This window comes from Marvinbryantia sp. (genome assembly GCF_047017445.1).
In the GTDB taxonomy this organism is placed as follows: domain Bacteria; phylum Bacillota; class Clostridia; order Lachnospirales; family Lachnospiraceae; genus Marvinbryantia.
The window spans coordinates 1-56,626 of sequence record NZ_JBKXTT010000015.1 but is presented as its reverse complement, the minus strand read 5'-3'; the positions used below and the strand labels follow the sequence as shown (position 1 = coordinate 56,626).

Annotated in this window: 61 protein-coding genes, 1 pseudogene and 1 riboswitch (1 of these 63 cut by a window edge); of the genes and pseudogenes, 56 read left to right on the top strand and 6 right to left on the bottom strand. The window is 51.1% G+C overall.

Features of this window, described 5'->3' with window-relative positions:
- The 13 genes from ffh to pgeF form a co-directional block, all read left to right on the top strand.
- A protein-coding gene (gene ffh / locus ACLU9Q_RS15635; protein ID WP_296833427.1) for a signal recognition particle protein crosses the window boundary here: on the top strand, nt 1-885 show its 3' portion. It extends 465 nt beyond the left edge of the window; only the last 885 of its 1,350 coding nucleotides appear in the window; its start codon lies beyond the left edge, outside the window; it ends in the stop codon at nt 883-885.
- A gap of 35 nt (nt 886-920) precedes the next feature.
- Nucleotides 921-1,166: a 30S ribosomal protein S16 gene (gene rpsP, locus ACLU9Q_RS15630; protein WP_296833430.1), complete on the top strand. Its 246-nt coding sequence runs from the start codon at nt 921-923 to the stop codon at nt 1,164-1,166.
- A gap of 16 nt (nt 1,167-1,182) precedes the next feature.
- Nucleotides 1,183-1,410 carry a KH domain-containing protein gene (locus ACLU9Q_RS15625; protein WP_296833433.1) on the top strand — a complete coding sequence of 76 codons (228 nt, stop codon included), beginning with the start codon at nt 1,183-1,185 and terminating at the stop codon, nt 1,408-1,410.
- 94 nt (nt 1,411-1,504) lie between these two features.
- Complete coding sequence (gene rimM / locus ACLU9Q_RS15620) at nt 1,505-2,011, top strand: ribosome maturation factor RimM (protein ID WP_296833436.1); 507 nt, start codon at nt 1,505-1,507, stop codon at nt 2,009-2,011.
- Nucleotides 2,008-2,742: a tRNA (guanosine(37)-N1)-methyltransferase TrmD gene (gene trmD / locus ACLU9Q_RS15615; RefSeq protein ID WP_296906977.1), complete on the top strand. Its 735-nt coding sequence runs from the start codon at nt 2,008-2,010 to the stop codon at nt 2,740-2,742. Before rimM ends, trmD begins: the two co-directional genes overlap by 4 nt.
- The gene (locus ACLU9Q_RS15610) at nt 2,735-3,337 is read left to right on the top strand and encodes a hypothetical protein (RefSeq protein ID WP_296833441.1); all 603 of its coding nucleotides are present in this window, start codon (nt 2,735-2,737) and stop codon (nt 3,335-3,337) included. The genes trmD and ACLU9Q_RS15610 overlap by 8 nt, the downstream gene beginning before the upstream one ends.
- A 125-nt stretch (nt 3,338-3,462) precedes the next feature.
- The gene (rplS, locus tag ACLU9Q_RS15605; RefSeq protein WP_296833445.1) at nt 3,463-3,810 is read left to right on the top strand and encodes a 50S ribosomal protein L19; all 348 of its coding nucleotides are present in this window, start codon (nt 3,463-3,465) and stop codon (nt 3,808-3,810) included.
- 73 nt (nt 3,811-3,883) lie between these two features.
- On the top strand, nt 3,884-4,468 hold the full coding sequence (lepB, locus tag ACLU9Q_RS15600) for a signal peptidase I (RefSeq protein WP_296833448.1): 585 nt from the start codon (nt 3,884-3,886) through the stop codon (nt 4,466-4,468).
- A gap of 28 nt (nt 4,469-4,496) precedes the next feature.
- Nucleotides 4,497-5,339: a ribosome biogenesis GTPase YlqF gene (gene ylqF, locus ACLU9Q_RS15595; RefSeq protein WP_296833451.1), complete on the top strand. Its 843-nt coding sequence runs from the start codon at nt 4,497-4,499 to the stop codon at nt 5,337-5,339.
- A gap of 37 nt (nt 5,340-5,376) precedes the next feature.
- Nucleotides 5,377-5,976: a signal peptidase I gene (gene lepB, locus ACLU9Q_RS15590; protein WP_296833455.1), complete on the top strand. Its 600-nt coding sequence runs from the start codon at nt 5,377-5,379 to the stop codon at nt 5,974-5,976.
- A complete protein-coding gene (locus ACLU9Q_RS15585) occupies nt 5,903-6,682 on the top strand; it encodes a ribonuclease HII (RefSeq protein WP_296833458.1) in 780 nt (259 codons plus the stop codon). The genes lepB (ACLU9Q_RS15590) and ACLU9Q_RS15585 overlap by 74 nt, the downstream gene beginning before the upstream one ends.
- Nucleotides 6,679-7,029, top strand: coding sequence for a YraN family protein (locus ACLU9Q_RS15580; protein WP_296833461.1), 351 nt, complete (start codon nt 6,679-6,681; stop codon nt 7,027-7,029). Before ACLU9Q_RS15585 ends, ACLU9Q_RS15580 begins: the two co-directional genes overlap by 4 nt.
- Nucleotides 7,030-7,041: 12 nt before the next feature.
- Nucleotides 7,042-7,905: a peptidoglycan editing factor PgeF gene (pgeF, locus tag ACLU9Q_RS15575; protein ID WP_412625607.1), complete on the top strand. Its 864-nt coding sequence runs from the start codon at nt 7,042-7,044 to the stop codon at nt 7,903-7,905.
- A 4-nt stretch (nt 7,906-7,909) separates the two neighbouring features.
- On the opposite strand, the gene ACLU9Q_RS15570 is transcribed toward pgeF, so the two are convergent.
- The gene (locus tag ACLU9Q_RS15570; RefSeq protein ID WP_296906971.1) at nt 7,910-9,094 is read right to left on the bottom strand and encodes a ribose-phosphate pyrophosphokinase; all 1,185 of its coding nucleotides are present in this window, start codon (nt 9,092-9,094) and stop codon (nt 7,910-7,912) included.
- A 142-nt stretch (nt 9,095-9,236) separates the two neighbouring features.
- On the opposite strand from ACLU9Q_RS15570, the gene ACLU9Q_RS15565 reads away from it, so the two are divergent.
- From ACLU9Q_RS15565 to ACLU9Q_RS15460, 22 genes are all read left to right on the top strand, one after another.
- Nucleotides 9,237-10,607, top strand: coding sequence for a DUF512 domain-containing protein (locus tag ACLU9Q_RS15565; protein WP_296906968.1), 1,371 nt, complete (start codon nt 9,237-9,239; stop codon nt 10,605-10,607).
- Nucleotides 10,600-11,928, top strand: a complete 1,329-nt coding sequence (gene der, locus ACLU9Q_RS15560; RefSeq protein ID WP_296833476.1) for a ribosome biogenesis GTPase Der — start codon at nt 10,600-10,602, stop codon at nt 11,926-11,928. Before ACLU9Q_RS15565 ends, der begins: the two co-directional genes overlap by 8 nt.
- Nucleotides 11,928-12,581: a glycerol-3-phosphate 1-O-acyltransferase PlsY gene (gene plsY, locus ACLU9Q_RS15555; RefSeq protein ID WP_296833479.1), complete on the top strand. Its 654-nt coding sequence runs from the start codon at nt 11,928-11,930 to the stop codon at nt 12,579-12,581. The genes der and plsY overlap by 1 nt, the downstream gene beginning before the upstream one ends.
- A 15-nt stretch (nt 12,582-12,596) precedes the next feature.
- Entirely contained in the window at nt 12,597-13,604 is a 1,008-nt protein-coding gene (locus ACLU9Q_RS15550) for an NAD(P)H-dependent glycerol-3-phosphate dehydrogenase (protein ID WP_296833482.1), read from the top strand.
- Between the two features lie 114 nt (nt 13,605-13,718).
- Entirely contained in the window at nt 13,719-14,726 is a 1,008-nt protein-coding gene (locus ACLU9Q_RS15545) for an ABC transporter substrate-binding protein (protein WP_330490469.1), read from the top strand.
- 103 nt (nt 14,727-14,829) lie between these two features.
- On the top strand, nt 14,830-15,759 hold the full coding sequence (locus ACLU9Q_RS15540) for an ABC transporter permease (protein ID WP_296833488.1): 930 nt from the start codon (nt 14,830-14,832) through the stop codon (nt 15,757-15,759).
- Entirely contained in the window at nt 15,752-16,546 is a 795-nt protein-coding gene (locus ACLU9Q_RS15535) for an ABC transporter ATP-binding protein (RefSeq protein WP_296833491.1), read from the top strand. Before ACLU9Q_RS15540 ends, ACLU9Q_RS15535 begins: the two co-directional genes overlap by 8 nt.
- 171 nt (nt 16,547-16,717) lie before the next feature.
- A complete protein-coding gene (locus ACLU9Q_RS15530; protein WP_296833494.1) occupies nt 16,718-17,173 on the top strand; it encodes a cobalt transporter in 456 nt (151 codons plus the stop codon).
- A gap of 14 nt (nt 17,174-17,187) precedes the next feature.
- Nucleotides 17,188-17,370, top strand: a complete 183-nt coding sequence (locus ACLU9Q_RS15525; protein WP_296833505.1) for a CooT family nickel-binding protein — start codon at nt 17,188-17,190, stop codon at nt 17,368-17,370.
- 46 nt (nt 17,371-17,416) lie between these two features.
- Nucleotides 17,417-18,187 (top strand): AAA family ATPase, encoded by a 771-nt coding sequence (locus ACLU9Q_RS15520; RefSeq protein WP_296833497.1) that lies wholly within the window; start codon nt 17,417-17,419, stop codon nt 18,185-18,187.
- Nucleotides 18,188-18,215: 28 nt separating this feature from the next.
- A complete protein-coding gene (cooS, locus tag ACLU9Q_RS15515; protein WP_296833499.1) occupies nt 18,216-20,108 on the top strand; it encodes an anaerobic carbon-monoxide dehydrogenase catalytic subunit in 1,893 nt (630 codons plus the stop codon).
- A 27-nt stretch (nt 20,109-20,135) separates the two neighbouring features.
- Nucleotides 20,136-20,909, top strand: a complete 774-nt coding sequence (locus ACLU9Q_RS15510) for a carbon monoxide dehydrogenase accessory protein CooC (RefSeq protein WP_296833502.1) — start codon at nt 20,136-20,138, stop codon at nt 20,907-20,909.
- A 42-nt stretch (nt 20,910-20,951) separates the two neighbouring features.
- Entirely contained in the window at nt 20,952-21,644 is a 693-nt protein-coding gene (locus tag ACLU9Q_RS15505; RefSeq protein WP_296906965.1) for a hypothetical protein, read from the top strand.
- 38 nt (nt 21,645-21,682) lie between these two features.
- On the top strand, nt 21,683-23,824 hold the full coding sequence (acsB, locus tag ACLU9Q_RS15500; RefSeq protein WP_296839980.1) for an acetyl-CoA decarbonylase/synthase complex subunit alpha/beta: 2,142 nt from the start codon (nt 21,683-21,685) through the stop codon (nt 23,822-23,824).
- 447 nt (nt 23,825-24,271) lie between these two features.
- Nucleotides 24,272-25,213, top strand: a complete 942-nt coding sequence (acsD, locus tag ACLU9Q_RS15495; protein ID WP_296839984.1) for an acetyl-CoA decarbonylase/synthase complex subunit delta — start codon at nt 24,272-24,274, stop codon at nt 25,211-25,213.
- Nucleotides 25,214-25,244: 31 nt separating this feature from the next.
- Nucleotides 25,245-26,591 (top strand): acetyl-CoA decarbonylase/synthase complex subunit gamma, encoded by a 1,347-nt coding sequence (gene acsC / locus ACLU9Q_RS15490; RefSeq protein ID WP_296839988.1) that lies wholly within the window; start codon nt 25,245-25,247, stop codon nt 26,589-26,591.
- A gap of 28 nt (nt 26,592-26,619) precedes the next feature.
- The gene (acsE, locus tag ACLU9Q_RS15485; RefSeq protein WP_006861149.1) at nt 26,620-27,405 is read left to right on the top strand and encodes a carbon monoxide dehydrogenase/acetyl-CoA synthase methytransferase subunit; all 786 of its coding nucleotides are present in this window, start codon (nt 26,620-26,622) and stop codon (nt 27,403-27,405) included.
- On the top strand, nt 27,406-29,331 hold the full coding sequence (acsV, locus tag ACLU9Q_RS15480) for a corrinoid activation/regeneration protein AcsV (protein ID WP_296839993.1): 1,926 nt from the start codon (nt 27,406-27,408) through the stop codon (nt 29,329-29,331).
- 53 nt (nt 29,332-29,384) lie between these two features.
- On the top strand, nt 29,385-30,035 hold the full coding sequence (locus tag ACLU9Q_RS15475; protein ID WP_296839997.1) for a DUF3786 domain-containing protein: 651 nt from the start codon (nt 29,385-29,387) through the stop codon (nt 30,033-30,035).
- A gap of 73 nt (nt 30,036-30,108) precedes the next feature.
- Nucleotides 30,109-31,794, top strand: coding sequence for a formate--tetrahydrofolate ligase (locus ACLU9Q_RS15470; protein ID WP_308593791.1), 1,686 nt, complete (start codon nt 30,109-30,111; stop codon nt 31,792-31,794).
- A 13-nt stretch (nt 31,795-31,807) separates the two neighbouring features.
- Complete coding sequence (locus ACLU9Q_RS15465; protein WP_296840506.1) at nt 31,808-32,437, top strand: cyclodeaminase/cyclohydrolase family protein; 630 nt, start codon at nt 31,808-31,810, stop codon at nt 32,435-32,437.
- Nucleotides 32,438-32,449: 12 nt separating this feature from the next.
- The gene (locus ACLU9Q_RS15460; protein ID WP_006861144.1) at nt 32,450-33,298 is read left to right on the top strand and encodes a bifunctional 5,10-methylenetetrahydrofolate dehydrogenase/5,10-methenyltetrahydrofolate cyclohydrolase; all 849 of its coding nucleotides are present in this window, start codon (nt 32,450-32,452) and stop codon (nt 33,296-33,298) included.
- Nucleotides 33,299-33,653: 355 nt separating this feature from the next.
- Here ACLU9Q_RS15460 and ACLU9Q_RS15455 read toward each other — a convergent pair whose 3' ends face one another.
- Nucleotides 33,654-33,893, bottom strand: coding sequence for a hypothetical protein (locus tag ACLU9Q_RS15455; RefSeq protein ID WP_412624486.1), 240 nt, complete (start codon nt 33,891-33,893; stop codon nt 33,654-33,656).
- Between the two features lie 51 nt (nt 33,894-33,944).
- Entirely contained in the window at nt 33,945-35,327 is a 1,383-nt protein-coding gene (locus ACLU9Q_RS15450; RefSeq protein ID WP_412624485.1) for an ISNCY family transposase, read from the bottom strand.
- A 186-nt stretch (nt 35,328-35,513) separates the two neighbouring features.
- Nucleotides 35,514-35,705, top strand: a riboswitch (cobalamin riboswitch).
- 229 nt (nt 35,706-35,934) lie between these two features.
- Here ACLU9Q_RS15450 and ACLU9Q_RS15445 point away from each other — a divergent pair.
- From ACLU9Q_RS15445 to ACLU9Q_RS15370, 16 genes are all read left to right on the top strand, one after another.
- Nucleotides 35,935-36,882 carry an L-lactate dehydrogenase gene (locus ACLU9Q_RS15445; protein WP_296840511.1) on the top strand — a complete coding sequence of 316 codons (948 nt, stop codon included), beginning with the start codon at nt 35,935-35,937 and terminating at the stop codon, nt 36,880-36,882.
- Between the two features lie 70 nt (nt 36,883-36,952).
- Nucleotides 36,953-37,747: a CoB--CoM heterodisulfide reductase iron-sulfur subunit B family protein gene (locus ACLU9Q_RS15440; protein WP_296840514.1), complete on the top strand. Its 795-nt coding sequence runs from the start codon at nt 36,953-36,955 to the stop codon at nt 37,745-37,747.
- Nucleotides 37,744-38,136 (top strand): 4Fe-4S dicluster domain-containing protein, encoded by a 393-nt coding sequence (locus tag ACLU9Q_RS15435; RefSeq protein WP_006861141.1) that lies wholly within the window; start codon nt 37,744-37,746, stop codon nt 38,134-38,136. The genes ACLU9Q_RS15440 and ACLU9Q_RS15435 overlap by 4 nt, the downstream gene beginning before the upstream one ends.
- A gap of 6 nt (nt 38,137-38,142) precedes the next feature.
- Nucleotides 38,143-40,131 carry a CoB--CoM heterodisulfide reductase iron-sulfur subunit A family protein gene (locus tag ACLU9Q_RS15430; RefSeq protein WP_302592696.1) on the top strand — a complete coding sequence of 663 codons (1,989 nt, stop codon included), beginning with the start codon at nt 38,143-38,145 and terminating at the stop codon, nt 40,129-40,131.
- Nucleotides 40,122-40,565 (top strand): hydrogenase iron-sulfur subunit, encoded by a 444-nt coding sequence (locus ACLU9Q_RS15425; RefSeq protein WP_006861139.1) that lies wholly within the window; start codon nt 40,122-40,124, stop codon nt 40,563-40,565. Before ACLU9Q_RS15430 ends, ACLU9Q_RS15425 begins: the two co-directional genes overlap by 10 nt.
- On the top strand, nt 40,553-41,539 hold the full coding sequence (locus ACLU9Q_RS15420; protein WP_296907990.1) for a 4Fe-4S dicluster domain-containing protein: 987 nt from the start codon (nt 40,553-40,555) through the stop codon (nt 41,537-41,539). The genes ACLU9Q_RS15425 and ACLU9Q_RS15420 overlap by 13 nt, the downstream gene beginning before the upstream one ends.
- Nucleotides 41,532-42,581 carry a 4Fe-4S dicluster domain-containing protein gene (locus ACLU9Q_RS15415; RefSeq protein ID WP_296837580.1) on the top strand — a complete coding sequence of 350 codons (1,050 nt, stop codon included), beginning with the start codon at nt 41,532-41,534 and terminating at the stop codon, nt 42,579-42,581. The genes ACLU9Q_RS15420 and ACLU9Q_RS15415 overlap by 8 nt, the downstream gene beginning before the upstream one ends.
- Nucleotides 42,578-43,432: an FAD/NAD(P)-binding protein gene (locus tag ACLU9Q_RS15410; RefSeq protein WP_040782468.1), complete on the top strand. Its 855-nt coding sequence runs from the start codon at nt 42,578-42,580 to the stop codon at nt 43,430-43,432. The genes ACLU9Q_RS15415 and ACLU9Q_RS15410 overlap by 4 nt, the downstream gene beginning before the upstream one ends.
- 244 nt (nt 43,433-43,676) lie before the next feature.
- A complete protein-coding gene (locus ACLU9Q_RS15405; protein ID WP_006861135.1) occupies nt 43,677-44,351 on the top strand; it encodes a 2Fe-2S iron-sulfur cluster-binding protein in 675 nt (224 codons plus the stop codon).
- A gap of 12 nt (nt 44,352-44,363) precedes the next feature.
- Complete coding sequence (locus tag ACLU9Q_RS15400) at nt 44,364-45,983, top strand: FAD-dependent oxidoreductase (protein WP_412625604.1); 1,620 nt, start codon at nt 44,364-44,366, stop codon at nt 45,981-45,983.
- 26 nt (nt 45,984-46,009) lie between these two features.
- Nucleotides 46,010-46,852, top strand: a complete 843-nt coding sequence (locus ACLU9Q_RS15395; protein WP_296837587.1) for a fumarate hydratase — start codon at nt 46,010-46,012, stop codon at nt 46,850-46,852.
- Nucleotides 46,853-47,410, top strand: coding sequence for a Fe-S-containing hydro-lyase (locus ACLU9Q_RS15390; RefSeq protein WP_006861132.1), 558 nt, complete (start codon nt 46,853-46,855; stop codon nt 47,408-47,410).
- Between the two features lie 91 nt (nt 47,411-47,501).
- A complete protein-coding gene (locus ACLU9Q_RS15385) occupies nt 47,502-47,804 on the top strand; it encodes a hypothetical protein (RefSeq protein WP_296837593.1) in 303 nt (100 codons plus the stop codon).
- Nucleotides 47,805-47,955: 151 nt separating this feature from the next.
- Nucleotides 47,956-48,411, top strand: a complete 456-nt coding sequence (locus ACLU9Q_RS15380; protein ID WP_040782462.1) for a MarR family winged helix-turn-helix transcriptional regulator — start codon at nt 47,956-47,958, stop codon at nt 48,409-48,411.
- 177 nt (nt 48,412-48,588) lie between these two features.
- Complete coding sequence (locus tag ACLU9Q_RS15375; RefSeq protein WP_412625612.1) at nt 48,589-49,866, top strand: MATE family efflux transporter; 1,278 nt, start codon at nt 48,589-48,591, stop codon at nt 49,864-49,866.
- Nucleotides 49,866-50,411 carry a flavodoxin family protein gene (locus tag ACLU9Q_RS15370; RefSeq protein WP_296837602.1) on the top strand — a complete coding sequence of 182 codons (546 nt, stop codon included), beginning with the start codon at nt 49,866-49,868 and terminating at the stop codon, nt 50,409-50,411. The genes ACLU9Q_RS15375 and ACLU9Q_RS15370 overlap by 1 nt, the downstream gene beginning before the upstream one ends.
- A gap of 89 nt (nt 50,412-50,500) precedes the next feature.
- Here ACLU9Q_RS15370 and ACLU9Q_RS15365 read toward each other — a convergent pair whose 3' ends face one another.
- Nucleotides 50,501-51,073 carry a flavin reductase family protein gene (locus tag ACLU9Q_RS15365; RefSeq protein WP_040782460.1) on the bottom strand — a complete coding sequence of 191 codons (573 nt, stop codon included), beginning with the start codon at nt 51,071-51,073 and terminating at the stop codon, nt 50,501-50,503.
- Between the two features lie 148 nt (nt 51,074-51,221).
- Between ACLU9Q_RS15365 and ACLU9Q_RS15360 the strand changes: the two genes are divergently transcribed.
- The gene (locus ACLU9Q_RS15360; protein WP_296837612.1) at nt 51,222-51,566 is read left to right on the top strand and encodes a winged helix-turn-helix transcriptional regulator; all 345 of its coding nucleotides are present in this window, start codon (nt 51,222-51,224) and stop codon (nt 51,564-51,566) included.
- 10 nt (nt 51,567-51,576) lie between these two features.
- Here ACLU9Q_RS15360 and ACLU9Q_RS15355 read toward each other — a convergent pair whose 3' ends face one another.
- Both ACLU9Q_RS15355 and ACLU9Q_RS15350 read right to left on the bottom strand, forming a co-directional pair.
- Nucleotides 51,577-51,753 (bottom strand): hypothetical protein, encoded by a 177-nt coding sequence (locus ACLU9Q_RS15355; RefSeq protein WP_296837614.1) that lies wholly within the window; start codon nt 51,751-51,753, stop codon nt 51,577-51,579.
- A 125-nt stretch (nt 51,754-51,878) separates the two neighbouring features.
- Nucleotides 51,879-52,208: a hypothetical protein gene (locus ACLU9Q_RS15350; RefSeq protein WP_296837617.1), complete on the bottom strand. Its 330-nt coding sequence runs from the start codon at nt 52,206-52,208 to the stop codon at nt 51,879-51,881.
- A 146-nt stretch (nt 52,209-52,354) separates the two neighbouring features.
- On the opposite strand from ACLU9Q_RS15350, the gene ACLU9Q_RS15345 reads away from it, so the two are divergent.
- The 4 genes and pseudogenes from ACLU9Q_RS15345 to ACLU9Q_RS15330 form a co-directional block, all read left to right on the top strand.
- Nucleotides 52,355-52,570, top strand: a complete 216-nt coding sequence (locus ACLU9Q_RS15345; protein ID WP_296907986.1) for a helix-turn-helix domain-containing protein — start codon at nt 52,355-52,357, stop codon at nt 52,568-52,570.
- 74 nt (nt 52,571-52,644) lie between these two features.
- Nucleotides 52,645-54,898: pseudogene (gene hsdR / locus ACLU9Q_RS15340) on the top strand (EcoAI/FtnUII family type I restriction enzme subunit R).
- Complete coding sequence (locus ACLU9Q_RS15335) at nt 54,899-56,386, top strand: class I SAM-dependent DNA methyltransferase (RefSeq protein WP_296837626.1); 1,488 nt, start codon at nt 54,899-54,901, stop codon at nt 56,384-56,386. It begins immediately after the preceding pseudogene.
- The coding region (locus tag ACLU9Q_RS15330) for a hypothetical protein (protein ID WP_330691055.1) at nt 56,383-56,626 on the top strand (244 nt) is incomplete at its 3' end. The genes ACLU9Q_RS15335 and ACLU9Q_RS15330, both read left to right, overlap by 4 nt.

Sequence of the window (56,626 nt, the reverse complement as noted above, 5' to 3'; positions counted from 1 at the left end):
CAGGGCGTTGAGGTATTCTCAATGGGAGATAAGCAAAGCCCGGTGAATATCGCAAAGGCGGCTATGGAACATGCAAGGAGCCGCAATATGAATGTGGTCATCCTCGATACGGCGGGACGTCTTCACGTCGACGAGGAGATGATGGACGAGCTTGTACAGATCAAGGAGGCGGTGCACGTCGACCAGACGATCCTGGTGGTTGACGCGATGACCGGACAGGATGCCGTCAACGTCGCCGAGATGTTCAACAGCAAGATCGGCATCGACGGCGTGATCCTGACAAAGCTGGACGGCGACTCCCGCGGCGGCGCGGCGCTCTCCATAAAAGCGACCTGCGGAAAGCCGATTCTTTATGTCGGCATGGGCGAGAAGCTCTCCGACCTGGAGCAGTTTTATCCGGACCGTATGGCGTCGAGGATCCTCGGCATGGGCGATGTCATGAGCCTTATCGAGAAGGCTCAGGCAAACCTGGATGAGAGCAAGGCGCGCGAAATGGAACAGAAGTTCAAGAAAGCGCAGTTCGGCTTCGACGATTATCTGGAGAGCATGAACCAGATGAAAAACATGGGCGGCTTTTCCAGCGTCCTTTCCATGATACCCGGCTTTGGCGGCAGCAAGATGAAGGATGTCGAGGGCATGATCGATGAAAAGGCGCTTGCGCGCAACGAGGCGATTATCCTTTCCATGACGCCGCAGGAGAGAGCCAATCCCGATATATTAAATCCCTCCCGCAAAAAGCGGATCGCTGCCGGTTGTGGTGTGGATATTGCCGAGGTAAACCGGCTTGTCAAGCAGTTTGAGCAGACGAAAAAGATGATGAAACAGATTCCCGGACTGACGGGAGGCAGAGGCGGTAAAAGAGGAAAATTTAAATTTCCCTTTTAAATATATTTCAGAAGAAACCAAGGAGGTGAAATGAAATGGCAGTAAAGATCAGATTAAGAAGAATGGGACAGAAGAAAGCTCCTTTCTATAGAATTGTGGTTGCAGATTCCCGCTCTCCGAGAGACGGAAGATGTATCGATGAGATCGGTACCTACAATCCGAACACTGACCCGAGCGAATTTAAAATCGATGAAGAACTGGCAAAGAAATGGCTTGCAAACGGCGCTCAGCCGACCGAGGTAGTAGGTAAGCTTTTCAAGCTGGCTGGTATCGAGAAGTAGAATAGGGGTGGCGGTAATGAAGGATTTAGTAGAAGTAATTGCCAAATCTCTGGTAGAACATCCGGAAGAGGTCGTAGTTACAGAAAAAGAAAGCGGCAAGACTACCGTGATCGAACTGAAAGTAGCCCAGTCTGATATGGGAAAAGTTATCGGCAAGCAGGGCAGAATTGCAAAAGCAATCCGCGCCGTTGTAAAAGCTGCGGCGTCCAAGAGTGATAAAAAAGTGGTTGTTGATATTGTGTAACGCAAGGAGCTGTCTTAGGGCAGCTCTTTTTGCACATTTATGAATATAAATAAAGAACAGCGGGGCAGTTTTGCTCCTTTGACGGAGGAAATATATGGAACAGTTTCTGCAGGTGGGCGTGGTTTCTTCCACGCACGGAGTCCGCGGCGAGGTAAAGGTGTATCCGACGACAGACGACGCTGCGCGCTTTAAAAAGCTCAAAGAAGTTTTTGCTGAGACAAAGCACGGCAATGTGCCGCTTACGATAGAACAGGTAAAATTTTTCAAAAATATGGTGATCCTGAAATTCAGGGGAATCGACAACATCAGCGACGTGGAAAAGTATAAGGGCTGTCCCTTACTGGTGACGCGCAAAAATGCCGTGAAGCTGGCTCCGGGAGAGTACTTTCTGTGCGACCTTGTAGGGCTTACCGTTTTCACGGACACGGGCGAGGAGCTTGGCACGCTGACGGAGATCATCCGCACCGGAGCAAACGATGTTTATGTGGTAAAAACAAAAAATGAAAAAGAAGTCTTGATACCGAACATAAAAGAATGTATTATAGAGGTATCGCTGGAAAAAAATACAATGACGGTTCATCTGCTGGAGGGGCTGCTGTGAAATTTCATGTACTGACGCTGTTTCCCGAAATGATTGAAAACGGACTGCACACGAGCATTACGGGAAGGGCAATGGAAAAAGGGCTTATTTCGCTGAATACGGTAAATATCCGCGATTTTGCGGGTAATAAGCACGGCAAGGTGGATGATTATCCGTACGGCGGAGGCGCCGGCATGGTGATGCAGGCGGAGCCGGTCTACAGCGCACACAGATCCATCGAAGAGCAGGCGGGAAGGAAAATCCGCACGATCTACCTCACGCCGCAGGGAAAGACCTTTCATCAGGAGATGGCGAAGGAGCTTTCCCATGAGGAGGAGCTGATCTTTTTATGCGGGCACTATGAGGGCATTGACGAGCGTGTTCTGGAGGAGGTCGTCACGGATTATGTGTCTATCGGCGATTATGTGCTGACCGGCGGAGAGCTGCCCGCCATGGTCATGATCGATACCATTTCCCGGCTTGTCGAGGGGGTATTAAATAACGAGGATTCCGCAGAGTTTGAATCCTTCCAGGATTCCCTGCTGGAATATCCACAGTACAGCAGACCGGAGACGTGGCGCGGCAAAGCGGTTCCGCCCGTGCTCTTATCAGGGCATCATGCGAATGTGGAAAAATGGAGAAGGGAGCAGTCTGTGCGGCGCACCGCCAGATGGCGCCCGGATCTGCTTAAGAGAGCAACGCTCACTGAAAAAGAAAAAGCTATGCTGAAAGGAGAAGGAAACGATGTTTGAAGATCTTGGGAAGAAACTTGGGGACCTTGCGCAGAATATGGGAGACCTCGCGCAGGTAATGGTAAAAAAGACCGGTGAGGTGGCGGAGATCGCAAGTCTGCGCACAAAAATCCTTGCAAAGAAGAAAAAAGCGGACGATGAGCTGATGGCGCTCGGCAAAGCATATTATGAGGCGCACAAGGACACTGCCGACGAATTTGCGGACAAAATTGTCGGCATTAACGACATCTACAATGAAATCGCCGCTCTGGAGGACGAGATCAAGGCGCTGAAGGAGAAGCTTCCGGAGGATGAGAAGAAATTCGCCGAGGAGATGGTACAGGATACCGAGGAGATTATCAACGAGGCAAAAAAAGCGGTAGCCGATGCAGCGGACGCGGTGAAGAGCGCGGTGGACGAGGCAAAGGCATCGGCGGAAGAGAAGACAGAGGAAGCGAAGGAAGAGGAAGCGAAAGAAGAGGAAACGGCAGCGGAAGAAGCAGAGGCTGGGGAGGAAGCTCCGGCAAAAGAGACAGAAGCTGGCGGGGAGGCTCCGGCAGAAGAGGCAGCGGAAGCAGAAAAAGCTCCGGCGGAGGACGACGCTGAGCAGATATAAGAAAAGCTGATTTTTTACTTGCTTTTTCGCGTGCATCATGCTAGAATAATTTACGTTGTGAGAAAAAGAGATGGTCCTCTGTTACGTATGTATTATGAACATCCAAAAGAATAAGGAGGCACACAATGCAGGATATTATCAAAAACATTGAAGCAGCTCAGTTAAAAGCTGAGGTTCCGCAGTTTAATGTGGGAGACACCGTTCGCGTTTACGGTAAGATCAAAGAGGGAAACCGTGAGCGTATCCAGGTATTCGAGGGTACGGTTCTGAAGAAGCAGGGCGGAAGCAGCCGCGAGACCTTCACCGTAAGAAAGAACTCCAACGGAGTCGGCGTGGAAAAGACATGGCCGCTGCACTCCCCGAACGTAGAAAAGGTAGAGGTTGTAAGACGTGGTAAAGTAAGACGTGCGAAACTAAACTATCTGAGAAATCGTTCCGGTAAGAGCGCTAAGGTGAAAGAACTGGTGAAATAAAAAGCGGGAAGGGCTGTCTGACAGATGCGGACAGCCTTTTTTGTCATAATATATCTACATGCGGAGGGCAGTCATGAGAAAAACAGGCAGAGGAAGCCGGAAAAGGCAGAAGGAAAAAAGAACCTTGCGGGAGAAGATCAGCAGCGTGCTGCTGTGGATTTTTGAGATTGCCGTGGTCATCCTGTTTGCGTTTGTGCTTGTCTATTTTTTCGGACAGGTGCGCACAAATATCGGAAGCTCCATGGAGCTGACGCTTGCGGACGGCGACCGGGTGTTGCTTGATCGGCTATCCTACAGCGTCGGCAGCCCGAAGCGAAACGACATTATTGCCTTCAAGCCAAACGGAAGCTCCACCAGCCACACGCATATCAAACGTGTTATCGGGCTCCCGGGTGAGACGATCCAGATAATGGACGGTATTATTTATATCAATGGAAAGGTCTATCTGGAAAAAGCGGATTATCCGCTGATGACCAACAGCGGACTTGCCAGCGAACCGATCACACTTGACGTGAAGGAATATTTTGTGCTCGGTGACAATCGCAACGACAGCGAGGACAGCCGCTATGCGGATATTGGACTGGTAAATCTGGATTATATCGAGGGAAAGGTGTGGCTTCGGATAGCCCCAACCGATTCCTTCGGAAGAGTGGAATAAGTTACTGTGCAGTCAGAGAGGTTATTTTATGAATGTTCAATGGTATCCTGGTCATATGACGAAGGCAAAGCGTATGATGCAGGAGGATATAAAGCTAATTGATGTGATCATCGAACTGGTGGATGCGCGCGTACCGCAGTCGAGCCGCAACCCGGACATCAACGAGCTTGGAAAAAACAAGGCGCGCATTCTGCTGCTCAACAAGGCGGACCTTGCGGATGCTTCCGGCAGCGAGGCGTGGATGGAGCATTTCCGCGCACAGGGATATTATGCGGTAGCCCTCGATTCCAGAAATAAAAACGGCATGAATGTGCTGACAAAGGTTCTGCAGGAGGCGTGCCGGGAAAAGACAGAGCGCGACCGCAGGCGCGGCATTTTAAACCGACCGGTTCGGGCGATGGTTGCCGGGATTCCCAATGTGGGCAAGTCTACCTTTATCAATACGTATGCCGGAAAAGCGTGTGCAAAGACCGGAAATAAGCCGGGCGTTACCAAGGGAAAGCAGTGGATACGCTTAAACAAGGACGTGGAGCTTTTGGACACGCCGGGGATCCTGTGGCCCAAATTTGAGGATCAGAAAGTGGGAATGCGGTTGGCGATGATCGGTTCGATCCGTGATGAGATTTTAAATACCGAGGAGCTTGCGCTGGAGCTGATCGGTTTTTTGACGGCACATTATCCGGGCGTGCTCATGCAGCGCTATGAGTGTGCGGAGGAAAAGCTGCCGGTGGAGATCCTTGGCGAAATCGCAGGGAACCGCGGATGCATCCGCAAAGGAAGCGAGCTGGATTATGAAAAAGCGTCGGCGGTGCTTCTGGATGATTTCCGCAGCGGAAAGCTTGGAAGAATCACCCTGGAGAAGCCTGCGTAAGGGGAGCGGATCCAGGGATCAGTGCAGGAGGCAAAGAATGAGGGGAGAGAAGACTTTGCCGGGCGGTCTGATAAGGTTTGTTGTATTGCTGGCAGTACTTCTTGCGCTGCCGTATTTTCTGAAGGGAACGATCGTAAGCGGCGATTCTATGCTGCCGACGCTAAAAAGCGGCGATCATCTGTTGATCGACAAATGGAGCTATCGGATCGGGAAACCGCAGCGTTTTGACGTGGCGGTGTTTTCTTATCAGTATAAGCCAAACACTTACTACATCAAGCGCATTATCGGACTGCCCGGGGAGACAGTGCGCATCAGTGCGGAGGGCGTCATTTACGTCAACGGAAACGCGCTGGTGGAGCACTATGGAAATGCGGCGATCGAGGACGGAGGACTCGCTGCCAACACGGTGACGCTTGGGGAAGATGAATATTTTGTACTTGGAGATAACCGCAATTCCAGCGTAGACAGCCGGGAGCCGGAGGTCGGCAATATCAGGGAGCGTGATATTGTCGGCAAAGGGTGGCTCTGCGTGCTGCCGCTGGAGAGATTTGGAGTGCTGGATCATGCAGAAGAAACTATCAGAGATGAAAGCAGAGCTGGAAGCCGCCGGACGGGAGGAGCTGCCGCAGCTTCTTGAAGAATTTGCGAAGGATGAGCGGGCAGGCGCTGCGGCGCTTGTGCAGCGCTTTCGCAGGAAGCTTGCGAAGGAAGAAAAAGAGGATGCGCGTCTCTATGAGATGTTGTCCTATGAACGGAAATACGAAAAATATCCGCATATCTGCGGGATAGACGAGGCAGGCAGGGGACCGCTGGCGGGTCCGGTGGTCGCCGGAGCGGTGATCTTGCCGAAGGGCTGTACCATTCGCTATTTAAATGATTCCAAGCAGCTCTCGGAGAAAATGCGTGAGCAGCTCTATGACGAGATCATGGAGAAAGCGGTGGCAGTCGGCGTCGGCATGGCGTCCCCTGCGCGAATCGATGAGATCAACATTTTGCAGGCAACCTACGAGGCAATGCGCGAAGCAATCGGGAAGCTCTCTGTAAAGCCGGATATCCTGCTCAACGACGCAGTGCGGATCCCGGACGTTGCGACAGAGCAGGTGCCGATCATAAAGGGCGACGCCAAAAGCCTCTCCATCGCGGCGGCAAGCGTGATCGCCAAGGTGACGAGGGATCGTCTGATGAGGGAGTATGATAAGATCATGCCGGAGTACGGCTTTGCGTCGCATAAGGGCTACGGCGCGGCGGCGCATATCGAGGCGCTGCGAAAATACGGACCATCGCCGATCCACCGGGCAACGTTTTTGAAAAACATTTGTGAACAAAGAGAGGCCAAGCTGTGAACAAACGAGCGATCGGAAACGCTTATGAGAAGCTTGCCGCTGCATATCTTGAGCAGCACGGTATGAAGATTTTAGAATACAATTACCGCCTGCGCAGCGGGGAGATCGATCTGATCGCGCGCGACGGCAGATATCTGGTGTTTGTGGAGGTCAAATTTCGGGCAGATGACCGCCAGGGCACGCCGCTGGAGGCGGTGGATGCGCGCAAGCAGAGAACGATTATCCGCACGGCGCAGCACTATCTGCTGCGTCATGGATATGGAATGGAAACGCAGTGCCGCTTTGATGTGGTCGGTATTTGCAAAGATGTGATCACACATATAGAAAATGCGTTCTGGGAAAACTGAGCGGAAAGCGGGATGAAAGATATGGAGAAAATCATATGGAAGCGAAAGGGGCGGCAGAGCGTCCTTCGCACAAACGAAAAAGAGGGCGTCGTCTGGCTTACCTATCCGGCGCTGGAAAAGACAGAGGGCATTGTACACGGTTTTTCCACGCGGCTCGGCGGGGTGAGCGAGGCGCATTTGTCCTCCATGAATTTAAGCTTTTCCAGAGGAGACAGCGAGGAAAACGTCCGGGAAAATTATCGCCGCATTGCAGCGGCAATCGGATTTGCGCCGGAAAACCTGGTATTTTCTGACCAGACACACACGACGAACGTGCGCATGGTCACGGAGGCTGACCGTGGAAAAGGATACACAGTGCCGCGCGATTACACGGATGTGGACGGGCTGATCACCGATGTGCCGGGACTGGTGCTTGCCACCTTCTATGCGGACTGCGTGCCGCTGTATTTTGTCGATCCGGTGAGAGGGGCGATCGGACTTTCACACTCCGGCTGGCGTGGAACTGTCGGCAGGATCGGAAAAGTGACAGTACAGGCGATGCAGGAGGCATACGGCTGTCGTCCGGAGAATATCTTTGCTGCGATCGGTCCTTCGATCTGCCAGAACTGCTATGAGGTGAGTGAAGATGTGATAGAGGAATTTCAGGAGAGCTTTAACGAGCGCTTCTGGAGTGAGCTGTACTATCCAAAAGAAAACGGAAAATATCAGTTAAATCTGTGGCGCGCAAACGAGATTATATTAAAAGAAGCAGGCATTCTGCCGGAGCACCTTTCGGTCACCGACATCTGTACCTGCTGTAATCCAGACCTTCTGTTCTCCCACCGCGCCTCCCATGGAATGCGCGGCAACCTTGCAGCATTTTTAGGGATACGTTAGGAATCTATTTTTTCTCAGAGGTCCGCATCCTTGCGAGCAGCTGATTGATCTTGTGCGTCGGCGTGATGACATGCTCGATCGAGACGTCATGGTTCAGCGCATCAATGATGCTTGCGAGGAAGCCCGTCATATCCGCCTCCTGGTAGTACGGCTTCGTGAACAGCTCCGGATCGCGGTAATTCAGATTGGTGGTAATGATCTTGTGGATATAACCCTTCTCATAGAATTCATCGAATTTACCAAAGCCGTCCGTGAACAGACCGAACGTTGTGCAGACGAACACACGCTTTGCATTGCGGTCCTTCAATTGTTTTGCCACATCCAGCATACTTTCTCCAGAGGAGATCATATCGTCCACGATTACCACATCCTTGCCGCTCACGGAATCGCCGAGAAACTCATGCGCGACGATCGGGTTTTTACCGTTCACGATAGTAGAGTAGTCGCGGCGCTTGTAGAACATGCCCATGTCGACGCCGAGGATCGTGGAGAAATAAACGGCGCGGTTCATCGCTCCCTCATCCGGGCTGATGATCATCAGATGGTCGCTGTCAATTACGAAATCCGGCGTGGAGAGCAGGATCGCCTTCAAAAACTGATAGGTCGGCATAAACGTATCAAAGCCGATCAGCGGAACGGCGTTCTGCACGCGCGGGTCGTGTGCGTCGAAGGTGAGGATATTGCTGACACCCATTGCGGCAAGCTCCTGCAGTGCGAGCGCGCAGTCGAGCGATTCGCGCCCGGAACGCTTGTGCTGCCTGCCCTCATAGAGGAACGGCATGATCACATTGATACGCTTTGCCTTTCCGTCGCTGGCAGAGATAATGCGCTTTAGATCCTGGAAATGGTTATCCGGTGACATATAATTTGTGTAGCCGCAGACCTTGTAGGTAAGACTGTTGTTTGTGACGTCTGCCAGAATAAAAAGGTCGCTTCCGCGCACGGAGGAATTGATAATGCCCTTTCCCTCGCCGGTGCCGAAACGCGGGCACGCGCAGTCGACCAGAAACGAATCCGCCGCATACTCCGGATAGGCGATGCTGTCGGACGGCAATGTGGGGTTTGTGTGACGGTATTCAACGAGATGCTGGTTTACCTGCTGCGCGAATTCACGGCAGCCTTCCAATGCGGCTATTTTGAGCGGCGCAAGTGGGATAGAATGACGCAATGGATCAAACAGATCGGACATGGGAACCTCCATAATATAACATTTTTACAAGTACTTTACATTAAGTATAGTCGGTCGGGCGGCGCGCGTCAAGAAATTTGTCGCTTCGGTTGCATTTTTGCGTCGAATTTAGTATGATAAGCAGCAAAGGAGTAGATTTTTGATGAAAAAAGAAAAAAAGCATATCGTCAGCCGCGTGCTGGCGGGAAGCATTGCGGAGGAGCTGGAGATCGCTCCCGGCGATGAGCTACTCTCCATTAACGGACAGCGGGTGCGCGATATTCTGGACTACCGCTATCTGTGCAATGAGGAGGAGTTGCTGGTTCTGATAAAAAAGCCGGACGGCGAAGAGTGGGAGCTGGAGATCGAAAAGGAATTTGAGGAGGACCTCGGACTGGAGTTTGAAAACGGCTTCATGGATGAATACCATTCCTGCCGCAACAAATGCATTTTCTGTTTTATCGATCAGATGCCGCCGGGGATGCGCGATACTCTTTATTTTAAGGACGATGATACAAGGCTTTCGTTTTTGCAGGGCAATTATGTGACGCTGACGAACATCGGCGAGGCGGATATGGAGCAGATTATCCGCTATCATCTGTCGCCGATCAATATCTCCTTTCAGACGATGAACCCGCAGCTTCGCTGTAAAATGCTGAATAACCGGTTCGCGGGCGATGCCCTGAAAAAGGTCGACCGTCTGGCGGAGGCGGGTATCGAGATGAACGGGCAGATCGTGCTCTGCAAGGGCGTCAACGACGGGGACGAGCTGGAGTACTCGATCGGACAGCTTGTGCGTTATCTGCCGCATTTAAAGAGCGTTTCGGTGGTTCCGGTGGGACTGACGAAATTCCGCGAGGGACTGTATCCGCTGGAGCCGTTCACAAAGGAGGATGCATGTCAGGTGCTCGACACCATTCACCGCTGGCAGAAAAAGCTGTATGAGAAGTACGGCACGCATTTTATCCATGCCGGGGATGAGTGGTACCTGCTCGCGGAGCGGGAGCTTCCGCAGGCGGAGACGTACGACGGCTATCTGCAGCTCGAAAACGGCGTCGGGATGCTGCGGCTGTTCCTGGAGGAAACCAGTGAGGCGATCGAAGCGCGCACGGGGGATGGCAGGCAGCACACGGTCTCTCTTGTGACCGGGCTTCTGGCAGCTCCCTATGTGAAGCAGGCGGCGGAGGCGCTGACAAAAAAGTACCCGCATGTGACGGCGAACGTTTATCCGGTGAAAAACGAATTTTTCGGGGAGCGCATCACGGTAGCGGGCCTTTTGACCGGACAGGATATCCTGCGCGCGCTGAAAGGGCAGGTGCTGGGCGATGCGCTGCTGTTTCCGTGCAGTATGTTTAAAAGCGGGGAAACCGTATTTTTAGATGATATTACCTTAAAAGAACTTGAGGAGACTTTACAAACAAAAGCTTGTATTGTAAAATCAAGCGGAAAGGATTTTGTGCATGCCGTTCTTCTGGAGGAACAGGATGAAGAAGGAAAAACGGCACAGCCATATGAGGTGACAGACATTGAGTAAACCGATTGTAGCAATAGTAGGAAGACCAAACGTTGGAAAATCAACGCTTTTTAACGCGCTGGCGGGCGAAAATATCTCGATCGTGAAGGATACGCCGGGCGTGACGCGCGACCGCATCTACGCGGACGTAGAGTGGCTGAATTATCAGTTCACACTCATCGACACCGGAGGGATCGAGCCGGACAGCAGTGATATTATTCTTTCACAGATGCGCGAACAGGCGCAGATCGCCATCGACACGGCGGACGTCATTATTTTTATGGTAGATGTAAAGCAGGGGCTGGTAGATTCGGACGCCAAGGTGGCGGACATGCTTCGCCGCAGCCGCAAGCCGATCGTGCTCGCGGTAAACAAGGCGGACAGCTATGAAAAATCCCTGCCGGATGTATATGAGTTTTATAATCTCGGCATCGGAGACCCGCAGCCGATCTCAGCAGCCGGAAAGCAGGGGCTTGGCGACATGCTGGATGTGGTGGTCGGTTATTTTCAGGATGTGGAGCTGGAGGAAGCGGAGGACGACCGCCCGCGCATTGCGGTAGTCGGAAAGCCAAATGTCGGGAAATCCTCCATCATCAACAAGCTGCTCGGCGAAAACCGGGTGATCGTCTCGGATATTGCCGGCACGACCAGAGACGCCATCGACACGGCGATTACCTGGGACGGCAAAGAGTATGTGTTTATCGATACAGCGGGGCTTCGCCGGAAAAATAAGATCAAAGAGGAGCTGGAGCGCTACAGCATCATCCGCACGGTGACGGCGGTGGACCGCGCCGACGTCGTGGTAGTCGTTATCGACGCCACCGAGGGCGTGACAGAGCAGGATGCCAAGATTGCCGGGATCGCGCACGACCGCGGAAAGGGGATCCTCGTTGCGGTGAACAAGTGGGATGCCGTCGAGAAGGATGACAAGACCATCTACAAGTATACGCAGAAAATCCGCGAGACGCTTTCCTTTATGCCGTATGCGGAGATCATGTTCGTGTCGGCGGAGACCGGTCAGCGGCTTCCGAAGCTGTTTGAGATGATCGACATGATCATCCAGAACCAGTCGCTGCGCATTGCGACCGGTGTGCTTAACGAGATCCTCTCGGAGGCGGTGGCGCTGCAGCAGCCGCCCTCGGACAAGGGACGCCGCTTAAAGCTTTACTATATTACGCAGGTTTCCGTGAAACCGCCCACCTTCGTTATTTTTGTGAACGACCGCGAGCTGATGCATTTTTCCTATACGCGCTATCTGGAAAATAAAATCCGGGATACCTTCGGGTTCCGTGGAACCTCGCTGAAATTTATCATCCGTGAACGAAAGGACAAAGAAAAATAATGTTGACGCGTATCATTTGCGTAGCGATTGGCTACGTGTTCGGACTGTTTCAGACAAGCTATATCATCGGCAGGATGCATGGCATCGACATTCGCGACCACGGGAGCGGAAATGCCGGTACCACCAATATGCTGCGGACGATGGGTACAAAGGCGGGGCTTCTGACCTTTTTCGGCGACTGTCTGAAATGCATACTGGCGATCGTACTTGTCCGCTTTTGCTTCGGGAAAACGCATGCGGATATGCTTGCGCTTCTTGAAATGTATGCGGCAGCCGGGGTGATCCTCGGACATAATTTCCCGTTTTATCTGAATTTCCGCGGCGGAAAGGGCATCGCGGCGACTGCCGGGATCGTGCTCGCCCTGCATCCGGTGATCACGGTCTGCGGAATCATCACCTTTTTCACCGTGTTCTTTCTGACGCACTATGTATCGCTCGGCTCGCTTCTTGTTTATGTGGGGCTGGTGATCGAAATAATCGCGCTCGGTCAGAGCGGAGCGTTCGGCATGGCGCAGCCGTATCTTATTGAAATGTATATCGTCACGCTTCTTCTCGCGGCGATGGCGTTCTGGAAGCATCGCGAAAACATTAAGCGCCTGCTTGCGGGAACAGAGCGGAAAACGTATTTATTCAAGAAAAATAAAAAAGAGTGACAGGAGGAATCTCACATGGCAAAGATCGGTATTATCGGGGCAGGAAGCTGGGGGATCGCGCTTTCAGTACTGCTTCACAACAACGGACATGACGTGAGCGTCTGGTCGATCATCAAAGAGGAGATTGAGATGCTCCGCGAAAAGAGGGAGCACGAGTCAAAGCTGCCCGGCGTGCATCTTGCGGAGGACATTCTGTTTACGGACGACCTGCTGGAGATCGCGGCAGACAAGGACGTGCTGATCATGGCGGTTCCATCCCCGTACACGCGCAGCACCAGCAAAATGCTCAAAGGGCTTGTCAAAGAGGGACAGATCATCGTGAACGTGGCAAAGGGTATCGAGGAAGCGACGCTTGACACGCTGACAGATATCATCGAGGAAGAGCTTCCGGGCGTGAATGCGGCTGTGCTCTCCGGACCGAGCCACGCTGAGGAGGTAGGACGCTGTATTCCGACCACCTGCGTAGTAGGCGCGCATGATCCGCACACGGCACAATACCTGCAGAGTATCTTTATCAGCCCGGTATTCCGCGTCTACACAAGCCCCGACATGCTCGGCATCGAGCTTGGCGGCGCGCTGAAAAACGTCATCGCGCTGGCGGCAGGCATCGCTGACGGGCTTGGCTACGGTGATAACACAAAGGCGGCGCTGATTACCAGAGGCATCGCGGAGATCGCGCGCCTTGGCATCGCAATGGGCGGCAAGTCGGAGACCTTCTACGGTCTTACCGGCATCGGCGACCTGATCGTCACCTGCGCGAGCGTCCACAGCCGTAACCGGAAGGCGGGCTATCTGATCGGACAGGGACGCACCATGGAAGAGGCAATGGACGAGGTAAAAATGATCGTTGAGGGCGTCTACTCCGCAAAAGCAGCCCTCGCCCTCTCAAAAAAATATGGCATCGAAATGCCGATCGTCGAGCAGGTAAACAAAGTCCTCTTTGAGGGCAAGCGCGCCGACGAAGCGGTAAACGAACTGATGATGCGCGATCCGAAAATTGAGAATGGCGGGCTGACGTGGTAAATAAATTTGGATTTTTTTCTTGACGATTTCACCAAAAAGGTGTATGCTCTTACTAACGTACTTTAAACTGTTAAAGTAAAAGCGTAAAATCAACAGAAAAGAGGAGAATGAGTGATGAAAAAAGTAATTTCCAAGGTTCTTGCAGCGGGCATGGCAGTTTCCATGACAGCGGCACTCGGTATGGCAGTAAGCGCAGAGGACACCACATATAACGTAGGTATCTGTCAGCTCGTACAGCATCCGGCACTGGATGCGGCTACGCAGGGCTTTAAGGATGCGCTCACAGAGAAGCTTGGCGATCAGGTCGTTATTGATGAGCAGAACGCTTCCGGCGATTCCGCAAACTGCGCAACTATCGTAAACCAGTTTGTATCCAATAACGTAGACCTTATCATGGCAAACGCAACGGCTTCCCTTCAGGCAGCAGCGGCGGCAACAGGAGATATTCCGATCCTCGGAACCTCCATCACCGTATACAACGTGGCGCTGTCTATCCCGGATGAAGAGTGGACAGGTTCTACCGGAACCAATATCTCCGGTACCTCAGACCTTGCACCGCTTGATCAGCAGGCGGCGATGTTTGCAGAACTGCTCCCGGACGTAAAGACGGTAGGACTTCTGTACTGCTCTGCAGAGCCGAACTCCGTATACCAGGTTGACACCGTAAAGGCGGCGCTGGAAGAAGCGGGCGTTACCTGCAACGTATATACCTTTGCAGACTCCAACGACCTTGCATCCATCACAACCACGGCTGCCGCTGAGTGTGAAGCGCTCTATGTTCCGACAGATAACACGGCGGCTTCCAACACCGAGATCATCAACAACATCTGTGAGCCGGCAGGTATTCCGATCATTGCAGGTGAGGAAGGTATCTGCGAGGGCTGCGGTATTGCAACGCTTTCCATCAGCTACTATGATATCGGCTACAAGACCGGTGAGATGGCATACGAGATTCTTGTAAACGGCGCAGACGTAAGCACCATGCCGATCGAGTTTGCTCCGCAGTTTGTAAAGAAATACGTTCCGTCAAGATGTGAAGCGCTCGGCATCACCGTTCCGGACGGCTATGAAGCAATCGAGGAAGAGGCGGAAACAGAGACTGAAGCGGAAACAGAAGCATAAAGAATAAAAAAGCAAGTAAGAAACATTACAGCGGACTGTCGCGGAAAGGGAAATTTCCCTGCTCTGCGGCAGCCCGTCGTTTTGCTATGGAGGAGAAAGAGCTGTGAACATTGGAAATCTTTTTAATGCACTGCCCGGCGCCTGTGCCCAGGGACTGATCTGGGGCATTATGGCGATCGGCGTGTACATTACCTACAAAATTCTCGATCTGGCAGATCTGACAGTAGACGGTACCATGTGTACCGGCGGTGCGGTCTGTGTCATGATGCTGCTGAGCGGTTATTCCGTGCCGGTAGCGCTTGCCTGTGCGTTTGGCGCAGGGATGCTCGCCGGTCTTGTGACCGGTATTTTTCACACGGCGATGGGTATTCCGGCGATCCTTTCGGGCATTCTGACACAGCTCGGACTTTATTCCATCAATCTGCGCATTATGGGCAATAAAGCAAACCAGGCGATCAGCGTGGACAAATATCCGCTGATCGTATCGCTGCGGAATATCAAGGGCGTTCCGGTCTATAAAAATACGATTTTTATCGTGATCATCTTTATCGTGGTGATCATTGCCCTGCTGTACTGGTTCTTCGGGACGGAGCTTGGCTGTGCGATCCGTGCAACCGGTTCCAATGAACACATGTCCCGCGCGCAGGGCATCAACACGGATGTGAGCAAGATCATCGGTCTGATGCTCTCAAACGGTATCGTGGCGCTCTCCAGCGGTCTGTATGCGCAGTACCAGGGCTTCTCGGACGTCAACATGGGACGCGGCGCGATCGTGATCGGTCTGGCGGCCGTCATTATCGGGCAGGTGCTTTTCGGCAAATTTGCACATAATTTTGCCGGCAAGCTTATTGCGGTCGCGCTGGGTGCAATCGTATATTATCTTGTGCTGCAGGTGGTGCTCTGGCTCGGACTGAACTCCAACGATTTAAAGCTTCTTTCCGCACTTGTCGTTGCGGTATTCCTGGCGGTGCCGCATCTGAAAGGAAAGTATTTTACAAAGGTTTCCAAAAAAGGAGGTGCCGGCCGTGCTTAAACTGATTGGAATTAAAAAGACATTCAATCCGGGAACGGTGAACGAAAAAAAGGCGCTCTGCGGCGTCGATCTTACGCTGAACGAGGGGGATTTTGTGACGGTCATCGGCGGAAACGGCGCCGGGAAATCGACCACGCTGAACGCGATCGCCGGCGTCTGGCCGGTGGATGAGGGAGAGATCATCATCGACGGCGTGAACGTGACGCGCCTTCCGGAATATAAGCGTGCAAAGTACCTCGGACGTGTGTTCCAGGACCCGATGACGGGAACTGCGGCAAGTATGCAGATTGAGGAAAATCTGGCGCTTGCATCCCGGCGCGGGCTGCGGCGGACCTTAAAAAGCGGCATCAATGCGGCGGAGCGGGAGCGCTACAAGGAGAAGCTGAAGATTTTAGATCTCGGTCTGGAGGATCGCCTGACTGCAAAGGTAGGGCTTTTGTCGGGCGGACAGCGCCAGGCGCTGACGCTTCTGATGGCGACACTGAAAAAGCCGAAGCTTCTTCTTCTCGACGAGCACACGGCGGCGCTCGACCCGAAGACGGCGGCAAAGGTGCTGGAAGCGACGGACAAGATCATTGCCCGCGATAATCTGACCGCTATTATGATCACGCACAACATGAAGGACGCCATCGCGCACGGCAACCGTCTGATCATGATGCACGAGGGCAGGATCATCTACGATGTATCCGGCGAGGAAAAGAAAAATCTGAAGGTTTCTGACCTTCTTCAGAAATTTGAACAGGCGAGCGGCGGCGAATTTGCAAACGACCGTATGATGCTTGCATAAACGGAAAAAAGACGGAATTGCCGCTTGGTGATTTCGTCTTTTTGTATTTCTTAAAGTACAATTTCTTTGTTGAGATTTCACTTTTTATGTGCTATACTATCCCATAGTAGGGGATGTGCAGTAATCCCTGTCAAAAATTTAACAATATCATGCGGAAAGGAGGCTGAAGAAGTGCATATTGTAACGGATGAAAATGGAAATGTCTGTGCGCATACACATACGCATGAACACGCTCATACGCACACGTACGAGCATACCCATCCACACGATCACGAGCATGGCGCTGAGGAAAATCATAACCACAGCCATGATGATGCGCACTGTCATCATCACGAAGATCACTGCCCGTCTGAGGGCAGCGGGGGAAACTGCCACAGCCACGGAGACGGGGGACATTGCCATGGATGCCAGAGCAGCGAAGCATCGCCGGCAGACAAAACCGCGGCGCTTCTGCAGTATATGCTGGATCACAACACGCATCATGCCGCAGAACTCGACCAGATGGCGGACAAGCTGACGAAGGAAGGTCACGAAAAAGCGGCGGAGCAGATCCGTAAGGCAGTAGACGAGTTCCAGAAAGGAAATCTCTACCTTGGTCTCGCGTTATCTCTGGTAAAGGAAGCATAACGGAGGTGAATAACATGTGCCTTTCCACGGTTGTAAAAAAGAATCAGCCTGACTGTGTTCTCCTGGAATACGTCAGCAAAATTACAGTAAACGGAAATCTTATCACTCTGACAGATGTGATGGGTGAGCAGAAGACGGTCGAGGGAACCATAGCGTCGGCGGATCTCACCGGCGGCAGGGTTGAGATTAACTGCTGAGCCGCCCGCATCTTAAAAAGTGATAAATCATAAGGAGCGCGATTTTATGTCATTTACGATAGCAGTCGCCGGCAAAGGCGGCGTCGGAAAAACCACATTGTGCGGTCTGCTGATCCAGTACCTCTGCGAGCAGGGCAAGCGCCCGGTGCTGGCAGTGGATGCAGACGCAAACTCAAATCTGAATGAAGTCCTCGGCATAGATGTCGAGATGACGCTTGGAGATATCCGCGAGGAAATGTCCAAAGCGGAGGCTTCCGGAAATTCACAGATTCCGGTGGGCATGACGAAAGCGGATTATATGGAATTTATGTTCAATCGCTGTCTGGCGGAGGAAGATGATTACGATATGCTGGTGATGGGGCGTTCGCAGGGAGCGGGCTGTTACTGTTTTGTAAACGGACTTCTGCAGGCGCAGCTTCAGAAGCTGGCGCCAAATTACCCCTATGTTGTCGTGGACAACGAGGCGGGCATGGAGCATATCAGCCGCGGCATTCTGCCGAAGGTGGATATGATCCTGCTGGTGAGCGACTGCTCACGGCGCGGCGTGCAGGCGGTCGGACGGATCGCGCAGCTCACAAAAGAGCTCGGTCTGAAACCGGAAACGATGGGATTGATCGTCAACCGTGCTCCGGAAGGCAGGCTGAATGAGGGCACTATGGAAGAAATCGAAAAGCAGGGGCTCAACCTGCTTGGGGTCGTGCCGCAGGACGCCGAGGTTTACGAATATGACTGTGCCGGAAAGCCGATGATAGATCTGCCGGAAACCTCTCCGGTGAAGCAGGCACTGCACAGTATCATAGATAAATTAAAGATTTAATATTATAACCCAGTCAAGGAGGATTATGATGGGAGACTTTAAGTTGACAACAGTTGAAGAAATGGAAGCGGCTACAAACCGATTGCTGGAAACCGGCAAAAAAGTAGGCGCAGACGGATGGCAGTACCGTGTAAAGAATCAGACGCCGCACTGTAAGTTCGGTGAGACCGGTATCTGCTGTAAGATTTGTTCCATGGGCCCATGCCGTATCACCCCGAAAGCGCCGAAAGGAATCTGCGGATGCGACGCTCACGGCATCGTGGCACGCAACTATCTGAAATTCACGGCGGGCGGTTCCGCTACGCACTCCGATCACGGCCGTGAGATCTGCAAGACATTGTATCATGCAAAACCGGAAGGACCGTACAAGGTAAAGGATCCGGAGAAGCTGATCCGCATCGCAAAGGAATGGGGCGTGGAGACCGAAGGAAAGGACATCTACGATCTTGCGCATGAGGTCGCATACCTTGGTCTGAGCGAATACGGAAAGGTATTCGGAACTCAGAATTTCCTGAAGAGAGCTCCGCAGCACACCCAGGATATCTGGGAGAGAGAGGAGATTGCTCCGCGCGCGATCGACCGCGAAGTATCCTGCTCCTTACATATGACACATATGGGATGTTCCTCCAAACCGGAGGCGCTGATCCGTCAGTCCCTGCGTTCCGGTCTGTCTGATGGATGGGGCGGTTCCATGGCTGGCACCGAGTTCTCGGACGTGCTTTTCGGAACGCCGAAGCCGGTTGATACCGAGGCAAACCTTGGCGTTATGAACAAGGACAATGTAAATATCGTTGTACACGGACATGATCCGTCCCTGTCCGAGATGATCTGCGAATATGCGGATGATCCGGAAATGATCGCTTACGCAAAGAGCAAGGGCGCAAAGGGCATCACGGTTTCCGGTGTCTGCTGTACCTCAAACGAAGTGGCAATGCGCCGCGGGATCCCGATGGCAGGAAACTTCCTCCAGCAGGAGAATGTAGTGCTGACCGGTGCATGTGAAGCAATCGTCGTAGACGTACAGTGTATCTTCCCGGCACTTGGCCCGCTTAGCAAATGCTTCCACACCAAATTTGTGACGACCTCTCCGATTGCGCAGATGCCGGATTCTGAGTTTATCCGTTTCGACGCGGAGACTGCAGATGAGAATGCAAAAGCGATTGTAAAGATGGCGATCGACAACTTTGAAAACAGAAATCCGGATCTTGTATACATCCCGGATATGAAACAGAAGGCTACCGTTGGCTACTCTGTAGAAGCAATCGTAAAGACGCTGGACGGCGTTACCAACTCCCAGGTAGACGTAACAGGCACCACAAAGCCGCTCATCGAGTGCATCACTTCCGGCGTTATCCGCGGTGCAGTTGCAATGGTTGGCTGCAACAACCCGAAGATCCGTCCGGACTATGCGCATATTGAGCTGATGAAGAAACTGATCGCAAACGACATCATCGTGGTAGCTTCCGGATGTTCCGCACAGGCTGCTGCAAAGGCTGGTCTGATGGATAAGGAAGCGAAGAATCTCTGCGGCGCAGGTCTGAAGAGAGTCTGTGAACTGGCTGATATTCCGCCGGTGCTTCACATGGGCTCCTGCGTGGACATCAGCCGTATGATGATCCTGGTAGCAGAGCTTGCAAAAGATTCCGGACTGAACATTTCCCAGCTTCCGGTAGTGGGATGCGCACCGGAGTGGATGTCCGAGAAGGCAGTTTCCATCGGAAACTATGTAGTTGCAACCGGTATCGACACCTTCCTTGGCGTAGATCCGTATGTATCCGGATCTGATCAGGTAAGCAAGCTGCTTACAGAGGGCGTGAGAGATTGGGTAGAGGCTGCTTATACAGTAGAGACCGATATCGAAAAGCTGGTTGATCTGATGATTGAGAGAATCGAAGAAAAACGTACGGCAATCGGCATCTAAAATCATACATAAGGTGGATGAGACACTATGAAAATTGCAGTGACCGGTAAAGGCGGCGTCGGCAAAACGACGTTCGCCGCTACTCTCGCGAGGCTTTACGCGGAAGAGGGCAGACCTGTACTGGCGGCGGATGTGGACCCGGACGCAAATCTGGGGCTTGCGCTCGGCTTCTCCGAGGAGGAGCTGGAGAAGATCGTTCCGATTACCAAAATGCGTAAGCTCATCGAGGAGCGCACCGGGGCAAATGCCGACAATACCTTTTACCGCATCAATCCGAAGGTAAGCGATATCCCCGATACCTATGGAAGAATGTGTAACGGTGTGAAGCTGCTCGTACTCGGCACCGTGGATACAGCCGGAAGCGGCTGTGTGTGCCCGGAGCATGTCATGCTGAAACGCATCATCAACAACCTTGTGCTCCACAGGGAGGACGTTGTGATCCTGGATATGGAGGCAGGACTTGAGCATCTCGGACGCGGCACGACATCTGGCATGGATCAGTTTGTCGTTGTCATCGAACCGGGCGCCAGGAGCATCCAGACCTATACCAATGTGAAACGCCTTGCGACAGAGCTTGGGGTAAAGCAGGTACGGGTAGTCGCAAACAAGGTGCGGGATGAAAAGGATGAAGCGTTTATCCGCGCAAAAATTCCGGAAGCGGATCTGCTGGGATTTGTTCATTACAGTTCAGATATCATTGATGCAGACCGCAATGGTTCTTCACCGTTTGACTATAGCAAAGCCGCTGTTGAGGAAATCCGTAAAATCAAGGAGATTATCGACAGAACACAGGCAGAATAGCTATTGTTGATAAATTTTTTTATAAGAAGAGAGGCGGATAAAATGGGTAATATGGAATTGCCGAAGTTGGGTGTTGAGGACATTATCAAAGCGCTTGACGGCGTATGCAACGGAAACGTGGACGAAGCAGGCTCCACCAGACCGCTGCTGGAATGCGTGACCTCCGGCGTGCTGCGCGGAGCGGTTGTGATGCTTGGTTGCGACGGCTCAGAGGTGCGCGACAAACAGGAATATGCATCGCTTATGAAAAAGCTGCTGGCAAACGATATTGTTCTGCTTGCAATCGGATACCCGGTGGAGGTAGCGCAGGAAGCAGGGCTTCTGAATCCGGAGGCGAAAAGCTTCTGCGGCGCAGGTCTGAGAAGAGTTTGTGAGCTTGCGGAAATCCCGCCGGTGCTCCCGCTCGGCGGTCTGGAAAACATCGGCAATGTGGTAACGATAGCGCAGGCGCTCTCCGCGGATTCCGGGCTGGAGGTAGCGGCTCTGCCGATTGCCGGCTGCGATGCGGCGGGTGTATCTGCGCAGGCAGTGGAGCTTGGAAATACGTTTACCGGTCTTGGCGTGGATACCTTTATCGGCATTATGCCGTATGAGGGTGAGCTTGCAGATGTGATTGCTGCGAGCGGGCTGAAGGACGGTCCGCAGGCAAAGCATACGGTGTCCTGTAATCTTGACGAACTGGGAGATGCGATTATCGCGGATATTGAGAAAAAGCGCGAGGCGCTCACAATATAAGGATTCTTTAAGTGAAACAATGAATGGAGGAAATTACGGTGACTTTATTTGATGTTGTATTTAGTGGAAACGATACTGTGTATGGACTGACAGAAAACGCTGTCGACGCAGCTATCGCGCAGCACGGTGCGGATAAGGCGGTTGCTTTTCCGGACACTGCGTACAGCCTGCCGTGTTACTTTGGCGTAACAGGAACAAAGATTTCGAACCTCGGTGATATGAAGGCTGCTCTTGGAACAATTAAATCTCTTATGACCAGAGAAAAACGTCTGAACGATGTATTTATGTCCGGCGTTGCTACGGCGCTCTGCGCGGAGTTTATTGAAGCGCTGAAATATATCGACGGCGCAGCTCCCTACGAAGCTCCGTGCTACGGACATCTGGGTGATGCGATTATCCGTGAGCTCGGCGTTCCGCTTGTAACCGGCGATATCCCGGGCGTTGCAGTTATCCTGGGCTCCGCTCCGACCGCACAGGAAGGCGTGGATCTGGTAAAATCCTATCAGGCACAGGGTATCCTTGTTACGCTGGTTGGCGGTATTATTGACCAGTGTGAAGAGCTTGGCTACAAGACAGGTGCAAACGTGCGTGTAATCCCGCTTGGCAAGGATGTGACCAGCGTTGTGCATGTAGTATCCGTTGCAGTGCGTGCAGCACTGATCTTCGGCAACATCCAGGGCGGCGACGCTGCCGGTTTGATGGAATACACCATGAAGCGTGTACCGGCATTTGTAAACGCGTTCGCTCCGCTTGATCCGGTTATTGTTGCATGCGGCGCAGGCGCTATCGCACTCGGCTTCCCGGTAGTTACCAATGATGTGGCAACCGCAGAGGCAGTAAATATCAAGGTTCCGAAGAGCCTGATCGTGCAGCCGGATGTCAGCAAGTTCAATGCGACCTCCCTGGAAGCACGCGACATTAAGATTAAAATTACACATATCGATATTCCGGTTGCTTTTGCTTCCGCGTTCGAGGGCGAAATTATCCGCCGCGGCGATATGCAGGTAGAATTCGACGGCTCCCGTGTGGACTGCTTCGAGCTGGTACAGACGAAGGATGCTTCCGAAGTGGAAGACCACAAGATCGAGGTCATTGGGCCGGATGTTGACGAAATGCCGGAAGGCAGCAAGCAGAGCATTGCGTATGTGGTAGAGGTAGCTGGTAAGACGATGCAGGCTGATTTCGAGTCCGTATTTGAGCGTAAATTCCACTCCTACCTTAACTGCGTGGAAGGTATGATGCATACCGGACAGCGTGATATGATCCGTATCCGTATCAGCAAGGATACTTATAATGCGGGCTTCCGTCTGAAACATATCGGTGAAGTGCTTTACGCTAAGGTAAAGAGCGAATTTGCTGCTGTTGTTGACAAATGTCAGGTGAAGATTTACACCGATGCGGCGGAGTGTACAAGACTTCGTCACGAGCTGGCTACTCCGGTATATGACAAGCGCGATGAGCGTCTGACCACACTGACAGACGAGGGCGTAGACGTATACTACAGCTGTATCATGTGCCAGGCATTCTCCCCGAGCCACGTATGTGTGGTAACACCGGAGAGACTTGGACTTTGCGGCGCCGTTTCATGGCTGGATGCGAAAGCGACCAACGAGCTCGACCCGCAGGGACCGTGCCAGATTATCACGAAGGAGAGACCGATCGATGAAAGAATCGGTGAATACGAGGATGTAAACGAAGCAGTGCGCAAGTTCTCCCAGGGTGCTCTGGAAGATGTATCTCTGTACTCCATCATCGAAAAGCCGATGACGAGCTGCGGATGCTTCGAGTGTATCTGCGGTATCGAGCCGCTGTCCAACGGTGTCTGCATCGCAAACCGTGAGTATGCGGGCATGACTCCGATCGGTATGACCTTCTCAGAGCTCGCTTCCATGACCGGCGGCGGTGTTCAGACACCGGGCTTCATGGGACATGGTAAGCACTTTATCGCTTCCAAGAAGTTCATGAAGGCAGAGGGCGGTATTGAGCGTATCGTATGGATGCCGAAGGAACTGAAGGAGCAGGTAAAAGACAGACTCAACGCAACTGCAAAAGAACTCTACGGAATCGACAACTTCACCGACATGATCGGCGACGAGACCGTGGCAGAAGATCCGGAAACCCTGCTGGCATTCCTGGAAGAAAAAGGACACCCGGCACTGACAATGGAACCGATGATGTAAGCAATCAAAATCGGCTCCGCCGATTTTCGGGTGCGAACGCAGTGAGCAGCCGTTATGACATGCGAAGCATGGCATGATTGCTTAACGAGGAAAAATGCGCAGCATTTTTTCGAGTCTAACATGATTCAGCAGCGTGAAACACCCCAATGTAACGAAATCTTTGAGCTGCGCAAGCAGCGGCAACCGCGCTTGCGCGGTTGGATTTCGGAGTATAAGGTGCGAACGCAGTGAGCAGCCGTTATGACATGCGAAGCATGGCATGATTGCTTAACGAAGAAAAATGCGCAGCATTTTTCTGAGTCTAACATGATTCAGCAACGTGAAACACCCCGATTTATCAATTTGTTTTTTCCCGCGTCCAGCCGGCTTCACCCGGCTGGTTGGGTGCGGTTATAAGAAATGCATAGAAAAAATGCAACAGATGTTTTATGAAGGAGGAAATTTAAAATGCCGTTTACAGCAAAATCAGGAAAGTTCAATGCCAGCATTAAGACAGTAACCGTTGGCACCGGCGACAAAGCGATTACTCTTGGCGGAGAAAACGTTCTGCCGTTCTACACTTTCGACGCACCGATTGAAAACGCACCGAAGGTAGGTATCGAGATCACAGATTTCGGTATGGAAAATGAACCGGAATGTGTAAAAAAATATTATGAAGGATGCACCACACTGGCAGATATCGCAAAAAAAGCTGCTTCTTTTGAGGGTGTTGACTTCTTATGCTTCCGTATGGAGGGCGGCGATCCCAACGGAGCAAACAAATCAACAGAGGAACTGATGGCTGCACTGAAAGAGGTTGCAGAGGCAGTGGACTGTCCGCTGGTTGTTGCAGGCTCCAAGAACGCAGAGAGAGACGCTGAGCTTCTTTCAAAGGCTGCGGAAGCAGTACAGGGCAAGAATGCGGTGATTCTTGCAGCAAGAGAGGAAAACTACAAGACAGTAGGCGCGGCTGCCGGTCTTGCTTACACTCAGATCGTAGGCGCAGAATCTTCTGTTGATATCAACCTTGCAAAACAGTTGAATGTATTACTGACACAGTTAGGTGTCAATGCCTCCAGCATTGCAATGAACGTAGGTACCGCAGCGGCAGGTTACGGCTATGAGTACGTTGCATCGACCATGCAGCGTGTAAAAGCAGCGGCTTTGTCCCAGAACGATACACAGCTTCAGATGCCGATCATCACACCGGTAGCGTCTGAGGTATGGGGCGTAAAGGAAGCTGTTACAACTGAAGCTGATATGCCGGAATGGGGAGACCAGGAAAGACGTGGCGTAGATATGGAAGTACAGACTGCAGCAGCCGACCTTGCTTGCGGCTCCAATGCTGTAATCCTGAAACATCCGACATCAATCGCAACTATTTCCAAAATGATCAAAGAATTAGTTTAGTATAATTGCTGTTAAGGAGGAAGAAAGAATTATGGCACTCAAAGGTCTGGATATATTCAAATTGTCACCGAAGAAAAACTGTAAGGAATGCGGAAGCCCGACATGTATGGCTTTTTCTATGAAGGTAGCGCAGGGCGCTGTTGATATCAATGCCTGCCCGTACTTCTCCGAGGATGCAAAGGCTCAGTTATCCGAGGCAACCGCACCGCCTATGAAGACAGTAAAAGTAGGTACCGGAAGCGAGGAATTTGCACTCGGCGGCGAGACGGTTATGGAACGTCATGAGAAAACATTTGTCAGCAAGACAAGATATGCCGTTGCTCTGTGCAACTGCATGAGCGCGGAAGAAATCGACGCGGCTCTGGCTGGCATTCCGAAAGTAGATTATGAGCGTATCGGCGAGAGAATGTACGTGGAAATGGTATACGTAAACTACTCCGCAGATGGCGCAACTGATTATGTAGAGCTGGTAAAGAAAGCAGCGGCACTCGGCAGAACGCTGATTCTTGGCTGCACCGATGTGGAAGTGGCAAAGGCGGCGCTGGCTGTATGTAAGGACGGCAAGCCCATCCTGAACGGCGCGACACCGGAAAACTATGCGGAAATGAGCGCAGCAGCAACCGAAGCAGGCGTAGTGCTTGGCGTTACCGGCGCTGATATCAATGGATTATACGACACTGTAAAAGCACTGGAAGCTCTTGGAAACAAGAATCTGGTGATCGACACCACAGGAGCAACCGTAAAGGAAACCTTCGCAAACACGGTACGTGTCCGCAAGGCGGCCATCAAGGACGGCGACAGAAGCTTTGGTTATCCGTCCATCGTAAACCTGGTAAAGGTTGCAAAGGATGATATGCATCTGCAGTCTGCACTGGCAGCGGTATTCACCATCAAATATGGTTCCATCGTTGTTATGCAGGAAATGACCTATTCTGAGGCACAGCCGCTTTATGGTCTGCGTCAGAACATCTTCACAGACCCGCAGAAGCCGATGCGTGTGGAGCCGGGTATCTACCCGCTCAACGGTGCGGATGAAAATTCCATCTGTCTGACCACCGTAGACTTCGCGCTGACATACTTCCTGGTATCCGGCGAACTGGAGCGCTCCGGCGTACCGTGCAATCTGATCATCAGCGATGCGGGCGGACTTTCCGTACTGACTGCATGGGCTGCCGGCAAGCTGTCCTCCGGAACGATTGAAAAGTTCTGGAAAGAGCAGGATATCGAAGGAAAAATCAAGAGCCGCAAGCTCATCATTCCGGGTAAGGTTGCTGTCCTCAAGGGCGAGATCGAGGCGAAGCTTCCGGGCTGGGAGGTTATCATTGCCCCGGCAGAAGCTGCACAGTTAGTAAAATTCTTAAAAGATATGAACCTTTAAAATTTATTATCTAAGGAGGATAACACAAATGGCAAAATTTATTACGATTGGTGAAAGACTCTCCACCACTGCTCCGGCAGTAAATAAGGCTTTCACGGAGAGAGACCCGGAACCGATTCTGAAAAGAGCGAAACAGCAGCTCGACGCTGGCGCTACTTATCTGGATGTAAATATCGGACCGGCTGAGAGCGACGGCGAGGATCTGATGAAGTGGGCAGTACAGCTTCTTCAGAGCGAATTCGACAACGTTCCGCTGGCACTGGATACCTCCAACAAAAAGGCTATCGAGGCTGGTATTTCCGTTTACAACCGTTCCAAGGGAAAACCGATTGTAAACTCTGCGGATGCTGCAGGCAGAATTGAAAACATCGACCTTGCTGCTGCAAACGATGCAATCGTTATTGCGCTCTGCAACGGCGAAGGTATTGCAAAGGACAACGACGAGCGTATGGGCTACTGCCAGATGCTGCTTGAGAGAGGTCTGGAGCATGGTATGGAAGCGGAGGACCTCTGGTTCGACCCGCTGTTCCTGGTTGTAAAGGGTATGCAGGACAAGCAGATGCAGATTCTTGAGTGTATCAAGATGTTCTCTGATATGGGACTGAATTCTACAGGCGGTCTGTCCAATAACTCCAACGGTATGCCGAAGCATATCCGTCCGATCATGGATTCCGCTATGGTTGCGATGGCTATGATGCAGGGTCTTACCTCCGCGATCGTAAACCCGAACGACCTGCGTCTGATGGAGACTATCAAGTCCTGTGATGTATTGAAGAACAACACTCTGTACGCAGATTCCTATCTGGAGATTTAAATGTTTAAGGTAACTTTTAAGTTTGAAAACAGCGAAGATGTCAGCGTCTTCGCTGCTTTCGGTGAAAACCTTCTTGAGGTAGCGAGAAAAACAAATGTAGCTATCGACGCGCCCTGTTCGGGGAATGCTTCCTGCGGAAAATGCCGAGTAAAGCTGGTCGGCGGGACACTGGACTCGAAAAAGACGCGCCATATCAGTGATGAGGAGTATGCGCAGGGGTGGCGCCTGGCCTGTGTCAGCAAAATCTGCGATAACGTAGAGGTGCTGGTGCCGGATATTGCGTCCGCTTACCGCAGCCGCATGAAAGTAGCGGATTTGAGCTCACCGGACGAAATTAAAATTTTCGACGACTTAAAAGGACAGGTATGTGAAGCAGGTATTGCATTAAAAAATGATATGGAGGTTGTATCCATTAAAATGGATGTGCCTTCTCTGGACGACACGATGCCGGATAACGAGCGTCTCACCCGCGCGATTACAGAAGCGACCGGTATGCAGATCGTCCGTATTCCTTACGCAGTAATGAAAAAGCTTGCAGTTGTGCTGCGTGAGAGTAATTTTGACGTGCAGGTTGTATGGCGCAAAAACGCCAATGATGTGTTTGTTTACGATGTCCTGCCGAAGGATAAGCCGGCGGTGGTTGCCGGACTGGCGGTGGATATCGGAACGACGACGGTTTCGGCGATTATTATCAATATGCTGGACGGCAGCATTCTCGCAAAGGGTTCCTCCGGCAACGGACAGATCCGCTACGGCGCGGATGTCATCAACCGTATCATTGAGTCGGTGAAGCCGGGCGGCAGCGAGCGCCTGCAGAAGGCGGTAATCGAAGAGACCATCAATCCGCTGATCGATACGATGTGCAGACAGGCGAAAATCAGTCACAACAGCATTTACCGTATGAGCGTGGCGTCAAACACCACCATGAATCACCTGCTGTTCGGGCTGAACGGCGACAGTATCCGCACAGAGCCGTATATTCCGACGTTTTTCAAGACGAATTCCATGTATACGGCGGATATCGGCATCAAAACAAATCCATGTGCGCACATTATCGTAGCGCCGAACATCGGCAGCTATGTGGGCGGCGACATCACAGCGGGCGCGTTTGTCAGTATGCTCTGGAACAAACCGGAATTCTCGCTGTTTATCGACCTTGGAACGAACGGGGAAATTGTGTTCGGCAACTCGGACTTTATGTTCAGCTGCGCCTGCTCGGCAGGTCCGGCGTTCGAGGGCGGCGATATCAGCTGCGGTATGCGTGCGACAGACGGCGCGATTGAAGCCTGTACGATCGATAAAGAAACAATGGAGCCGACCTTTACCGTTGTGGGAGAGGAGGGCACAAAGCCGATCGGACTTTGCGGTTCGGGTATCATTGATGTGATTGCGGAGCTTTTCCGCTGCGGCATCATCAGCCCGAAGGGCAAATTTATCCGGGAGGGCGCGCGTGTCCGTCACGACCAGTACGGCATCGGGTCCTATGTGCTGGCATTTGAAAAGGATGCCGGTTCTGTAAAAGACGTGGAAATCAACGAGGTGGATATTGACAACTTTATCCGTGCAAAGGGCGCAATTTTCTCTGCGATCCGCACGATGCTGTCGTACTGCGACTTCGACGTTTCCATGATTGAGCATGTGTATGTGGCGGGCGGTATCGGAAGCGGCATCAATATGAAAAACGCTATCCGTATCGGGATGTTCCCGGACGTTCCGCTGGAATTATACGAATATATTGGAAACTCTTCACTGGTGGGCGCTTATGCAATGCTGTATTCCAGTGAAGCGGAGCGCAAGGTTTACGAGGTGGCAAAGAATATGACTTACCTGGAGCTGAGCGCCATCACATCCTATATGGATGAATTTGTGGGAGCGTGCTTCCTTCCTCACACGGATGCATCGCTTTTCCCGAGCATCGTTGATTAAAAAGAAATTCCTGCCGGTCCTGCAGATACAGTCTGCGGGATGCGGCGGGGCAGATGGGAGCAGACATGATACCGGAATACGCAAAAAACAGCAAAGAAGACATCCCCTTTGGACAGTATATGGAGCAGTATCAGCAGATGAATCCGCAGGAGTGCGCAGCGCGTACGGGGATTCCGTATGACGAGGAGACGAAGTGCTTCCGGATGCGGATGCTGCAGAAGGAGTATCTGATTTCCTGGCCGGAATTAAATGTGACGCTGGCGGATGCGCAGGATACCTCCTATGCGGCGCTTGTGCAGGAAACTCCGGCTAAGATTCTGGCGCTGCGCTTTTTATTGCATGGGGTATCGTCGCAGTCAACCGGAAAATTTTTCACCTATCGCGAGGTCCCGAGCGGCGAGGTCTACTTCCGTCAGTTTTCCGGCAGATGTCTCGCGAGAATGGCTTACGGATTCGGCTTCAAGCCGGAGAAATTAGCGGCGGCTTTCGAACAATTGGGGGCGAGAAAGCTTTCTCACGGGGACGTTTCCTACGAGCTGGAGATCATCAACAATTATTTTGTACAATTTATACTCTGGACAGGGGACGAGGAATTCCCGCCAAGTACGCAGATGCTTTTTTCCGACAATTTTCCGCTGTCCTTCACACCTGAGGATCTGGCGGTCGTCGGGGACATCAGCATTAATACGCTGAAAAAAATATAACTATTCAGCACAGTTCGAAGCGTTTACTGCGGAGACTGGACGGTTACGAAAAGCTATAAGGAGGGTTATTACTATGGGATTCAAATCAGACATTGAGATTGCACAGGAGACAGTGATGCAGCCGATCACCGAGATCGCGGCAAAAGCGGGCATCGACGAGAAATATCTGGAGCAGTACGGAAAATATAAAGCAAAAATCGATTACAATCTGCTGAAGGAGACAGATGCCGAGAACGGCAAGCTGATCCTTGTAACGGCGATCAACCCGACGCCGGCAGGCGAAGGAAAGACCACGACCTCCGTAGGTTTGGCAGACGGTCTCGCAAAGATCGGTAAGAAGGTTATGGTAGCGCTGCGTGAGCCGTCCCTCGGACCGGTATTCGGTGTAAAGGGCGGAGCTGCAGGCGGCGGATACGCACAGGTAGTCCCGATGGAGGACATCAACCTTCACTTTACAGGTGACTTCCACGCGATCGGCGCGGCAAACAACCTGCTGGCAGCGATGATCGACAACCACATCTTCCAGGGCAACGCGCTGAACATCGACCCGCGCAAGATCACCTGGAGACGCTGCGTGGACATGAACGACCGTCAGCTTAGAAACGTGGTAGACGGTCTTGGCGGAAAGACAAACGGTATGCCGAGAGAGGACGGCTACGATATCACGGTAGCATCCGAGATCATGGCAGTGCTCTGCCTGGCAAGCGATATCACCGACCTCAAGAAGAGACTTGCGAGGATCATCGTAGGCTATACATACGGAAAAGCTTCCGAGCAGAAGCCGGTAACGGCAGGCGACCTGCACGCAGAGGGTGCAATGACCGCACTTCTGAAAGATGCGCTGAAGCCGAACCTGGTTCAGACACTGGAGCACACACCGGCGATCGTACACGGCGGCCCGTTCGCAAACATCGCACACGGCTGCAACTCCGTAACCGCAACCAAGCTGGCATTAAAGCTTGCTGACTACACGGTAACAGAGGCTGGCTTCGGCGCAGACCTCGGAGCCGAGAAATTCCTGGACATCAAGTGCCGTATGGCAGGACTGAAGCCGAACGCAGTTGTCATCGTTGCAACGGTACGCGCGCTGAAATACAACGGCGGTGTGGCAAAGGCTGACCTCAACAATGAAAATCTGGAGGCGCTGGAGAAAGGTCTTCCGAACCTGCTGAAGCATGTGAGCAACATTACAAACGTTTACAAGCTTCCGTGCGTGGTAGCAATCAACGCATTCCCGACGGATACAAAGGCAGAGCTTGACCTGGTAGAGGCAAAATGCAAGGAGCTTGGCGTAAACGTTGTCCTTTCCGAGGTATGGGCAAAAGGCGGCGAGGGCGGCATCGCGCTTGCAGAAGAGGTCGTGAAGCTTTGCGAACAGCCGAATGATTTCACCTTTGCATATGAGCTTGACGGAACAATCGAGGATAAGCTGAACGCGATCGTGCAGAAAATCTACGGCGGAAGCAAGGTAGTTCTGACCGCAAATGCGCAGAAGCAGGCGAAGGAGCTGACCGCGCTCGGTTACGAGCACTGCCCGATCTGCATGGCAAAGACACAGTACAGCTTAACCGACGACCAGACGAAGCTTGGCGCACCGACCGGCTTTGAGGTAACGGTACGCAACCTGAAGATCTCCGCAGGCGCAGGCTTCATCGTAGCGCTTACCGGTGAGATCATGACCATGCCGGGTCTGCCGAAGGTACCGGCTGCAGAGCGTATCGACGTGGACGAGAACGGAAAGATTTCCGGATTATTCTAGGAGGTAATTTACAATGGGATTTTCTACAGTACCATGTAATGAATTTGTGGAGGTACTTGCTTCGAAGGCTCCGGTTCCGGGCGGCGGCGGCGCTTCCGCACTGGTGGGCGCAGTTGGTACGGCGCTTGGCAATATGGTAGGAAGCCTTACGGTCGGCAAAAAGAAATATGCGGACGTTGAGGCGGAAATGGTGGAATTAAAGGCAAAATGCGACCAGCTTCAGAAGGATTTTCTCCGTCTGATCGAGCGCGACGCAGAGGTTTTCGAGCCGCTCTCCAAAGCATACGGTATGCCGCGGGAGACGGAGGAAGAGAAAGCGGAAAAAGCGCGCGTTATGGCAATCGTATTAAAGGATGCCTGCTCCGTTCCTATGGAAATCATGGAGAAATGCTGTGAGGCGATCGATATCATTGCAGAATTTGCTGCAAAGGGTTCTGCACTTGCCATCAGCGATGCCGGTGTCGGCGTTGCGTTCTGCAAGGCGGCGCTGAAGGGCGCAAGCCTTAACGTATACATCAATACAAAATCAATGGCGGACAAAGAACTCGCTGCAGAGCTGAATGCAAAATGCGATAAAATGCTGGAGGAATACACCGTAAAGGCGGATGAAATTTTCGACAGCGTTCTGGGAAGATTGAAATAGGAGGAAACTACAATGGCAAAACAGTTATTGGGCAAAGAGGTAACGGCTGCGCTGAATGAGAGAATTAAGGCAAACGTTGCCGCATGCCAGGAAAAAGGCGTAAATCCGACACTGGCGATTATCCGCGTCGGCGAAAATCCGAGCGATATTTCTTATGAGAAGGGCGCTACAAAGCGCTGTGAGACGCTCGGCGTAGCATGTGAGAAGATCCTTCTTCCGGAGGACGTTGCGCAGGAAGAACTGCTGGCAGTGATCGATAAGGTAAATAAAGACGACAAGATCCACGGCGTTCTTTTGTTCCGTCCGCTGCCGAAGCATCTCGACCAGGCGGTTATCGAAAACGCGCTGGCTGCGGAAAAAGACGTGGACTGCATGACAGACCTTTCGATGTCCGGCGTATTCACCGGTAAGAAGATCGGTTTCCCGCCGTGCACCCCGCAGGCATGTATGGAGATTCTTGACCATTACGGCATCGACTGCACCGGCAAAAAGGCAGTTGTTATCGGCAGAAGCCTTGTTGTCGGAAAACCGGCGGCAATGATGCTGGTAAAGAAAAACGCAACCGTAACCATCTGCCACACCAGAACGGTGGATATGCCGTCCGTTGCAAGAGAAGCTGACATCATCATCGTAGCTGCCGGACGCGCAGGCGTTGTCGGCGCTGAGTATGTAAAAGAAGGTCAGACCATCATCGACGTCGGCATTAACGTAAACGCGGAAGGCAAGCTCTGCGGCGACGTGGATTACGCAGCCGTTGAACCGATCGTAGACGCGATCACCCCGGTACCGGGCGGCGTTGGCAGTGTAACCACCTCTGTGCTCGTCGGACATGTGGTGGAAGCAGCGATGAGAACCTTATAAAAAGCAGCAAAAAAATCAGAAAAGATGGCGCAGCCTGCGGGCTGCGCTTTTTTGTCAAAAAAATAACAATATTGGTATGTCAAGCATTTTTGAAAATGTCCCGAAAAAACTGAAACATTAGCACCGGTTTTCCGGTGCTGATTTCATATGGCTACGTGGCAGATGTCCTCTGGAAGCTTAGGGCTCTGCCCTAAGAACCCGCAAGGGACCTGTCCCTTGACCCATAATCGGGCCCTGCCCGAACCCGCCCCGCAGGGGGCAGGAGAAAGGGCATATATCCTTTCTCCTTAGAAACAGCGTTTTCCGTGAGGCTTATCTCAAGAGACTTTCGCGGCATAACGGGGCCCCAACCCCATTATTCCACGGTTCTCCTGACAACGCCTCCGCTCCCTGTTCCTTCCGCCTTTTTTCGGGCGATCTCCTCACGGATCAGCCGTTTTACGGCTCCCTGTTTTGACGGCTGTTCCCAAAACCAGCGGATGATATCAAGGTCTGTGCGGAGGTTCAGTTTTAAGTAAATTCCCTGTGTATGTTCTTTATCATATTTTTTCTGTGCTTTTGTATGCGCTTCGATGCAGTCGATCCAGTCCCTCATGTGATCTCTCCTTTCGGTAGGTATATACCTATCATCTTTTTCTGCTGCTTTTTATGCTGGAACGTCATCCATTAGATGGTGCTCCTGTGTCTTTACGAATTTCTGGAAAGTTTTGCTGCGCCAGGGATGGCTCATTGGCGGAATATAATGTCTTTTTGCTTTGGGCGGCTGATAGTCTGCATCCAGATCCCGGGATCTTTCCATATGTTCGGGGATCTCCTCCAGTGCATGGACATCCTTGTCATTGACACAGCAGAAAAGGCTTCCGTCAAAAGCCTGGATAACCATTATTTTTGTGCCTTTGCGGTAATGTACCTGTTTCCCTCTGGCGTCCAGCATCCGGTAATGGCGGTGCCGGAACTGGATCGCATGCCCGCAATCCACGGTCCGTTCTGTCAGGACAGCGAGAACCAGGTTGATTTTTTCATTTTCCGGTTGCGTTTCAAACACAGATTTGATACCATTAAGGGGAAGCGCGAACTTCTCATTGAATTCTTTTATGTATGAGTGGAGGAATTCATTGGCAGCATCTATGGTCGTGATCCCTGCTAATCGTAATTCGATTGGCAGGCGCGACTGTAGTGTCTGGTTGAGGCGTTCTACGCGGCCTTTGGCCTGCGGGACACTGCTGGATTCCAGCTGAACACCAAGCTGCTTGCAGGCATAAGCGAATTGGGTATAGGTATCCTCATCAAGAGATGGGGAGTTTTTCTTTTTATAGGTAAATACCGTACGGCGGTCTGTGAAGATCCTGTAAGGGATGCCGTAGGTGGTCAGGATCTGGTGGAATACGTGATAGTAGCCCTTTAAGGTTTCCTGCGTGTCAAACCAGGCTCCGGTGACCCGGCCGGTAGCATCGTCAATAGCCAGGTGGAGGTGCCATACCTGCCCGGGGATCCATTCATAGGGAGTTGCGTCCATCTGCTGCAGTTCCCCAAAATAAGCACATCTTGGACGTCTTGAATGAGCATCTTCAACCGCTACGAGATTGGTTTGGAGCACAGCGGCTTCTTTCAGGCTGCAGGCACTTTTCTTTTTATCCTGAAGCTCCTTTTCCATACGCTTTTTCTTGGCCTTTGTAACTTTCGGAGAAAGAATATATTTACTTTCCAGGATCTTAGCTACAGAAGAAGGTGAGACGCAGATGTGTTCATGGGCCTCAAGGAGTTCTGAATAATGCTGGAAATTAGCATCAAAATATTTTGTAAGGTAGAGATCGATGATGCGATTGCGGGTCTCGTCAGGGATGCTGGTGGACGGTTTACGTCCCCTATTGCCATGGATAAAGAAAGCCTTTCCTTCTTTGCGGTATCCAGCCAGCATACGGTTGATATGGCGTTTGGTGCAGCCAAGGGTGAGGGCAGCCCTGTCCTTATTCCCATCCGGGTGATCTGCCAGAGATTTGATCACTTCGTATTTTTTCTGTTCATCCATTGTAAGTATTACCTTTCTGATAATGATTTCCTCCAATCTAAAATAGATAGAGGATATTTTACCACATCCGGGACATTTTCATATGTGGTATACTAGGACATTATCATAAATGGCTTATATTGTCAAAAAAATAACAATATTGGTATTGACAAAAAAATAACAATATGATATTCTCGATATGTGCAAAAGAATAGTGCAGTATCAGGTGAGAGTAGTTTTAGGCTCTGGCAAAAGGGAATCAGGTGAGAATCCTGAGCGAACTGGTCACTGTATTCAGGGAGTGAACTTCAGTAACCATTGCATCCCCAAAGAATGTGAGAAGGTGAAGGGAACGGCGAACTGTAAGTCAGGAAACCTGCCTGGTACATGGATGTGCTCCAGACACAGCGCAAGCATCCGGCAGTCATAGGGTATCCGGAAGATACCTTATGGTTTATTTGGTGTGTCTGCAAAGGGGAGCGGACGCTTTTTTGTTGCCAAGCATACGACAAAAACGTCCAGTGGACGTTTTTAGTTGAAAAATCCCTCTATAAAATCTGAGGGAGAGCTTTCTCTTTGTAAGAACCATGCACAAGAATACCTCTATAAGGAAGGAGATCACACATTTATGAGCAGCAAAATCACGATTATTGGAGCAGGAAGCGTAGGAGCAACGATTGCCTATACCCTTTCCCAGAGAGATATCGCATCAGAACTCGTTCTGATCGACATCAACAAGGAAAAGGTGGACGGTGAGGTGATGGATATTGAGCAGGGTACCTGCTTCCGCGATCCGGTGTCCATTGTTGGAGGCGAGTATGAGGATGCGAAGGATTCCGACATCGTTATCATTACCTCCGGCGTAGCAAGAAAGCCGGGACAGTCCAGAATCGAACTCACTCAGACGAATGTAAACATTCTGAAGCAGATTACGCCGGAAATTGTAAAGGCAGCGCCGAAAGCGCTCTACATCATTGTGAGCAACCCGGTGGACATCATGACCTACGTGTTTACAAAAATTTCCGGACTCCCGGAGAATCAGATCATCGGTTCCGGTACGATCCTCGACACGGCGCGTCTGCGCTGCGGTCTTTCTGAGCATTTCCGCGTGGCACAGAAAAATATCCATGCGTATGTATTTGGCGAGCACGGTGATTCTTCCTTTATCCCGTGGACGGGCGCTTATATTTCCGGCGCGCATATCAGCGAATACTATGAGATGATGAAGTCCCGCGGGGAGGATATCGACGAGCTTGACAAAGAGGCAATGACAGAGTACGTACACAAATCCGGCGGAAAGATTATTGCAAATAAGGGAGCAACCTTCTATGCGATCTCCGCTGCTGTCTGCAAGCTGTGCGATATCCTGGTAGCGTCCTCTGATTCCATCGCAACGGTTTCCTCCATGATGCACGGCGAGTACGGTATTGAAGATGTATGTCTCAGTACGCTTACGCTGGTGGGACCGAACGGTATCCGCGGGAAGGTACCGATGCGCATGAACAAGGAAGAGACGGAGAAGCTGCGCGCAAGCGCAAAGGTGCTCAAGGACGTTATCGCGCAGATCGAATTATGATGCCGGGCAAAGTGTTCTGTAATTCACAAAGAAATCTGAAAGCATCGTAACACAAATATTAGGAGGAACTATGAAATACAGTTATTATCCGGGATGTACCTTGCGGACGAAGGCGAAAGACCTGGATGCCTATGCAAGAGCTTCGGCGCGTGCGCTCGGCTTTGAGCTGGAGGAGATTGAAAACTGGCAGTGCTGCGGCGGCGTTTATCCGCTGGGAAGCGATGAGATTGCCACGAAGCTTTCTTCTGTACGCGCGCTGAACGAGGCAAAGGAAAAGGGTCAGGAGCTTGTTACGCTCTGTTCCGCCTGTCATCATGTCATCAAGCGCGTGAATGATGACATGAAGCATGTGGAGGACATCCGCACAAGGGCAAACAATTATATGCAGCTTGAGACTCCCTACGCCGGGGAGACGACGGTGCTGCATTATCTGGAGGTTTTAAGAGACCGCGTTGGGTTTGATGAACTGAAGAAAAAAGTGGTAAATCCGCTTACGGGCAGAAAAATCGGCGCCTATTATGGCTGTCTGCTTCTGCGTCCGGGCAGCGTGATGGCGTTTGACAATCCGGAAAATCCCACGATTATCGAGGATTTCATCCGTGCCATCGGAGCAGAGCCTGTTATTTACCCATACCGCAACGAATGCTGCGGCGGCTATATTTCCTTGAAGGAAAAAGAGCTTTCAAAGAACATGTGCGACACGATTATGGAGAGTGCGTCCGGCTTCGGCGCAGAAATGCTGATCACCGCCTGTCCCCTGTGCCTGTACAACCTGAACAAGAGCACGAACGGAAAGCTTCCGGTATACTATTTTACAGAGCTTCTCGCAGAGGCGCTCGGTGTCAAAGAGGAGGTGGCGAAGTGAACAAGACCGCAAAAAAGCAGGCGGAGCTGATTCAGGAAATCAGCGGCGTCAATCCTTTAAAATGTATGAAATGCGGAAAATGTTCCGCAACCTGCCCCTCATATGATGAAATGGACATCAAACCGCACCAGTTTGTATCTTATGTGCAGCACGAAAACATTGAGGCGCTGGTACAGTCAAAGACACTCTGGAAATGTCTTTCCTGCTTTGCCTGTGTGGAGCGCTGTCCGCGGGATGTAAAGCCCGGCAAGCTGATCGACGCGGCAAGACAGATCGTCGTGCGTGAGCGCGGAGCGGATTATCTGCAGCCGGATGAAATTCCGGAGCTTCTTGATGAGGAGCTTCCGCAGCAGCTTTTAGTCAGTGCATTCAGAAGATACAGGAGGTGAGCACAGATGCAGAGAATAGGAGTGTTTGTCTGTCATTGCGGAAGCAACATCGCCGCAACGGTGGACGTAAAGAAAGTAGTAGAAATGGCTCTGCAGGAACCGGGCGTGGTTCATGCGGAGGATTATCAGTATATGTGCTCGGAGGCAGGTCAGGCGAAGATTGCCGCGGCAATCAAAGAGAAAAATCTGACAGGCATCGTCGTATGTTCCTGTTCGCCGCGTATGCACGAGACGACCTTCCGCAAGGCGGCGGAGCGCGCCGGGCTGAACCCGTATATGGTGGAGATCGCCAACATCCGCGAGCACTGCTCCTGGATACATAAGGATATCGAAGAAGCTACCAAAAAGGCAGTCATCCTTGCACGGGCAGCCATTGCAAAAGTAAATCTGGATGCCCCCTTAAAGCCTGGCGAGAGCCGGGTTACAAAGCGTGCCCTGGTAATCGGCGGCGGAATCGCCGGCATCCAGACAGCGCTGGATATCGCTGACGCGGGCTATGAGGTGGATATCGTGGAAAAAACGCCGAGTATCGGCGGCAGAATGTCGCAGCTCGACAAGACCTTCCCGACCCTGGACTGCTCGGCATGTATCCTCACTCCGAAGATGGTGGAGGCGGCAGCCCACGAGAAAATCAGAATCTATACATACAGTGAAGTGGAAAAGGTGAGCGGCTTCGTCGGCGACTTCACGGTCGATATCCGCAAGAAGGCGCGCAGCGTGGACATGGACAAATGTACCGGCTGCGGCGTGTGCCAGGAGAAATGCCCGTCCCGCAAGACGCCCAGCGAATTCAACCGCGGACTGAACACCAGAAGCGCCATCTATACGCCGTTTGCGCAGGCAATCCCGAATGTACCGGTAATCGACCGCGAGAACTGCATCAAGTTTAAGACCGGCAAATGCGGCGTGTGCGCGAAGGTCTGCCAGGCAGGCGCCATCGACTATGACCAGAAGGACGAGATTATCACAGAGAAATACGGTGCAATCGTGGTTGCAACCGGTTTTGATACCATCAAGCTGGACAATTACGACGAGTACGCCTACAGCCAGAGCAAGGATGTCATCACCTCCCTGGAGCTGGAGCGTATCATGAATGCCGCCGGACCGACAAAAGGTCATCTGGAGCGCCTCTCCGACGGAAAAGCGCCGAAGGAAATGGTATTCATCCAGTGCGTCGGCAGCCGCTGCTCAGACAGCAGAGGAAAGAGCTACTGCTCGAAAATCTGCTGTATGTACACGGCGAAGCACGCCATGCTCATCCGCGACAAATATCCGGATGTGAATGTGACGGTGTTCTATATTGATGTGCGTACACCGGGCAAAAACTTCGATGAATTCTACCGCCGTGCGGTAGAGCAGTACGGCGTCAACTATATCAAGGGCCAGGTTGGCAAGGTTGCGCCGCAGCCAAACGGCAGACTGCTTGTGCAGGCGTCTGATCTGCTGGATAACCGGCAGATTAAGATGGAAGCCGATATGGTTGTCCTGGCGACCGCCATCGAGCCGAACCCGGATGTCCGCAAGATTGCGACCATGCTGACAGCGAGCATCGACACCAACAACTTCCTCACGGAAGCGCACGCAAAGCTGCGTCCGGTGGAATCTCCGACAGCCGGTATTTTCCTGTCCGGCGTCTGCCAGGGACCCAAAGATATTCCGGAGACAGTTGCGCAGGCGGGCGCGGCGGCTGTAAAGGCAATCGGTCTGCTTGCAAAGGATAAGCTGCTGACGAACCCGTGCACGGCGCAGTCCGATATCCTGCTCTGCAACGGCTGCTCATCCTGTGCGAATGTCTGCCCGTACGGAGCAATCACCTATGAAGACAGGGAAGTAAACGACCACGGCATCCGTGAGACGCGCCGCATCGCAGTCGTAAACAGCGCGCTGTGCCAGGGCTGCGGAGCATGTACCGTTGCCTGCCCGTCCGGAGCGATGGATCTGCAGGGCTTCTCGAACAGACAGATTATAGCGGAGGTGGATGCAATATGTCGATAGAAAAGAACGAAGAATTTAAACCGAAAATTGTCGCTTTCTGCTGTAACTGGTGCAGCTACGCGGGCGCAGACCTGGCTGGAAGCAGCCGTCTGACCTACCCGGCGGACGTCAAGATCATCCGCGTGCCCTGTTCCTGCCGTGTCAACCCGATGTTCATCCTGAGAGCATTTGAGAAGGGCGCGGACGGCGTGATCCTGTGCGGCTGTCATCCGGGCGACTGCCACTACAGCACCGGAAACTATTATGCGCGCAGACGTATGACGCTGCTGTTCTCCATGCTGGACTTCATCGGCGTGGAAAACGGACGCACCCGCGTGGAATGGGTTTCCGCCGCGGAGGGCGCGAAATTCTCCGCCACCATGAACGAGTTTGTGGAGAAGATCTACTCGCTCGGAAAGAACGTAAGATTGGAGGATTTAAGATGCAGGAATTAATTAACCGTGCAAAAGAGCTGCTGGCAGACGGAACGGTTGCGCGTGTCCTTGGCTGGAGAGCCGGCGACCTGCCTTATAATCCGGAACCGGCTTACTTTGAAAACGCGGAAGAGCTGCAGGATTTCGTGTACAACGGATTCTGCGGGGCGAATTTAAGCAAATATATGATAGAAGCCTCCAAACTGGAGGGAAAGACCCTGGTCTGCCTGAAGCCGTGCGATACCTACAGCTTTAACCAGCTCTTAAAGGAGCACCGCGTGGACCGCGAAAAAGCGTACATCATCGGCGTGGGCTGCAAGGGCAAGCTGGATATTGAAAAAATCAGAAAACAGGGCATTAAGGGCATTGAGCACATCGACGGGGCGGAAATTGAGGATGCCTGCGATACGCTGACGATCCAGACTATTTACGGAGAAAAGAGCTGCGCCTATAAGGACGCCATGCTGGAGCGCTGCCATGTCTGCAAGGGCAAGGAGCACCGGATTTACGACGAGCTGATCGGGGATTCTGCGGACACCACGGACGCGGACCGCTTTGAGGAGGTGCGCCGCATCGAGTCGATGAGCCCGCAGGAGAAGTTTGCTTTCTTCCAGAAGGAACTGAGCAAATGTATCCGCTGCAACGCCTGCCGCAACGTATGTCCGGCGTGCAGCTGCCGCAAATGTGTATTTGACAGCACAAAATTTGACAGCTCCCAGAAGGCGAACGCCGATTCCTTTGAGGAGAAAATGTTCCATATTATCCGTGCTTTCCATGTTGCCGGAAGATGTACGGACTGCGGAGAGTGCAGCCGCGTATGTCCGCAGGGCATTCCTCTGCACCTGTTTAACCGGAAGTTTATCAAGGATATCAACGAGCTTTACGGAGAATACCAGGCGGGCGAAGATATCACGGCGGATACGCCGCTGACGCACTTTACCTTTGACGACGCCGAGCCGGGAATCGTTGCAGAGAGGGGGAAGGAGCATGTATAAGATTGCGAAAGAAAACCTGCCGCAACTTTACCGCCGCATTGCGGAAAAGAAGGAGCTGTATCTGCCGCTGGAAATCGGCGGACAGACAAACTTCGCGGTATGGGAAGAGGGCGATACGGTAGCCCTTGATGTGCTGAAGACCGTGAAATCCCCCAAGGATGCTTTTTTTCCGCAGAGTGAGAATCTCTATACCTGCAAACGCGAAGGAAAGAAGATTTCCATCGAGCCGCAGGCGCTGAAGGAACAGGAATTTGTGGTATTCGGCATGAAAGCCTGCGATGTACAGGGCGTGCAGGTGCTCGATAAGGTCTTTCTGGCGGAGCCGGTGGATTCCTTCTATGCGGCGCGCCGCGAACACGGAACGATCGTCGCCCTCGCCTGTCACGAGCCGGAGGAAACCTGCTTTTGCAGGGTGTTCGGCATCGACTGCGCAGACCCGGCGGCGGACGTTGCCTGCTGGATGATCGAAGAGGAGCTTTTCTGGAAGCCGCTTACCGCGAAGGGTGAAGCGCTCACAGAAGAAGTGCGTGATCTGCTCACGGAGACAGAAGGGGACAGCGAAAAAGTGGAGGCGGAAAAAGAAAATATCCGCAGTATCGTGGAGAAGCTTCCGTACAGTCATCTGTCATTAGAGGGCTGGAACGGGGAAGCCCAGAAGGAGAAATTCGATTCCCCGCTCTGGGAGGAGCTGTATAAACCGTGCCTGGCGTGCGGAACCTGCACCTTCGTCTGCCCGACCTGCCAGTGCTACGATATCAAAGATTACGATACCGGACATGGCGTGCAGCGCTACCGCTGCTGGGATTCCTGCATGTATTCCGACTTCACCATGATGGCGCACGGCAACAACCGTACCAGTCAGATGCAGCGGTTCCGCCAGCGCTTTATGCACAAGCTGGTGTACTTCCCGGCGAACAACGACGGAATGTATTCCTGTGTCGGCTGCGGACGCTGCGTGGAAAAATGCCCGGCATCCCTGAATATCGTAAAAGTAATTAAAAAGTTTTCGGAAGAAAAAGCAGCGGGAGGTGAACAGCAGTGAGCGAATGTACCTGTCATAAAAATTATACCAGAGATACGCTGATTCCGATGGTGGGCGTGATTACCGACATCCGCCAGGAAACGCCGGACGTAAAGACGTTCCGCGTCAACGCGCCGGAGGGCGGCAAGCTGTTTGAACATATGCCGGGACAGTGCGCAATGCTCTGCGCGCCCGGCGTCAGCGAGGGTATGTTTTCCATCACCTCCTCGCCGACAAATAAAGAATTCCAGGAATTCAGCATCAAAAAATGCGGAATGCTGACGGATTATCTGCACAGCCTGCAGGTGGGCGACGAGATTACCGTCCGCGGTCCATACGGCAATCATTTCCCGGTTGAGACAGAGCTGAAAGGGAAAAATCTGCTGTTTATCGCCGGTGGTATCGGTCTGGCGCCGCTGCGCTCCGTCATCAATTATGTGCTTGACAACCGCGCTGATTACGGCACCGTCGATATCCTCTACGGTTCCCGCTCGGCGGACGACCTTGTACAGCTCAAAGAAATCCAGGAGGTCTGGAGCAAAGCAGAGGGCGTCAATGTATATCTGACCATCGACCGCCCGCAGGAAGGCTGGGACGGACATGTCGGATTCGTACCCGCCTACTTAAAAGAGCTGGAATTTGCCACCGACAAGACGGCGCTTATCTGCGGACCGCCCATCATGATAAAATTCGTGCTGGCGGCGCTCGTGGAAATGGGCTTCTCTAAAGAGCAGGTCTACACCACCCTGGAGCTGCGCATGAAATGCGGAATCGGAAAATGCGGCAGATGTAACATTGGATCGAAATATGTGTGCAAAGACGGTCCCGTATTCCGCTGCGACGAAATAGACGAAATGCCGAATGAGTACTAACGGACTACTCCGCAGTGGCAGACTGACATCGGAGCATTCACGTCATGCTTGCATGTAAGGGAATGCTTCGATGGAGGGATGCGAAGGGCGAAGCCCGTAAGCCTCAATGCAGGCACTGCGTTGAGGCGGCACTGCGGGAACAGCGGAGAAGTCTTTATAGGCATATGAAACTCAAACGAGCAAAAGGCGAAGCGTTTGCGAGTCTGGGCGACAAGGATTCAATCAGATGAAAGGACAAACAATTATGGAAAAAATGGTAAACGTATATTTTTTCGGTAAGAAGTACAGCGTGCCCGCCGACCTGACGATTATGACCGCGATGGAATACGCCGGTTATACGTTAAAGAGAGGCTGCGGCTGCCGCCACGGTTTCTGCGGCGCCTGTGCGACGATTTACCGGATCAAGGGAAAAAATGAATTAAAGACCTGTCTCGCCTGTCAGACACAGGTGGAGGAAGGCATGTATGTGGCAAGCATCCCGTTTTTCCCGACAGATAAAAGAACCTACGATATCAACGAAATCAAGCCGGACCAGCGCATTATGATGGAGCTGTATCCGGAAATCTACAGCTGCATCGGCTGCAATGCCTGTACAAAAGCCTGTACGCAGGATTTAAACGTTATGCAGTATATCGCATATGCGCAGCGCGGCGAATTTGAAAAATGCGCCGAGGAATCCTTTGACTGCGTAAGCTGCGGCTGCTGTTCCGTAAGATGTCCGGCGGGCATTTCCCATCCGATGGTGGGACTGCTGGCGCGCAGACTTACCGGAAAATATATCGCTCCGAAGGCGGAGCATCTGGAGAAGCGCGTGGAGGAGATTCATTCCGGCGCTTACGACGAGATGATCGAGCAGATCATGCAGAAGCCGATCACCGAAATGCAGGAACTTTACAACAACAGAGAAATTGAGGAATAAGGAGGGTCAGACATGTACACACCATATCCAGAGTCTATGATGGAATCCGTCAGAAAAGTAGAGGCTACAAGAGAAGCGCGTATGGCGGCGGAACCGAGACGTCTGACCGCAGAGGAAAAAGACAATCTCCTTAAAGAATTCCATCCGGATTACAGAGAAGAAGCATTCGAAGAAATCAAAGTAGGTCCGAACAAAGGACAGAAAGCAAACAAAGAGCTGGTACATCTTCTGCATTCCAACAGCCGTCTGCTGAACAGTAAAACAGACCTTAGCAACCCGGATTACGATGTGGATGTGCTGGTGATCGGCGGCGGCGGCGCGGGCGCGTCCTGCGCGATCGAGGCGCACAATGCCGGCGCGAATGTGATGATCGTCACCAAGCTTCGCATCGGCGACGCCAACACCATGATGGCGGAGGGCGGCATCCAGGCGGCGGACAAGGAAAATGATTCGCCGGTACAGCATTATCTGGACGCTTTCGGCGGCGGACACTTTGCCGCAAAGCCGGAGCTGGTAAAACGCCTTGTTATGGAAGCGCCGGACGCCATCAAGTGGCTGAACGAACTGGGCGTGGAATTTGACAAAGAAGACGACGGACGGATGATCACCACGCACGGCGGCGGTACTTCCCGGAAGAGAATGCACGCGGCAAAGGACTATTCCGGCGCGGAGATCATGCGCACCCTGCGCGACGAGGTATTGAATCGTCAGATTCCAGTGGTAGAATTTACCTCCGCTGTGGAACTGATCAAGGATGACAAAGGACAGGTGGCAGGCGCGGTTCTGCTGAACATGGAAACAGGCGATTATTCGGTTGCCAGAGCAAAGACCGTTGTACTTGCAACCGGCGGCGCCGGACGGATGCATTATCAGGGCTTTCCGACATCAAACCACTACGGTGCGACCGCGGACGGTCTAATCATGGGCTATCGCGCGGGAGCAAAGCTCCTTTACCAGGATTCCATCCAGTATCATCCGACGGGAGCCGTTTACCCGTCGCAGCTTCTGGGCGCACTGGTTACAGAAAAGGTGCGTTCCCTGGGCGCGCAGCTTGTCAACGCGGAGGGTGAGGCTTATATCCATCCGCTGGAAACACGCGATGTCAATGCCTCCGGTGTTATCCGCGAGTGCCAGGAAGGCCGCGGCGTTGAGGTGCCGGGCGGACAGAAGGGTGTATGGCTGGATACGCCGATGATCGAAATCCTTGGCGGAGAAGGCACGATTGAAGCGCGGATACCGGCAATGTTCCGTATGTACATGAAGTACGGCATTGATATGAGAAAGGTTCCGATTCTTATCTATCCGACGCTGCATTATCAGAACGGCGGCGTGGAGATTGAGGCGGACGGCTTCACAAAAGCTATCCCGAACCTGCTGGTGGCAGGCGAAGCGGTGGGCGGTATCCACGGAAAAAACCGTCTGATGGGCAACTCGCTGCTGGATATCATCGTGTTCGGTCGCAACGCCGGAAAAGCGGCGGCTGCAAAATCAAAGGATGTGACGCTTGGCGCCATGACGCTGGAGCACGTTGAGAAATACGCAGAGGAGCTGGCGGCGGCAAATGCGACAGAAGAGGGCGTATCCCCGCTGCTGCTTCCGAAGTATGCACGTCACGAATCGGCTGTCGAGTAAAGTAGAAATGGGAAAGGAGCATTCATATGCGTGAAATAAATGCAGGTCAGATTACAGATGTGGTGGAGCGGCTCTGTATCGAAGCGAACGAGCACCTTCCGTCCGATGTAAAATGTGCGATCAAAAACTGCCGCGCCTGCGAGGACGGCGAGATTGCAAAGGGCGTGCTGGATAAAATTATTGAAAACTATGAAATCGCCGATGCGGAAAACGTGCCCATCTGCCAGGACACCGGTATGGCGTGTGTTTTCCTGGAAATCGGGCAGGATGTACATATCGTCGGAGGCGACCTCTCTGATGCGGTAAACGAGGGCGTCCGCCGCGGATACGACAAGGGCTACCTGCGCAAATCCGTGGTAAAGGATCCGGTGCGCAGAGGAAATACCGGCGACAATACCCCGGCAATGATTTATACAGAAATCGTACCGGGCGAGCAGATTAAAATCACCGTCGGTCCGAAGGGCTTCGGCAGCGAAAACATGAGCGCGATCCGCATGTTCAAGCCGTCCGCAGGACTGCAGGGCATCAAGGATTTCATCATTGAGACGGTGGAGACAGCGGGACCGAATCCATGTCCGCCGATGGTTGTCGGCGTAGGAATTGGCGGCACCTTCGATAAAGCGGCGCTGCTTGCGAAAAAAGCGCTGATGCGCCCGATCGATTCCGAAAATCCGGATCCGTTCTATGCCGATCTGGAAAAGGAAATGCTGGCGAAAATCAACGAGCTTGGCATCGGACCACAGGGCTTTGGCGGAAAGACAACAGCGATCGGTTTAAATATTGAGACGATGCCGACACACATTGCCGGAATGCCGTGCGCCATCAATATTAACTGCCATGTAACGCGCCACAAAACGGAGGTGATTTAGATGGAAAAACATATCACACTGCCGCTCACCGAAGAGCTTGCAAAAACGCTTCATGCCGGGGATACCGTGTATCTTACCGGAACCATTTATACATCCCGCGACGCCGGACATAAGAGAATGTGCGAGGCGCTTGCGCGCGGGGAAAAGCTTCCGTTCGACCCGACGGATGCCACCATCTACTACGTCGGACCGACGCCGGCAAAGCCCGGACAGGTCATTGGCTCTGCCGGACCGACCACCAGCGGCCGTATGGACGCTTACGCGCCGACCATGATGTCGGTGGGTGCGCGCGGCATGATCGGAAAGGGCGCACGTCTGCCGGAGGTCGTTGAGGCAATGAAAAAATACAGCGGCGTCTACTTCGGGGCCATCGGCGGTGCCGGAGCACTGCTGGCAAAATGTATCAAAAAAGCCGAGCTGATCGCCTATGAGGACCTTGGGGCGGAGGCGCTGCGCAAGCTCTACGTGGAGGAAATGCCGCTTTTTGTCATCATCGACAGCGAGGGCAACAATCTGTATGAGAGCGGACGCGCCGCTTATCTGCAGCAGAAGAAATAATACTGCCGCTTCTGCCTGCCGGATACGCTGACAGAATGGAACACTGCATCCTGCCAGCGCGGCGGCAGAGGGCGGAAACAGGAGGAGAAAAATGACAGATTTATTAGAGGCACTGATGATACTCTGCTTCGGGCTTTCCTGGCCGATTTCCATCCGGAAATCCTGGACGTCCAGAACCGCAAAGGGAAAAAGCCTGTTTTTTGAGTTCTTTATCTGGATTGGATATGTTTTCGGAATCATCCGCAAATTCATGCTCTGGAGCTCCGGCGCCGGAACGGGCTGGCTGTTTTACCTCGGCTGGTTCTTCTATGTGCTCAACATCGTGGAAATCACCATCGATATGGCGCTTTATTTCCGCAATGTAAAGCTTGACAAAGAGCGCGACGGAAAATAAAAAGAACAGTAATGCTAATTATACTATAGCAGGGTCAGATTTCCATGAGAGGTCTGACCTTTTTTATTAGTCTTAAAACTGGACTATTGACAAGCTGATATTTACATGATAAAATAGTCCCAAAATAAGACTAAAGAAAGAAGTGATATAAATGGATGATTCCCGGATTGCCAGACAGGTATCCCGGTTTTGCGAGGAATGTCATGTAATAAATATGGTTTACGAGGATTACGCGCGCACTCTGGATATTTCGTATACCAGCCTGCAAATTTTAACAATGATTATGTTCACGGAAGAATGTACACAGAAGACAATCTGCGAAAAAACATTTCTTCCGAAGCAGACAGTGAATGCCGTTATTACAGGATTTTACAAAAAAGGAATTATTGAGCTGCGGGAATTGCCCAGCGACCGGAGAAATAAGACCATTCATCTGACAAAGGAGGGGACTGCGTATGCAGAACAAATCGTTCCCAAAATCCGGAAAGCGGAATATGCAGCCTTTGAAAAACTGACTTCCGAGCAGAGAGAAAGCCTGCTGGAGGCTATCCGGATTTACCGGATCGGTTTTCGTAACGCCATGCTGGGAGAGACTGATAATAAATAAACCACCGATAAACGATCCCCCTTGAAAGGGGGATAAATAAAAAGCAATTAGTCCCAAAATTGTACATTATAAAATATTGACTAAAGGAGAAATGAAATGGCAAAAACGATTGATATGACGCATGGAAAACCGTCAAAACTGCTTTTACAATTTGCGTTCCCTGTTCTGATTGGAAATTTGTTTCAACAGCTCTATACACTGGTAGACCGCGTAATTGTCGGTCAGTTTGTAGGAGCGGATGCTTTTTCGGCGGTAGGCTCAACAAACGCATTGTCTATGATGTTCATGTCCATGTGTATGGGAACCGCGATCGGAACGGGCGTGGTGGTTTCCCAGTATTTTGGCGCAAAAGATCAGAAAAATACGGCGAAAGCCATTGCAAACGGGGCGTATGTAAACGTAATTGTAGCGCTTATTATGACGGTTATAGCATTACTGGCTACAAAGCCGATTCTTATTCTGCTAAACACACCAGCTACGCTGATGGATGACGCGGTTTCTTACATGAGAGTATTTATGGGAGGTCTGCTTGCGGTATCCCTCTACTACACGCCTTTTTCAATTTTAAGGGCATTGGGGGATTCAAAAACGCCGCTGATTTTTCTTGCCTTTTGCAGCATATTGAATATCATTCTCGACATTATTTTTGTTGTCCCGCTGGGAATGGGTGTGGAAGGTGCTGCGATTGCTACCGTAATGGCACAGGCGATTGCTGCGGTTTTATGTATGATTTATGCGTTCAAAAAAGTGCCGCAATTCCATGATGCGGTTCATTACATGAAACCGGACAGCAATATTATCCGTCAGACATTGAAAGTTGGAATACCGACAGGATTCCAGTATTCGCTGATGTATATTTCCAGTATTGCTCTGCAGCGTGTTGTAAATGGTTTTGGGGAAAGTGTGATAGGTGCTTTCACATCTACGACTCAGATTGAACTATTAGTACAGCAGATTTACGCCGCACTTGGTACAGCAATGGTAACGTATACAGGTCAGAACATTGGCGCCGGAAAAACAGACCGGGTAAAGCAGGGAATGTGTTCTGCCATGAAGATAAGCGGAATCGTATCGGTGATTCTGCTGGTCGTTTTCTGGCTGGGCGGCAGACTGATTATGAGTATTTTCGTACCGGATAAGGATATTATCGCATTAGCTTCCAGCGGTATCCACATTACAAGCCTGTTCTTTATGGCGCTTGGAGTTGTGCAGGTACTTCGCTATTTGCTGAACGGAGCCGGAGATTCTATATATGCTTTGGTAAACGGTATTGTGGAAATCATAGCCCGTATCGGATTTGCTTTTCTGCTGACGGCGGTTCCGTTCATCGGTATGTGGGGAATCTGGCTTACAACAGGGCTTACATGGCTGGTAACAGCAGTATTTGCCCTCTGGCGTTACAGAAGTGGTGCATGGATGTCAAAATCACTTGTGAAAGGAAAGGAGAATGAATAATGAAAAAGAAACTATTAGTTTTAGCGGGCAGCGCCCGCAAACGGGGAAATTCTTCCTTGATGGCAGATGAATTTATCCGGGGAGCAAAAGAGGCAGGCCATGACGCTGAAAAAATTTATTTAACAGATAAATCGGTCGGCGGCTGTCTGGGCTGCGGAGCCTGCCAGCGTAACGGCGGACAATGTGTACAAAAAGATGACATGAATGAGATTTACGAAAAAGTGAAAAATGCAGATGTGCTTGTCTTTGCTTTCCCCGTATACTTTTATACCTGGAATGGACAGACGAAAACGGTTCTTGACCGTTTGTATGCAGTGGAACCGTTGCTGACAAACAAAACCTTTTATATGCTGGCATCCGGGCAGGCTCCAACGGAAGAATACATGACAACCATGATTGACAGTTTCCGCAGGTATATCGGCTGTTTCCGGGCAGGCGGAAATATAGAGGGAGGATTTGTCTTTGGATATGGTACAGATAAGCCGGGAGATGTTGTAGGAACTTCCGCAATGGAAAAGGCTTATGAGATGGGCAGGGCTCTGTAAAATGCGGTAACAGACAGGAAGAAAAGAACACGGAGAAATTTCTCAGACGGCTGGCAGCCCTCCCCGGTAAAGGAAGGGCTGTTTTTTTCTTATTTTTTCATGAGTCCGGCACCGGCGTTCCATGCCTTTCCCACCTTTTCTCCCGTCACATAATAACCGTGCTGGAACTGGTCGAAAATAAGGGCATGAAGCTTTGCAGGGTCAACCTTTCCATTGTCGGAGAGAACGGCTTCCTCAGCTTTCACATTGACAATTCTGCCAACAATACCGGATACATATTCGGTATCCAGAATGTCCAACAGCTCACATTCCATGACTACGGGAAACTCCTCAATGACCGGAGCATGAACTTTGTCACTTTTGACTGCTGTGTAGCCGGTGCGCTCAAATTTGTCGTTTATTTTATTTCCGGATGCGATTCCGAAGAAATCGGCGGCGTCCATGTGCGCTTCGTCGGCCAGCGCAACAGTAAAGGCTCTGCTCGCTTTAATATTCAGCCATGTTTTCTTTCCTTCACCGATAAAAAGGATAATCTTGTCCTCATCACATATCTGTCCCCACGCAACGTTCATGACATTGACCTTTTCATTCTCGTCATAAGCTGCGACCATCAATACAGGCATGGGATACACTGCCTGCACAACCCCCAAATCTTTTTTCATGATGTCATGCCTCCCTGTATTTTTTGCTTGTATTTTTTCAGCAGCAGGAATTGACATTCCCTGTCTGCTGATATTATAATTATACAAAAAGCAAGAGTAAAATCAAGTACCCACTTTACAGATAGGTACTATCCCGGAGGAAAGTATAATGAGTAAACATTGCATTGCAGATGCAGATTTTGAGAAAACCGGATACAGCTACACGCTCTCTTTGATTGCAGGAAAATATAAACCGGTAATTCTTTACTGCCTGATGGAATACGAGCCTGTCCGGTTCAACGAAATGCAGCGCTATCTGAAAAAAGTTACGGATAAAACACTGAGCCAGCATCTGAAGGAGCTGGAAGCTGACGGTCTCATCGTGCGCAAAGTATACCCGCAGATACCTCCCAAAGTGGAATATTCGCTGACTGACCGCGAGCATTCTCTTATGGAAGTTTTAGATAAGCTTTGTGACTGGGGAAATGAAAACCGGCTTTCTTTAAAGGAATAGCTGTTTTTGATTATTGAGTAATTTCTGCTTCCGCATTATGGATTTCAATGCTGCTGATTTCAGAAGATATGCAAATCTGTTCAGAGGACATATCATTTGCAAGTTCAGCAGCTTTATCCGAAAACAGTGTTTTGGCATTACCATCCATGATTTCATTTATGCTTGAATCGTCAACATACTGCTGCATTTCTGTACGAAATGCTTTTAGTATACTGTCTCTTTCTGCGACAGTTATAGCCTGCGGGTCCGGAAGCGTATAGCTGATGGTATAAAGCGTGTAGAAAAGGAAGTCACAGTACGGCTCTTTCTTTTTCAGATAACCGCTAATGCTGAAAGCAGTATTTTTTCTACCTGCTCATAATAAATCTCGTTAAGCAAAGCATTAAGCGTCAGCGTGATAAAATTATAATTATCGTCATCCGGAGAAATATTTGTTATTACGTCAGAGTGTACATCCAATAGTTTGGAAAAATCATCTTTATCCAACAAAGAATTATTAAAGTCAGCGACACTTTGCTGTGGATAGTTTTCTGTTTTGTATGCAGTCAACATTTCATACGCAGCAGATATATCAGAAGCACACGCTGTTTGTGCACTCATAACATAAAGAACAGCAAGAATCATTAATAAATATTTTTTCATGAGATGAGATTTGTTAAGGGTAGTTTTAACCTTTTCTTGCTTTCATATGCAGGTCACTTTTTAGTGACTTGAGGTTGATATAGATGAATTGATGTGCTATAATAAAACAGTGTATTTATAGAATTTTCGCGGCGAGGAGGCATTACATGGCTATCAGTTATAACAAGCTTTGGAAGCTACTGATTGATAAGGATATGCTGCGGACAGATATGGCACTAAGCGCCGGTGTGACAAAGAATGTGTTGGCCAGACTAAGTAAAGGTCAGCCCGTGTCTATGAGCAGTATGGAGAAAATCTGCAATTATCTGGATTGCGATATTGGCGATGTCATGGAATTTGTGAAAGACAAGCCGGACCAATAATTTTTTTGCATCTGAACTTCCGATAATATTTGTTATGCAGAAGTTATATTACATACGAAAGGACGGGCAACGCGATGAGTGTAATCCCAAAAGCACAGATGTCTGAGGAGGACATCAAATTTCATTTCATCACGCCTGCAATTACATCCAAGTGGAACTCTGACCACATAACCTTGGAAACAAAGATTACCGATGGACGTGTAAATTTGAAAGGCAATTTCGCTTTCCGTGAAACGGCAAAGCGTGCTGATTATGTACTCTATTTGAACCAGAATAACCCCATTGCCATTGTGGAAGCAAAGGACAACAACCACTCCATTTCGCATGGCTTACAGCAGGCCATGACCTATGCACAAATGTTGGATGTTCCTTTTGCCTACAGCTCAAACGGCGATGGATTTGCAGAGCATGATTTTTTGACTGGACAAGAGAGCACCTTTGGAATGGACGAGTTCCCTACAGAACAGGAACTCATTACGCGCTATAAAGCGGAGGCAAATGATGGTGCTGGTCTGTCCGAAGTGCAGGAAACAATCATACAACAGCCGTATTACAGCAGTCAGACTACATACCCTCCGCGATATTATCAACGGATTGCTATTAACCGTACTGTTGATGCGATTGCACGAGGGCAAAACCGTATTTTGCTGGTGATGGCAACTGGCACGGGTAAGACTTATACAGCATTCCAGATTGTCTACCGTCTGCTGAAAAGCGACATTAAGCAGAAAATCCTCTATCTTGCCGACCGCAACAACCTTGTTGACCAGTCTATCCAGCAGGATTTCGCACCGTTGGAGAAGGTTATCCATAAGGTCAACTTCTCAAAGGATGACCCAAGCACAATTACATCCTATCAGGTGTATTTCTCTCTGTATCAGCAGATTGCCGGCGGGAACGATGACAGTGAGGGCGATGAGGACAACACCATAGCCAAACTTAGCCAGTTGTTCCGCCCGGATTTCTTTGACCTCGTGATTGTAGATGAGTGTCATAGAGGCAGCGCGAAAAAAGAAAGCAACTGGAGAAAAATCCTGGAATACTTCTCCTCTGCTACGCAGATTGGTATGACAGCTACCCCGAAGGAGACAAAGTATGTTTCAAATATCGACTACTTTGGGGAGCCAATCTATACCTACAGCCTAAAAGAAGGCATTGAGGACGGCTTCCTTGCGCCATTCAAGGTAATCAATATTATAACGGATATTGGTGATGGCTGGCGTCCGCTTAAAGGGCAGCGCGACATTTATGGTTTTCTGTGCGACGGAGGACGCTGCGGAGAGGATGCGTCTGGCTTTGGTGAATCAAAATGCGGATATGGTGAAGAAGAACCCCGATTATGTGGTTCGTATCACTGGCAGTGATGATTATGGTAAGAGCAAGCTGGACTATTTCATCTCCGTATCATCCAAGTACCCGGTAATAGCGACCACATCCAAGTTGCTCTCTACCGGTTCAGATTGCAAAATGACGAAGCTGATTGTCCTTGATGAAATGATTGGCTCCATGACGGAATTTAAACAGATTATCGGACGCGGAACAAGATTGCGGGAAAAAGACGGGAAAATGAGCTTTGTGGTGATGGATTTCCGAAACGTAACGAGGCTCTTTGCTGACCCTGATTGGGATGGTCCGATTGAAATTGATGATGATTTCCAGCCAGATGACGGTGGAAATACTCCTCCACAACCGGGACAGGGATCAGAACCGGGGGCGGAACCGATTGACCCGCCGTCGGTAGACAAAAAGCCCAAGCCTTTTGTTGGGAAGGATGGCTGTAAGGTAGAGATTATCTACAAGACTGTTTCTATCTTTGATGTGAACGGGAAGCTACTCCGGCAGGAAAGCATTATCGACTACACGAAAGAAAATATCCTCGGTGAATATGCTTCGCTGGATTTCTTTATCCGCAAGTGGTCTACGGAGCAGAAAAAGGAAAAAATCAAGGAGCTGTTTCTGGAACGGGGCATTGATCTGGAGATGCTGAAAACCGAACAGGGCATGGCGGATGTGGATGATTACGATTTTATCTGCCATGTGGCATTTGACAAGAAACCGCTTACCCGTCGGGAACGCGCTGAAAACGTAAAAAAAAGCGATTTTCTGAGCAAGTATAGCGGAACCGCCAGAAAAGTTCTTGAAGCTTTGCTTGAAAAATATAAGGACACAGGCATATATGAAATTGAACGAACCGAAGTTTTGAAACTTGACCCGTTCATGCGGATGGGTAAGCCGTCAAAAATTGCTTCCTACTTTGGAGGCAAAGACGGATATTATCAAGCTGTTCAGGAATTGGAGCAGGCAATATACCAAGGGAGCGTAGCATAAATGAGCAATTTATCAACCTTTGTGAAGCGTCTCCGCGACATCATGCGGAACGACGCCGGAATTAACGGAGATGCACAGCGTATTGAGCAGATCGCATGGATGCTTTTTTTGAAAGTATACGATGCGAAAGAATCTGATTGGGAATGGGACGACGATGATTATGTTTCCATCATCCCGGAGCAGTGCAGATGGCGAAATTGGGCACATGACGCAGATGGAAAGGGAATGACAGGCGATGCTCTCCTGACATTTGTGAATAATACCCTGTTTCCTACGCTGAAAACCCTTCCCATAGACGCATCGACGCCTATTAAAAAAGCCATCGTGCAAACCACATTCGCCGACGCGAACAACTATATGAAGGATGGCATCCTTCTCCGTCAGGTTATCACTGTCATCGACGAGCTTGACCTGAACGATTATGAAGAAAGCCATGCGTTCGGAGAGATCTATGAGTCCATATTGAAGGAATTGCAGAGCGCCGGTTCTGCTGGTGAGTTCTATACGCCCCGTGCGGTTACTGATTTTATGGCGCAAATGATTGACCCTCAGATTGGCGAAACGATGGCTGATTTTGCATGTGGCACAGGCGGCTTTATTACAAGCTGGCTGAAAGAGCTAAAGAAAAAAGTAAAAACAACCGACGATGAAAAGCTTTATGCCAACTCTATTTACGGTATTGAAAAGAAACAGTTTCCGTATATGCTCTGCATCACGAATATGCTGCTTCACGATTTGGATGTTCCGCAAATTTATCATGACAATTCGCTGTTACGAGATGTGCTGGACTATACCAGCGATGACCAGGTGGATGTAATTCTGATGAATCCGCCCTATGGCGGCTCCGAGAAGACTGAAGTAAAAAACCATTTTCCCTCCGATCTGGCCAGCAGTGAAACCGCTGATTTGTTTATGTCGGTTATCATGTACCGCTTAAAGGAGAATGGACGCGCTGCGGTAATTCTTCCGGATGGTTTCCTGTTCGGAACGGACAATGCCAAGGTTGCCATCAAGAAGAAGCTGTTTTCTGAATTTAATGTCCACACCATCATACGGATGCCGGGCAGCGTTTTCTCACCCTATACATCCATTACAACAAACATTCTGTTCTTTGAAAAGACGGGTGAAACGAAAGAAACATGGTTCTATCGTTTGGATATGCCGGAGGGATACAAGCATTTCAGCAAAACCAAGCCGATGAAGCTGGAACATTTTAATTCGGCAATTGAGTGGTGGAATGATCGTCAGGAAATCAATGTAGACGGTTTTGACAAGGCGAAGAAATACACTGTGAAAGAAATTGCGGGAAGAAATTATAACATCGACCTTTGCGGATTCCCCCATGAGGAAGAAGAAATCTTGCCTCCCAAAGAGCTGATTCAGCAATATCAAGAAAAAAGGGCAAGCCTGAACGCTGACATCGACCGCATTTTGGAGCAGATTACAGAGATACTGGGCATCAACTTGACGGAGGACGAAGCAGAATGACCGGACAGCAGTTAAAAAATTCTATTCTTCAGATGGCTGTTCAAGGGAAGCTTGTGCCGCAAGACCCCAATGATGAACCCGCTTCTGTCCTGTTGGAACGTATCCGGGCGGAGAAGGAGCGGCTCATCAAAGAGGGCAAGATTAAACGGGAAAAGAATCCCTCCGTCATCTTCCGGGGTGCGGATAATTTGCCTTATGAGAAGATAGGCGAAGGGGAGCCGGTCTGCATCGCGGATGAGG

Excerpts from the sequence above, each read along its gene's own strand:
- rpsP (WP_296833430.1), top strand. The coding sequence starts at position 921 with ATGGCAGTAAAGATCAGATTAAGAAGAATGGGACAGAAGAAAGCTCCT.
- ACLU9Q_RS15625 (WP_296833433.1), top strand. The coding sequence starts at position 1,183 with ATGAAGGATTTAGTAGAAGTAATTGCCAAATCTCTGGTAGAACATCCG.
- rimM (WP_296833436.1), top strand. The coding sequence starts at position 1,505 with ATGGAACAGTTTCTGCAGGTGGGCGTGGTTTCTTCCACGCACGGAGTC.
- ACLU9Q_RS15610 (WP_296833441.1), top strand. The coding sequence starts at position 2,735 with ATGTTTGAAGATCTTGGGAAGAAACTTGGGGACCTTGCGCAGAATATG.
- rplS (WP_296833445.1), top strand. The coding sequence starts at position 3,463 with ATGCAGGATATTATCAAAAACATTGAAGCAGCTCAGTTAAAAGCTGAG.
- lepB (WP_296833448.1), top strand. The coding sequence starts at position 3,884 with ATGAGAAAAACAGGCAGAGGAAGCCGGAAAAGGCAGAAGGAAAAAAGA.
- ylqF (WP_296833451.1), top strand. The coding sequence starts at position 4,497 with ATGAATGTTCAATGGTATCCTGGTCATATGACGAAGGCAAAGCGTATG.
- lepB (WP_296833455.1), top strand. The coding sequence starts at position 5,377 with ATGAGGGGAGAGAAGACTTTGCCGGGCGGTCTGATAAGGTTTGTTGTA.
- ACLU9Q_RS15585 (WP_296833458.1), top strand. The coding sequence starts at position 5,903 with ATGCAGAAGAAACTATCAGAGATGAAAGCAGAGCTGGAAGCCGCCGGA.
- pgeF (WP_412625607.1), top strand. The coding sequence starts at position 7,042 with ATGAAAGATATGGAGAAAATCATATGGAAGCGAAAGGGGCGGCAGAGC.
- ACLU9Q_RS15570 (WP_296906971.1), bottom strand. The coding sequence starts at position 9,094 with ATGTCCGATCTGTTTGATCCATTGCGTCATTCTATCCCACTTGCGCCG.
- ACLU9Q_RS15565 (WP_296906968.1), top strand. The coding sequence starts at position 9,237 with ATGAAAAAAGAAAAAAAGCATATCGTCAGCCGCGTGCTGGCGGGAAGC.
- plsY (WP_296833479.1), top strand. The coding sequence starts at position 11,928 with ATGTTGACGCGTATCATTTGCGTAGCGATTGGCTACGTGTTCGGACTG.
- ACLU9Q_RS15550 (WP_296833482.1), top strand. The coding sequence starts at position 12,597 with ATGGCAAAGATCGGTATTATCGGGGCAGGAAGCTGGGGGATCGCGCTT.
- ACLU9Q_RS15545 (WP_330490469.1), top strand. The coding sequence starts at position 13,719 with ATGAAAAAAGTAATTTCCAAGGTTCTTGCAGCGGGCATGGCAGTTTCC.
- ACLU9Q_RS15525 (WP_296833505.1), top strand. The coding sequence starts at position 17,188 with ATGTGCCTTTCCACGGTTGTAAAAAAGAATCAGCCTGACTGTGTTCTC.
- ACLU9Q_RS15520 (WP_296833497.1), top strand. The coding sequence starts at position 17,417 with ATGTCATTTACGATAGCAGTCGCCGGCAAAGGCGGCGTCGGAAAAACC.
- cooS (WP_296833499.1), top strand. The coding sequence starts at position 18,216 with ATGGGAGACTTTAAGTTGACAACAGTTGAAGAAATGGAAGCGGCTACA.
- ACLU9Q_RS15510 (WP_296833502.1), top strand. The coding sequence starts at position 20,136 with ATGAAAATTGCAGTGACCGGTAAAGGCGGCGTCGGCAAAACGACGTTC.
- ACLU9Q_RS15505 (WP_296906965.1), top strand. The coding sequence starts at position 20,952 with ATGGGTAATATGGAATTGCCGAAGTTGGGTGTTGAGGACATTATCAAA.
- acsD (WP_296839984.1), top strand. The coding sequence starts at position 24,272 with ATGCCGTTTACAGCAAAATCAGGAAAGTTCAATGCCAGCATTAAGACA.
- acsC (WP_296839988.1), top strand. The coding sequence starts at position 25,245 with ATGGCACTCAAAGGTCTGGATATATTCAAATTGTCACCGAAGAAAAAC.
- acsE (WP_006861149.1), top strand. The coding sequence starts at position 26,620 with ATGGCAAAATTTATTACGATTGGTGAAAGACTCTCCACCACTGCTCCG.
- acsV (WP_296839993.1), top strand. The coding sequence starts at position 27,406 with ATGTTTAAGGTAACTTTTAAGTTTGAAAACAGCGAAGATGTCAGCGTC.
- ACLU9Q_RS15475 (WP_296839997.1), top strand. The coding sequence starts at position 29,385 with ATGGGAGCAGACATGATACCGGAATACGCAAAAAACAGCAAAGAAGAC.
- ACLU9Q_RS15470 (WP_308593791.1), top strand. The coding sequence starts at position 30,109 with ATGGGATTCAAATCAGACATTGAGATTGCACAGGAGACAGTGATGCAG.
- ACLU9Q_RS15465 (WP_296840506.1), top strand. The coding sequence starts at position 31,808 with ATGGGATTTTCTACAGTACCATGTAATGAATTTGTGGAGGTACTTGCT.
- ACLU9Q_RS15460 (WP_006861144.1), top strand. The coding sequence starts at position 32,450 with ATGGCAAAACAGTTATTGGGCAAAGAGGTAACGGCTGCGCTGAATGAG.
- ACLU9Q_RS15455 (WP_412624486.1), bottom strand. The coding sequence starts at position 33,893 with ATGAGGGACTGGATCGACTGCATCGAAGCGCATACAAAAGCACAGAAA.
- ACLU9Q_RS15450 (WP_412624485.1), bottom strand. The coding sequence starts at position 35,327 with ATGGATGAACAGAAAAAATACGAAGTGATCAAATCTCTGGCAGATCAC.
- ACLU9Q_RS15445 (WP_296840511.1), top strand. The coding sequence starts at position 35,935 with ATGAGCAGCAAAATCACGATTATTGGAGCAGGAAGCGTAGGAGCAACG.
- ACLU9Q_RS15440 (WP_296840514.1), top strand. The coding sequence starts at position 36,953 with ATGAAATACAGTTATTATCCGGGATGTACCTTGCGGACGAAGGCGAAA.
- ACLU9Q_RS15430 (WP_302592696.1), top strand. The coding sequence starts at position 38,143 with ATGCAGAGAATAGGAGTGTTTGTCTGTCATTGCGGAAGCAACATCGCC.
- ACLU9Q_RS15425 (WP_006861139.1), top strand. The coding sequence starts at position 40,122 with ATGTCGATAGAAAAGAACGAAGAATTTAAACCGAAAATTGTCGCTTTC.
- ACLU9Q_RS15420 (WP_296907990.1), top strand. The coding sequence starts at position 40,553 with ATGCAGGAATTAATTAACCGTGCAAAAGAGCTGCTGGCAGACGGAACG.
- ACLU9Q_RS15415 (WP_296837580.1), top strand. The coding sequence starts at position 41,532 with ATGTATAAGATTGCGAAAGAAAACCTGCCGCAACTTTACCGCCGCATT.
- ACLU9Q_RS15405 (WP_006861135.1), top strand. The coding sequence starts at position 43,677 with ATGGAAAAAATGGTAAACGTATATTTTTTCGGTAAGAAGTACAGCGTG.
- ACLU9Q_RS15400 (WP_412625604.1), top strand. The coding sequence starts at position 44,364 with ATGTACACACCATATCCAGAGTCTATGATGGAATCCGTCAGAAAAGTA.
- ACLU9Q_RS15395 (WP_296837587.1), top strand. The coding sequence starts at position 46,010 with ATGCGTGAAATAAATGCAGGTCAGATTACAGATGTGGTGGAGCGGCTC.
- ACLU9Q_RS15390 (WP_006861132.1), top strand. The coding sequence starts at position 46,853 with ATGGAAAAACATATCACACTGCCGCTCACCGAAGAGCTTGCAAAAACG.
- ACLU9Q_RS15385 (WP_296837593.1), top strand. The coding sequence starts at position 47,502 with ATGACAGATTTATTAGAGGCACTGATGATACTCTGCTTCGGGCTTTCC.
- ACLU9Q_RS15380 (WP_040782462.1), top strand. The coding sequence starts at position 47,956 with ATGGATGATTCCCGGATTGCCAGACAGGTATCCCGGTTTTGCGAGGAA.
- ACLU9Q_RS15370 (WP_296837602.1), top strand. The coding sequence starts at position 49,866 with ATGAAAAAGAAACTATTAGTTTTAGCGGGCAGCGCCCGCAAACGGGGA.
- ACLU9Q_RS15365 (WP_040782460.1), bottom strand. The coding sequence starts at position 51,073 with ATGAAAAAAGATTTGGGGGTTGTGCAGGCAGTGTATCCCATGCCTGTA.
- ACLU9Q_RS15360 (WP_296837612.1), top strand. The coding sequence starts at position 51,222 with ATGAGTAAACATTGCATTGCAGATGCAGATTTTGAGAAAACCGGATAC.
- ACLU9Q_RS15355 (WP_296837614.1), bottom strand. The coding sequence starts at position 51,753 with ATGCAGCAGTATGTTGACGATTCAAGCATAAATGAAATCATGGATGGT.
- ACLU9Q_RS15350 (WP_296837617.1), bottom strand. The coding sequence starts at position 52,208 with ATGAAAAAATATTTATTAATGATTCTTGCTGTTCTTTATGTTATGAGT.
- ACLU9Q_RS15345 (WP_296907986.1), top strand. The coding sequence starts at position 52,355 with ATGGCTATCAGTTATAACAAGCTTTGGAAGCTACTGATTGATAAGGAT.
- ACLU9Q_RS15335 (WP_296837626.1), top strand. The coding sequence starts at position 54,899 with ATGAGCAATTTATCAACCTTTGTGAAGCGTCTCCGCGACATCATGCGG.